The 57,671-nt window shown below is 44.2% G+C and carries 52 protein-coding genes and 2 tRNA genes (2 of these 54 running past the window's edge); 12 read left to right on the top strand and 42 right to left on the bottom strand.

Translation table 11 applies throughout. From position 1 onward, the window contains the following. On the bottom strand, positions 1-45 hold the beginning of the coding sequence (locus B143_RS0101070) for an ArsB/NhaD family transporter (RefSeq protein WP_018121830.1). 1,200 nt of this gene lie to the left of the window's left edge; only the first 45 of its 1,245 coding nucleotides appear in the window; the start codon lies at positions 43-45; its stop codon lies off the left edge, out of view. A gap of 112 nt (positions 46-157) precedes the next feature. Between B143_RS0101070 and B143_RS0101065 the strand changes: the two genes are divergently transcribed. Then, complete coding sequence (locus B143_RS0101065; protein WP_018121829.1) at positions 158-943, top strand: alpha/beta fold hydrolase; 786 nt, start codon at positions 158-160, stop codon at positions 941-943. A 51-nt stretch (positions 944-994) separates the two neighbouring features. Here the strand turns inward: B143_RS0101065 and B143_RS0101060 are convergent, their stop codons facing one another. The 10 genes from B143_RS0101060 to B143_RS0101010 form a co-directional block, all read right to left on the bottom strand. After that, a complete protein-coding gene (locus B143_RS0101060) occupies positions 995-1,486 on the bottom strand; it encodes a RidA family protein (RefSeq protein WP_018121828.1) in 492 nt (163 codons plus the stop codon). Between the two features lie 97 nt (positions 1,487-1,583). Beyond that, positions 1,584-2,156 carry a VOC family protein gene (locus tag B143_RS0101055; protein ID WP_018121827.1) on the bottom strand — a complete coding sequence of 191 codons (573 nt, stop codon included), beginning with the start codon at positions 2,154-2,156 and terminating at the stop codon, positions 1,584-1,586. Positions 2,157-2,165: 9 nt separating this feature from the next. After that, positions 2,166-3,017 (bottom strand): heme o synthase, encoded by an 852-nt coding sequence (cyoE, locus tag B143_RS0101050; RefSeq protein ID WP_018121826.1) that lies wholly within the window; start codon positions 3,015-3,017, stop codon positions 2,166-2,168. A gap of 5 nt (positions 3,018-3,022) precedes the next feature. After that, positions 3,023-3,349, bottom strand: coding sequence for a cytochrome o ubiquinol oxidase subunit IV (cyoD, locus tag B143_RS0101045; protein WP_008315211.1), 327 nt, complete (start codon positions 3,347-3,349; stop codon positions 3,023-3,025). Further along, positions 3,346-3,954, bottom strand: a complete 609-nt coding sequence (gene cyoC / locus B143_RS09635; RefSeq protein ID WP_018121825.1) for a cytochrome o ubiquinol oxidase subunit III — start codon at positions 3,952-3,954, stop codon at positions 3,346-3,348. The genes cyoD and cyoC overlap by 4 nt, the downstream gene beginning before the upstream one ends. Continuing rightward, complete coding sequence (locus tag B143_RS09630) at positions 3,951-5,957, bottom strand: cbb3-type cytochrome c oxidase subunit I (RefSeq protein ID WP_018121824.1); 2,007 nt, start codon at positions 5,955-5,957, stop codon at positions 3,951-3,953. The genes cyoC and B143_RS09630 overlap by 4 nt, the downstream gene beginning before the upstream one ends. Positions 5,958-5,967: 10 nt before the next feature. Continuing rightward, positions 5,968-6,873: a ubiquinol oxidase subunit II gene (gene cyoA / locus B143_RS0101025; RefSeq protein WP_018121823.1), complete on the bottom strand. Its 906-nt coding sequence runs from the start codon at positions 6,871-6,873 to the stop codon at positions 5,968-5,970. A gap of 329 nt (positions 6,874-7,202) precedes the next feature. After that, a complete protein-coding gene (gene hglS / locus B143_RS0101020) occupies positions 7,203-8,591 on the bottom strand; it encodes a 2-oxoadipate dioxygenase/decarboxylase HglS (protein ID WP_018121822.1) in 1,389 nt (462 codons plus the stop codon). Position 8,592: 1 nt separating this feature from the next. After that, positions 8,593-9,852 (bottom strand): 2-aminoadipate transaminase, encoded by a 1,260-nt coding sequence (locus B143_RS0101015; protein WP_018121821.1) that lies wholly within the window; start codon positions 9,850-9,852, stop codon positions 8,593-8,595. A gap of 99 nt (positions 9,853-9,951) precedes the next feature. After that, a complete protein-coding gene (locus B143_RS0101010) occupies positions 9,952-10,854 on the bottom strand; it encodes a LysR substrate-binding domain-containing protein (protein ID WP_018121820.1) in 903 nt (300 codons plus the stop codon). 314 nt (positions 10,855-11,168) lie between these two features. Here B143_RS0101010 and B143_RS0101005 point away from each other — a divergent pair, with 314 nt between their 5' ends. Continuing rightward, positions 11,169-12,431: a dicarboxylate/amino acid:cation symporter gene (locus B143_RS0101005; RefSeq protein ID WP_018121819.1), complete on the top strand. Its 1,263-nt coding sequence runs from the start codon at positions 11,169-11,171 to the stop codon at positions 12,429-12,431. Between the two features lie 58 nt (positions 12,432-12,489). Here B143_RS0101005 and B143_RS0101000 read toward each other — a convergent pair whose 3' ends face one another. From B143_RS0101000 to B143_RS0100960, 8 genes are all read right to left on the bottom strand, one after another. Then, positions 12,490-13,014 carry a hypothetical protein gene (locus B143_RS0101000; RefSeq protein ID WP_018121818.1) on the bottom strand — a complete coding sequence of 175 codons (525 nt, stop codon included), beginning with the start codon at positions 13,012-13,014 and terminating at the stop codon, positions 12,490-12,492. A 58-nt stretch (positions 13,015-13,072) separates the two neighbouring features. Then, positions 13,073-13,306 (bottom strand): RNA-binding S4 domain-containing protein, encoded by a 234-nt coding sequence (locus B143_RS0100995; RefSeq protein ID WP_026165655.1) that lies wholly within the window; start codon positions 13,304-13,306, stop codon positions 13,073-13,075. Positions 13,307-13,546: 240 nt separating this feature from the next. Beyond that, positions 13,547-13,816 carry a type II toxin-antitoxin system TacA family antitoxin gene (locus tag B143_RS0100990; protein ID WP_018121816.1) on the bottom strand — a complete coding sequence of 90 codons (270 nt, stop codon included), beginning with the start codon at positions 13,814-13,816 and terminating at the stop codon, positions 13,547-13,549. A 430-nt stretch (positions 13,817-14,246) separates the two neighbouring features. After that, a protein-coding gene (locus tag B143_RS0100985; protein ID WP_155964836.1) for an IS3 family transposase occupies positions 14,247-15,412 on the bottom strand; the annotation gives its coding sequence in 2 pieces (ribosomal slippage) (positions 14,247-15,157 and positions 15,157-15,412; 1,167 coding nt in all). Positions 15,413-15,541: 129 nt separating this feature from the next. Further along, positions 15,542-15,643 (bottom strand): hypothetical protein, encoded by a 102-nt coding sequence (locus B143_RS10105; RefSeq protein WP_345938806.1) that lies wholly within the window; start codon positions 15,641-15,643, stop codon positions 15,542-15,544. 312 nt (positions 15,644-15,955) lie between these two features. Further along, complete coding sequence (locus B143_RS09920) at positions 15,956-16,183, bottom strand: EexN family lipoprotein (protein ID WP_282705061.1); 228 nt, start codon at positions 16,181-16,183, stop codon at positions 15,956-15,958. Positions 16,184-16,409: 226 nt separating this feature from the next. Next, positions 16,410-16,559 carry a GNAT family protein gene (locus tag B143_RS09910; RefSeq protein WP_018121812.1) on the bottom strand — a complete coding sequence of 50 codons (150 nt, stop codon included), beginning with the start codon at positions 16,557-16,559 and terminating at the stop codon, positions 16,410-16,412. 133 nt (positions 16,560-16,692) lie between these two features. Continuing rightward, a tRNA-Met gene (locus B143_RS0100960) sits at positions 16,693-16,769 on the bottom strand. 141 nt (positions 16,770-16,910) lie between these two features. On the opposite strand from B143_RS0100960, the gene ddpX reads away from it, so the two are divergent. Further along, positions 16,911-17,468 carry a D-alanyl-D-alanine dipeptidase gene (ddpX, locus tag B143_RS0100955; protein WP_008315221.1) on the top strand — a complete coding sequence of 186 codons (558 nt, stop codon included), beginning with the start codon at positions 16,911-16,913 and terminating at the stop codon, positions 17,466-17,468. A 30-nt stretch (positions 17,469-17,498) separates the two neighbouring features. Here ddpX and B143_RS0100950 read toward each other — a convergent pair whose 3' ends face one another. From B143_RS0100950 to B143_RS0100920, 6 genes are all read right to left on the bottom strand, one after another. Beyond that, positions 17,499-17,771 (bottom strand): oxidative damage protection protein, encoded by a 273-nt coding sequence (locus B143_RS0100950; RefSeq protein WP_018121811.1) that lies wholly within the window; start codon positions 17,769-17,771, stop codon positions 17,499-17,501. 68 nt (positions 17,772-17,839) lie between these two features. Next, positions 17,840-18,775: a ribose-phosphate pyrophosphokinase gene (locus B143_RS0100945; RefSeq protein ID WP_026165654.1), complete on the bottom strand. Its 936-nt coding sequence runs from the start codon at positions 18,773-18,775 to the stop codon at positions 17,840-17,842. Between the two features lie 139 nt (positions 18,776-18,914). Next, positions 18,915-18,989 (bottom strand) — tRNA-Gln (locus tag B143_RS0100940). Between the two features lie 284 nt (positions 18,990-19,273). After that, positions 19,274-20,065 carry a segregation and condensation protein A gene (locus tag B143_RS0100930; RefSeq protein ID WP_018121809.1) on the bottom strand — a complete coding sequence of 264 codons (792 nt, stop codon included), beginning with the start codon at positions 20,063-20,065 and terminating at the stop codon, positions 19,274-19,276. 1 nt (position 20,066) lies between these two features. Further along, complete coding sequence (locus B143_RS0100925) at positions 20,067-21,059, bottom strand: tryptophan--tRNA ligase (protein WP_018121808.1); 993 nt, start codon at positions 21,057-21,059, stop codon at positions 20,067-20,069. A gap of 9 nt (positions 21,060-21,068) precedes the next feature. Further along, positions 21,069-21,737 (bottom strand): site-2 protease family protein, encoded by a 669-nt coding sequence (locus B143_RS0100920; RefSeq protein ID WP_018121807.1) that lies wholly within the window; start codon positions 21,735-21,737, stop codon positions 21,069-21,071. A gap of 210 nt (positions 21,738-21,947) precedes the next feature. Here B143_RS0100920 and B143_RS0100915 point away from each other — a divergent pair, with 210 nt between their 5' ends. Both B143_RS0100915 and B143_RS0100910 read left to right on the top strand, forming a co-directional pair. Further along, positions 21,948-22,805: a pilus assembly FimT family protein gene (locus tag B143_RS0100915; protein WP_018121806.1), complete on the top strand. Its 858-nt coding sequence runs from the start codon at positions 21,948-21,950 to the stop codon at positions 22,803-22,805. A 21-nt stretch (positions 22,806-22,826) separates the two neighbouring features. Further along, entirely contained in the window at positions 22,827-23,906 is a 1,080-nt protein-coding gene (locus B143_RS0100910) for a PilW family protein (RefSeq protein ID WP_018121805.1), read from the top strand. Positions 23,907-23,981: 75 nt separating this feature from the next. Here the strand turns inward: B143_RS0100910 and B143_RS0100905 are convergent, their stop codons facing one another. Genes B143_RS0100905 through B143_RS0100890 form a run of 4 tightly spaced genes read right to left on the bottom strand, consistent with a single transcriptional unit; the run spans position 23,982 to position 32,673 of the window. Next, positions 23,982-27,266, bottom strand: a complete 3,285-nt coding sequence (locus tag B143_RS0100905; protein WP_018121804.1) for a translocation/assembly module TamB domain-containing protein — start codon at positions 27,264-27,266, stop codon at positions 23,982-23,984. 8 nt (positions 27,267-27,274) lie between these two features. Further along, positions 27,275-28,033: a Nif3-like dinuclear metal center hexameric protein gene (locus tag B143_RS0100900; RefSeq protein WP_018121803.1), complete on the bottom strand. Its 759-nt coding sequence runs from the start codon at positions 28,031-28,033 to the stop codon at positions 27,275-27,277. Continuing rightward, positions 28,030-29,718 carry a hypothetical protein gene (locus B143_RS0100895; RefSeq protein ID WP_248647491.1) on the bottom strand — a complete coding sequence of 563 codons (1,689 nt, stop codon included), beginning with the start codon at positions 29,716-29,718 and terminating at the stop codon, positions 28,030-28,032. The genes B143_RS0100900 and B143_RS0100895 overlap by 4 nt, the downstream gene beginning before the upstream one ends. 60 nt (positions 29,719-29,778) lie before the next feature. Continuing rightward, entirely contained in the window at positions 29,779-32,673 is a 2,895-nt protein-coding gene (locus tag B143_RS0100890; RefSeq protein WP_018121801.1) for an insulinase family protein, read from the bottom strand. Between the two features lie 217 nt (positions 32,674-32,890). Here B143_RS0100890 and B143_RS0100885 point away from each other — a divergent pair, with 217 nt between their 5' ends. Genes B143_RS0100885 through B143_RS0100870 form a run of 4 tightly spaced genes read left to right on the top strand, consistent with a single transcriptional unit; the run spans position 32,891 to position 38,509 of the window. Further along, positions 32,891-35,695, top strand: a complete 2,805-nt coding sequence (locus tag B143_RS0100885) for a xanthine dehydrogenase family protein molybdopterin-binding subunit (RefSeq protein ID WP_026165653.1) — start codon at positions 32,891-32,893, stop codon at positions 35,693-35,695. After that, positions 35,679-36,227 (top strand): (2Fe-2S)-binding protein, encoded by a 549-nt coding sequence (locus tag B143_RS0100880; RefSeq protein ID WP_018121799.1) that lies wholly within the window; start codon positions 35,679-35,681, stop codon positions 36,225-36,227. The genes B143_RS0100885 and B143_RS0100880 overlap by 17 nt, the downstream gene beginning before the upstream one ends. A gap of 3 nt (positions 36,228-36,230) precedes the next feature. After that, positions 36,231-37,475 (top strand): c-type cytochrome, encoded by a 1,245-nt coding sequence (locus B143_RS0100875; RefSeq protein WP_018121798.1) that lies wholly within the window; start codon positions 36,231-36,233, stop codon positions 37,473-37,475. Between the two features lie 56 nt (positions 37,476-37,531). Further along, the gene (locus tag B143_RS0100870; protein ID WP_018121797.1) at positions 37,532-38,509 is read left to right on the top strand and encodes an XdhC family protein; all 978 of its coding nucleotides are present in this window, start codon (positions 37,532-37,534) and stop codon (positions 38,507-38,509) included. On the opposite strand, the gene B143_RS0100865 is transcribed toward B143_RS0100870, so the two are convergent. Beyond that, a complete protein-coding gene (locus B143_RS0100865) occupies positions 38,510-39,097 on the bottom strand; it encodes a response regulator (protein ID WP_018121796.1) in 588 nt (195 codons plus the stop codon). Continuing rightward, complete coding sequence (locus B143_RS0100860; RefSeq protein WP_018121795.1) at positions 39,075-40,835, bottom strand: sensor histidine kinase; 1,761 nt, start codon at positions 40,833-40,835, stop codon at positions 39,075-39,077. Before B143_RS0100860 ends, B143_RS0100865 begins: the two co-directional genes overlap by 23 nt. Before the next feature lie 144 nt (positions 40,836-40,979). Between B143_RS0100860 and ttrB the strand changes: the two genes are divergently transcribed. Genes ttrB through B143_RS0100845 form a run of 3 tightly spaced genes read left to right on the top strand, consistent with a single transcriptional unit; the run spans position 40,980 to position 45,878 of the window. Continuing rightward, positions 40,980-41,714 (top strand): tetrathionate reductase subunit TtrB, encoded by a 735-nt coding sequence (gene ttrB / locus B143_RS0100855; RefSeq protein WP_018121794.1) that lies wholly within the window; start codon positions 40,980-40,982, stop codon positions 41,712-41,714. Further along, positions 41,711-42,787 carry an NrfD/PsrC family molybdoenzyme membrane anchor subunit gene (gene nrfD / locus B143_RS0100850; RefSeq protein ID WP_018121793.1) on the top strand — a complete coding sequence of 359 codons (1,077 nt, stop codon included), beginning with the start codon at positions 41,711-41,713 and terminating at the stop codon, positions 42,785-42,787. Before ttrB ends, nrfD begins: the two co-directional genes overlap by 4 nt. Continuing rightward, on the top strand, positions 42,780-45,878 hold the full coding sequence (locus tag B143_RS0100845) for a molybdopterin-dependent oxidoreductase (RefSeq protein ID WP_018121792.1): 3,099 nt from the start codon (positions 42,780-42,782) through the stop codon (positions 45,876-45,878). Before nrfD ends, B143_RS0100845 begins: the two co-directional genes overlap by 8 nt. A 33-nt stretch (positions 45,879-45,911) precedes the next feature. Here B143_RS0100845 and B143_RS0100840 read toward each other — a convergent pair whose 3' ends face one another. The 11 genes from B143_RS0100840 to grxD all read right to left on the bottom strand — a co-directional run. Beyond that, on the bottom strand, positions 45,912-46,826 hold the full coding sequence (locus B143_RS0100840) for a hypothetical protein (protein WP_018121791.1): 915 nt from the start codon (positions 46,824-46,826) through the stop codon (positions 45,912-45,914). A gap of 105 nt (positions 46,827-46,931) precedes the next feature. Beyond that, positions 46,932-48,299, bottom strand: coding sequence for an MATE family efflux transporter (locus tag B143_RS0100835; RefSeq protein ID WP_026165652.1), 1,368 nt, complete (start codon positions 48,297-48,299; stop codon positions 46,932-46,934). Positions 48,300-48,388: 89 nt separating this feature from the next. Beyond that, on the bottom strand, positions 48,389-49,795 hold the full coding sequence (pykF, locus tag B143_RS0100830; protein WP_018121789.1) for a pyruvate kinase PykF: 1,407 nt from the start codon (positions 49,793-49,795) through the stop codon (positions 48,389-48,391). A 30-nt stretch (positions 49,796-49,825) separates the two neighbouring features. Further along, the gene (gene mutT, locus B143_RS0100825; RefSeq protein WP_018121788.1) at positions 49,826-50,239 is read right to left on the bottom strand and encodes an 8-oxo-dGTP diphosphatase MutT; all 414 of its coding nucleotides are present in this window, start codon (positions 50,237-50,239) and stop codon (positions 49,826-49,828) included. Further along, positions 50,239-51,417, bottom strand: coding sequence for a CinA family nicotinamide mononucleotide deamidase-related protein (locus tag B143_RS0100820; protein ID WP_018121787.1), 1,179 nt, complete (start codon positions 51,415-51,417; stop codon positions 50,239-50,241). Before B143_RS0100820 ends, mutT begins: the two co-directional genes overlap by 1 nt. Beyond that, a complete protein-coding gene (locus tag B143_RS0100815) occupies positions 51,417-52,808 on the bottom strand; it encodes a sigma-54-dependent transcriptional regulator (protein ID WP_018121786.1) in 1,392 nt (463 codons plus the stop codon). Before B143_RS0100815 ends, B143_RS0100820 begins: the two co-directional genes overlap by 1 nt. A 36-nt stretch (positions 52,809-52,844) precedes the next feature. Next, positions 52,845-54,443 carry a sensor histidine kinase gene (locus B143_RS0100810; RefSeq protein ID WP_018121785.1) on the bottom strand — a complete coding sequence of 533 codons (1,599 nt, stop codon included), beginning with the start codon at positions 54,441-54,443 and terminating at the stop codon, positions 52,845-52,847. A 2-nt stretch (positions 54,444-54,445) separates the two neighbouring features. Further along, positions 54,446-54,928 (bottom strand): DUF2726 domain-containing protein, encoded by a 483-nt coding sequence (locus tag B143_RS0100805; protein ID WP_018121784.1) that lies wholly within the window; start codon positions 54,926-54,928, stop codon positions 54,446-54,448. 11 nt (positions 54,929-54,939) lie between these two features. Next, a complete protein-coding gene (locus B143_RS0100800) occupies positions 54,940-56,835 on the bottom strand; it encodes a lytic transglycosylase domain-containing protein (RefSeq protein ID WP_018121783.1) in 1,896 nt (631 codons plus the stop codon). Between the two features lie 22 nt (positions 56,836-56,857). Next, positions 56,858-57,493, bottom strand: a complete 636-nt coding sequence (upp, locus tag B143_RS0100795) for a uracil phosphoribosyltransferase (protein ID WP_008315263.1) — start codon at positions 57,491-57,493, stop codon at positions 56,858-56,860. Positions 57,494-57,559: 66 nt separating this feature from the next. Next, positions 57,560-57,671, bottom strand: the 3' end of a protein-coding gene (gene grxD / locus B143_RS0100790) for a Grx4 family monothiol glutaredoxin (protein ID WP_018121782.1). Its footprint extends 221 nt past the window's final position; 112 of the gene's 333 nt are visible here — the last part of the coding sequence; its start codon lies beyond the right edge, outside the window — the gene reads right to left on this strand; the stop codon is at positions 57,560-57,562.

Genomic DNA, 57,671 nt, shown 5'->3' with positions numbered 1-57,671 from the left:
CATAACGGTGTAAACCAATAAAAATATGATGACTGTACTATTCATTATTCTATCTTTCTTTATTGTGGATGAATCATGGTTAAAGCATAGAGCATAATGCGCCATTGTGATGCATTATGTTAGAATTCTGCCATAATCCTTCATTTTAAACACAATTATGCATACATTACTCAATCATAAAATCACGCAGCCGGACAATCCTCGACATGCCACCCCGATTGTGCTCATTCATGGTCTATTTGGGGACATGAACAACCTTGGCATGATCGCCCGTGCCCTTGCTGATTACACCACCATTCAAGTGGATGTGCGCAATCATGGCGAATCTTTTCACACAGATGTCATGAATTATGGCGAGATGGCAAAAGATGTCGTGGCACTGCTTGATCACCTCAATGTGGAAAAAGCCATCATCATTGGCCATTCAATGGGCGGAAAAATCGCCATGCGCATGACAGAAATGATGAATGATCGCATTACGGCTTTAATCGTGATTGATGTTGCGCCCGTTGCTTATCAAGAAAATCGTCACAGTGAGATTTTTGCTGCCCTCAAAGCCGTGAGTGCTCAAGGCATTACGGATCGTAAAATCGCTGCAGCTGCGATGGCTGAATATTTAGACGAGCCCTTTGTGATTCAGTTTTTATTAAAATCCTTTCGCGCGGGCAAAGGTGAATGGAAATTTAATGTGCCTGTTTTAGAGAATCAATACGCGAACATCGTGGGTTGGGAAACCATTGCCCCATGGAACGGTGCTTGTTTATTCATTGTGGGCGGTGATTCACCGTATGTCTCCCGTAAAGATCAAGCCGCGATCACCGCGCAATTGCCAAATGTGCAGGCAAAAGTGATTGCAGGCGCAGGTCATTGGGTGCATGCACAAAAAACCGATGCTGTGGTGCGCGCCATCGATCAATTCTTATCAAAAGTGGATGCGCCTTAAATTTTAGGCATAAAAAAAGCCTTGGCGTCCCAAGGCTTTTTCATCGAATGCTTACGGACGAACCGCAGTCACTTCGATTTCTACACGCCATGCAGGGTTTGCTAACTTCGCCACCTGAAATGCAGAACGCGCGGGTAATTTGCTGCTTTTGCCATCAAAGAATTTGGTATAGCCATCCATGAAGCCTTTAAAATCCATTGTGCCGTCAGTTTCTTCGCCGCCCACTAAGAACACTTGCATTTTAACCACATCTTCCATGCTTAAGCCTAATTGAGCCAAATGCGCTTGGATTTGTTCTAACACATTGATGGTTTGCTCTTCTGTGTTACCGTAAGATGCCAATTCTGCATTTGGTAAATCGGCAGCTTTTTTTGTTGGCACTTTGCCACTTAAAAAGATGATGTCTTTGCCCGCATTGATCTCTACAGATTCAGCAATTGGGAAATTGTCCATTTTATGTGTGATCACTGCTTCTGCTTTTGTATCCGCAGCTGCTAAACTCAAAGCAAATGGCACACACAATAATAAACTTTTTAAACGCATATAAACTCCTTCAATAGTATCGATGTGGGGATGAATCCTCACTCGCGCGCATGATACCACATCTGAAAACATTGATAAATGTCAAAGTTTTGCCACTTTACCCGCGCCGCTGCGGCAGCCATGCGGTGGCTTCGGAGTCTTCATCATAATAATAACCATTCGGAATCGATTGCAGTTCAATCAACATGCCCCAAGGCGACAATGCATAAATACTGCCATTGCCTTCGCTGTCTTCATGGCGCGAATTGCCATGGATCTGATCCAATAACTGCCCGCCTGCGGCTTGAATGCGCGCCACACAGGCTTCTAGATCATCACAATAAAGCGCCATGTGATTGATGCCAAAGTCACACAAACGCAAAGGCTTACGCTGCTCCAGCGCTTTAATTTCAAAGAGCTCAAGCCCCGGTCCGTTGCCAATTCTGAGCATGCGCTGACGAATGATCTTCGCGCCCTTTGGCAAACCTAATTGCAACTCAACAATTTGCCCACCGCGCGGTTCATCTTGTAAGGTTAAACCGTCATAACACCACTTTGCCCCGAGGGCTTTACGGAAAAATGTCGTGGCGGCATCAATGTCCGGGACCGTCACACCTAAGTGATGAATCCCTCTTGGCAATTCACCAAAGGCATCTTTTGCACATTGAACCGTCGTCAATCGTTCTGTCATCGTTTCCTCCTAAAGGGCTGTGAGCATCATCCATAGACACAATGCCATGATCACCCACAAAGAATTCAAAAACTGCTGCTTACCCCACGCTTCTTCGCTTTTATGAATCGGGCGCTGTAAGCTGAACCACCAAGCGGCAACCGTGATCACCATTACGCTTGGCAACCAAAAACCTCGCACCTCAAAGGCTGCTAAATAGAGCACTGCCAAAATCATGGCACTGACATAAGCAAGCATGCGCATTTGTGTGCGCTCAAATGTGATAAAAAGCGGCGGCATCGGAATGTTTGTGGCCAAATAATCAGCTTTTCGATAGAGCGCAATTGCATAAGAATGCGCTATTTGCCATGTCGAAAAGATAATGAATAAACACACCACCGTCATGTCTAATTGCCCTTTGAGCGCCACGTAACCCACCAAAGGCGGCACCGCACCAGAAATGCTGCCCACCACAATGCTAAGCCGTGAATTGCGCTTAAAAAAGAGCGAATACAAAATCACATAATCCACAAAGCCAATCATGGCTAAATGACCACTGAGTGGATTCACCAATCCATACAGCATACTAAAACCCACAAGTGATGCAATCACCGCAATGGCAACGGCCATTTCTAACGAAATTTCACCATTGACCAATGGGCGGTTTTTCGTGCGCGCCATGTGCCGATCAATGTCACGGTCGATGATGTTATTCCACACAGTGGCAGAAATCATCACGCCTGTGATGCCAATCAAAGTGTACAGTAAACGCGCGCCCTGCCATTGACCCACAGCACCATATGCCAGCAAAAATCCTGCCAGCACCGGCATTAAATTGCCCAAAATGATGCCATGTTTAATGAGCTTTAAATACGGGCGCATAGGCATCACATCGGCAATTCTGGCATCATGTTCATGTGTAGGTAATACATCACCCAACCTGAACCGCCAATGACGATCAATAAAATGATTCCGGTAAATGACAGAGATGCCACATTCCAGCCATCATTGTCTGATTTTTTGATGTGTAGGAAATAGACGATCTGCACAAAAATTTGCGTGATGCCACACACGGCGATGATCGATGCCAATAAGCCAATGGCCACCACGTCTTTCAAATACACCACTGTGCCAAACGCCGCTAAAGTCAATGCGATGGAAAAGCCATAACCCACCAAATAGTGAATCAAATCTGAGCGATTATTTGTGGTCATAGTGATACCCCCATTAAATAGACGATGGAGAAAATGCAGATCCAAATGATGTCCAAAAAGTGCCAAAAGAGGCTAAAGAGTTTAAGGCGCGTGCGTGTTTCTAATGTTGAGCCTTTCAACGCCAATTGAAACATCATCACCAGCATCCAAATCATCCCGATGGATAAGTGAAAACCATGGAGTCCCACCAAGGAGAAAAAGCCTGATAAAAATCCACTGCTTTGGGGGGTTGCGCCAATGTCAATAAAGCCGATGAACTCACGAATTTCTAAGGTGAGGAAAATCCCCCCAAAGATAAAAGTCGCCACCAATAACCACAAAGTTTGCTTGATGCGCCCTGCATTTAAAGAGAGCATCGCAAGCCCGCACGTTAAGCTACTTGTTAAGAGCGCCATTGTCTCCACAAAAGCATTGCCAAGATCAAATAAACTTTGTGGCGTATGTCCATCGGTTGTATTTCGCACCAACACCACGAACACCGCGAAGAATGTGCCAAAGATGATGGCATCGGCCATTAAATAGATCCAAAAGCCAAAGATCTTATTGTGGGCGCTCTCTTCTAATTGGCGCATTTTGATCTCTTGACTGTTGATGGCATTGATCATGAGCGACCTCCTTGTGCCAGTTGATATTGCTGAACATGTTGTAAAAAGGCTTGATCGGCAGCGGCAATGTTCTCTTTCGGAATTCTCACCTCTTCATGTTCGCGGAAACTTTCCACAATCCAGAAGATGATCGCTGCACCAAAGAAGATGATGCCAAGCCACCAAATGCTCCACACCAAACAAAAAGCTGTTAATCCCGCTAAAACACCGCCTGACACAAACCCAAGGGCTGTATGTTTGGGCACATAAATGTCCTCATAAGTTCGATGCGGATCATACGCTTTGCCCTCTTGTTTGAGCTTCCAGAACATGTCGATGTCATCCACTTCAGGAATGACCGCAAAGTTATACGCAGGTGGCGGTGATGGAATCGACCACTCTAATGTACGGCCATTCCAAGGATCGCCCGTTTCATCGCGCAACTGTTCACGATGTTTAATGCTCACAAAGAGCTGAATCAACATGGTGATGATGCCAAAGAGAATCATCACAGCACCAAAGAATGCCACCACTAAATACGGTCCATAACGATAGTCAATGTTTTGACTCACGCGGCGCGGCATGCCATCAAAGCCCACTAAATAGAGCGGAACGAAGGCAAAGAGGAAGCCAAAGAACCAAAGATAGAATGATGCTACACCCCAGCCTTTATTAAGCTTGAAACCAAAGGCTTTCGGGAACCAATAGTTGTAACCTGCCATGACGCCGAAAACAACGCCGCCAATGATCGTATTATGGAAGTGCGCCACCACAAACATGGTGTTATGCACAGAATAGTTCACGCCCGGAATCGCAAGCATCACACCTGTCATTCCCCCAAGCACAAAGAGCACCAAGAAACCCACTGCCCATAACATTGGCGGTTCCATGCGCACTTGCCCACGATAAATGGTGAACAGCCAGTTAAAGACCTTCACGCCTGTCGGAATCGCGATCAGCATGGTAGTAATGCCAAAGAAGGCATTCACATTCACCCCTGCGCCCATCGTAAAGAAGTGATGAAGCCATACAGTCAGCGACATGAATAAAATGGCAATGATCGCCCAAACCAACGCTTTATAACCAAAGAGATATTTACGGCTAAAGGTTGACACCACTTCTGAGAAGATCCCAAAGACTGGCAAAATCAAAATGTACACTTCCGGATGACCCCAAGCCCAAATGAGGTTCACATACATCATTTGGCTACCGCCGCCCAATGTATTGGTGAAGATCTCAAAACCTAAATAACGGTCAAGCGCCAAAAGTAACATCGTTGCCGTCAAAATGGGGAATGTTGCTAAAATCAAAATGGACGTACAGAAGGTTGACCAGGAAAAGAGCGGCATCTGAAACATTTTCATGCCAGGCGCGCGCATGCGTAAAATGGTCACAAACATATTGATGGCGGCAAATGTGGTGCCAAGCCCCGAAATCTGGATGCTCCACATATAATAATCCACGCCAACGCCCGGGCTGTATAAGCTTTCAGAGAGCGGTGCATACGCAACCCAACCTGTTTTGGCAAATTCACCAATCCCGAGGGATAAGTTAATTAAAATCGCCCCAGCAACGGTGAGCCAAACGCTGACCGCATTTAATACAGGAAATGCCACATCGCGGCGCCCAAGTTGCTGCGGAATGATGATGTTCATCAAACCAATGATGAATGGCATCGCCATAAAGAAAATCATGATCACGCCGTGGGCTGAGAAAATCTGATCATAATGTTCTGGCGGTAAATAACCCACGCGATCCCCCGTGGAGGCGAGCGCCATTTGTGTGCGCATCATGATGGCATCGGAAAAACCGCGCAGCAACATCACAATCGCCACGATGATGTAGATGATGCCAATGCGTTTATGATCTGTTGTGGTGAGCCAGTTCGTCCAGAGCCAGCCCCAACGGCGCGTCACAGTGATGGTGGTTAAAACCGCCAGCACCACTAAAATGATGAAGCCAAAGGCCGCCAAGGGAATGGGATGGCTCCATGGAATGCTATCAATGGTTAATCGTCCAAACATATTTGGCTCCTTATGGTTGAGAGGCAGGCATGTGATGCATGTGCATCATGTGTTCTTCCAGTTCTTTAAGATCCATGAACTGCCCGATGATGCGTAGATAAATGCCCTTGTCGATGGGATGGAAATATTGCACCGGTGCATTGATGGGCTGAGCTTTCACCATCTCTTGGTATTTTGCCCAAGTAAGCGGATGATTATCTGTGCTCTGCATTTTTAGCACCCATGCATCAAAGTCCGCCATTGGCACAGCAATCACAGGGAATTTCATGTCAGAATAACCCGCGCCGCTAAAGCCATACGATGCCCCTTGAAAGCGCCCTGGCTCATTGACAATCAAATGCAAGACGTTTTCCATGCCGCTCATCACATCAAGCTGCGTGCCCAATTGCGGCACAAAAAAGGCATTCATCACTGTTTGAGAGGTTAAGCGGAATTTGAGCGGACGATCCACCGGTAAATAGAGCTCATTGATGGTGGCAATGCCCTCTTCAGGATAGATAAAGAGCCATTGCCAATCCATCGAAACCACTTCGATCACCAGCTCATCATGCTCTGATTCAATGGGCTTTTTCGGATTGAGGTCAATGGTGCTTTGAATCACGATGAACGCTAAAATCACCGTAATGACAATCGGCACGCCCCACATGAACTTTTCTAAAATTTTTGACTCCCGCCACTCAGGGTGATATTTCGCTTTTTGATTCGATTCACGAAACCACCATGGGAATACCACCGCCATGATGATGCACGGAATGATCACCAGCAGCATGATGCCGGCGCTGAAGATCAGGAGCCATTTTTCATATTCAGCGATTTCACCTTTCGGATTAAAGAGCGCAAGATCACAGCCTGACAGAATCATCAGCGCTAGGAGCATCACGCCCGTGCGTACAACTTTTGTGTAGGTTTTTCTCATTGTAGTCACCCATAAACGAACTGCATTATGTCAATTAAAATCTGTCGTTTAATATAAAAATTAATTAAATATAAATTAATTTTTATTTATTAATAGAGAATATCCGAGATAATGGGTGACTGTCAAATCAAGCCAATGCAGCGCCTGCCTTAAAGCAATTGGTTCAGGCATCTTCGCCCACCACATAACCGGTGATGTTTTTATAAATGATGTTTTGTTCTCACTTCATGTAATTTCATCTTTATATTGCTCTAATGTTGTTATGGAAATTGACATGATTGTAACAAAAATCGGCGCACAGAGCGCCGATTCAGATGATCCACTCAATTTTACACCATGCCCAAAGCGATTTTACATTTTTCTAATGAGCGGGCTTGTGAGGCTGCATACATCTCAAGCTCATCAATGACAGAGGCACCTAAATCCGCCACAAATTTTGCTTCGCTTGAATTTTGGGCATAATCAGCTTGTGCCCCTTCCCCTAAATTCGATTGGAAAATACCCGCCGCACTCACTGGCAAAAAGTCTTCATACACAATGGGTTCATAAGTGATGGCGCCCGCGGCAATTAAATCTGCAGCGCTCATCTCTTTTGAGTATTGCCCACGATTGGCCAACCCTTTTTCTGTGGGATAATAGGCAAAGAAGGCCAAACCTTGATCATGCAGCGTTGCATAATCGTCCGGAAAGGCTGCAAAATGTTTTTCAAGCGCCGCATAATATTCATCGGCATTGTGTTCTGTCGTTGCAGGCACTTCTGCACGCGTTTTATTCAACAGTTCATCATATAAAGCGCGACCTTTGGGCGTTAATGCAGCACCGCGCTGCTCAATCTCCCCAAAGCGTGCCGTGTGGCTGCCAGTATCATCCGCTTGCTGATTTTTAAAAGAGACTGCTTCTTCTAAGGCCTTAAAGCTGGTTTGACGCAATAAAATTGGGCATTGTCTGCGCGGTGGGCCTTCAACCACGGCTTTGGCATTCATGCCACGTGCAGGCATTTGTTGCTGAATCACATCAATGTCCACCGTTCTTGGCGTCAAATGGTTGATGTGTGGCCCTTTAAATGCCACCACATCCGCAATTAAGCGGTGTTGATCATGTAGATTCTGATACTGCTCTGCCGTCACTGTTGCATCCGCATGCCAGCGGAAAGTTTCTAACACTTCTTGCACAAATTCGGTTGCTTCTGCTTCTGTCAATCCGCCGGCTTGCTCATGTTGATCAATTAAACGCAAAGCATTGTCAGTAAAAATATTGCGCTCAGATAAAATGCGCGTTGCTTCTTCACGCAATGCCTCATCATCGATCAACTCTAAGCGCAATAATGATGTAAACACACGAAATGGGCTGATTTTCAGCGCATCTTCATGAATGGCACGAAATGCCGTCGAATGCACAGGCACACCAGCCGGCGTTAGATCATAATACCCCACAGGATACATGCCCATCACGGCAAAAAGGCGGCGAATGGTGCCGAGTTCTTCGGCCGTACCCACGCGAATGGCGCCGTGGCGCTCTTCATCTAAGCGTTCAAGCTCGCCCGTTTGTAGAAGGCGATCATACAAATTGCCATCTTCTTGCAATGTGGCCGCATTGACATCGGACACCAAATTCATCAAATCACGATACAGGGGCACCTCGTTTTGATACATATCGGACATCGCCGCAGAAAACTGTGCGCGGATCACATCCGGCGAGACAAATACAGCATTAGACATATCATTTCTCCATCGATGGTTTGGTTATGGTGTGTAGGCAATCGCCTAAAATGGTCAGGCCTGCTTCTAATTGTTCAGGCTCTATGGTTAAAGGGGCTAAAAGGCGGATGATGTTGCGATGCTTGCCGCTTGGCATCAACAATAAGCCACGCTCACGCGCCATCGGCAATAATTCCGCCAATAGTTTTGCATTCGGTTCGCCATTTTCTGTGATCAAAGGAATGCCACGCATTGCGCCAATGCCCGTTAAAGGTGCCACGCAGGTCAAGCCCTCTTTGAGCCACTGTGCATGATGGGCTTTGACGGTTTTTTCATAATGCGCGCCCCAATGCTTAAGAGAATCACGATCTGATAGAATTTCAATGGTGGCCAATGCTGCAGCACACGCCACAGGATTGCCAGAATAGGTGCCACCTAAACTGCCTTTAGGGAGATTGTCCATCAAATGAGGTTTCCCCATCACCGCGCCAAGGGGCATGCCGCCTGCAATGCTTTTTGCTAGCAACAATAAATCTGGTTCAATCCCTAAATGTTCAAAGGCAAAGGGTTTGCCTGTGCGACCAAAGCCCGATTGAATCTCATCTAACACCAGCACAATGCCATGCTCATCACAAAATGAGCGCAGATAACGTGCAAAGTCACGATCTAACAGCTGAAAGCCTGCTTCACCTTGCACAGGCTCTACAAAGATGCTGGCAATCTCTTTGACATCAATTTCCACCTGAATGAGGCGCTCTAATGCTGCAATCGCCATCTGGCAGCTGATGCCATTGTCTGGGCTTGGAAAAGGCAAATGATACACAGGACCCGGCAATGGTCCTAAACCTTGCTTATAAGGTGCGACTTTGCCATTTAAATTAAGGGCAGCCAATGTGCGACCATGAAAACCACCATCAAAGGCAATGCTTGCTGTACGTCCTGTATGGATACGCGCAATTTTAAGGGCATTTTCTGTGGCTTCTGCCCCGCAGTTGGTCAGCATGCCCATCATTGGGATGCGCGTTGGAATGAATTTTGAGAGCGCCGCCATCAACGCTTGATACGGCCCATGTGGCGCTGCATTATAAGCATAATGGGTGAGTTTCTGGGCTTGATCCACAATCGCCGCCACGATTTTCGGATGACAATGCCCTAAATTGAGGACACCAATGCCGCCAATAAAATCAATGTACGCTTGCCCATCTGTGTCCCACACAGTGGCGTTTTGACCGTGTGAGAGCAAAATGGGGTGCACAATCGAGAGCGCAGATGTCACTTGCATGGTTGAATCCTCCGAGGCGGCAGATGCCTTATCATGTTGTAGAATGGTTCTATAACAACAAAATTACCTAGGTGATTCAAACGAAAAAAATGCGGTGGTTTATTCCTTTTTTTCCGATTCTTCTAAGATTTGATTCGATAAATGCCGCTTTGTCCAATCAACCAGTTTTTTTATCCTAGGAATATCTGCAGACTGTGCTTCATACGCTAAATAATATGCACCATGGCTTGCCAGCTCATAGTGCCAAGGTATAATCAGTGAGCCTCTTATCAATTCATCTTGTACTAAGAACTTAGGCACCAATGCAATACCATATCCCATTTCTGCTGCTTGAATACATGCCGACCATGTTTCAAAACCCGGACCTTGATAACAACGATCAATCTCTACATTTTGACTTGAAAAATATAAATACCAAGAAGCAGAGCGTGATTGACACTGTAACAAAATATAATTTTGAAACTCCTCTACATTTGTAAGCTGTTTTGTATGATTGCTTAAAAATTGTGGCTGACAAACAGGGATCATCAATTCATCAAATAATTTAATTGTTTCCAAACCCTCCCAAATACCACTTCCAAATAAAAAGGCTACATCAATACCCGCTTTTGCTAAATCAAAAGGCTGCACGTAGTCTTTCAAATTTAAATGAATATTTGGATATAAATCATAAAATCCTTTTAAAGCAGGAATTAACCAACGTGCACCAAATGTAGGATGAGCCGCAAGACTTAAAATCTCTCGATCACTTTCATAAGACAACATATGCAATGTAGATTCTTCGACAACACCAAGAATTTTTCTGACCTCTGGTAAATACATTTGACCTGCTGTAGATAATCGCAAACGCTTGCGAACTCGATAAAATAAAGTTGTTTGCAAAGTCATCTCTAATTGTGCCACTTGTTTACTAACGGCACTTTGAGATAAATACAATTCTTCCCCAGCTTGTGTAAAACTTAAATATCTTGCAGATGCCTCAAAGCATTGTAATGCAGCCATAGATGGCACTTTTTTACGTGGAATTCTTGAAAAACTCATACCCCTATTCACCCTCAAATTAATGCATGGACTCATCCAACCACAAAAAACTTTAAGCAAAATAGGAATGACCTTATGCAGAAAGCTCTCTTGCAGTTATGTCTCATTTGCCCCTAATCTAGGTGAACACATGATCTAAATCAATTATGAATCTATATTCATATTGCACAGAACCATGTAAAAGCTCAACTTTTAATGCAAAAAGTATTTTATTTCAATGCATTGCATCAAAAATACATAACAATTATATTTTATTCATTCAAGAGGAGGTCACAATGATCGCATTGTGGAAATGGTATCGGAGCAAGTCTTTTATGCTCAAAATTACGGTGGGTTTTACGCTTGGCTTAATTTTTGGCCTAACATTTGGACCTGCAAATACATTTTTTGCGCCCCTAGGTATCATTTTTATGAATTTATTAAAAATGATTGTCATCCCACTCATTTTTTTATCTCTTATTGTTGCAGTCAATCATTCAAATCCTACAGAACTAGGGAGAATTGGCGTTAAAGTATTTCCAATTTATGTCATTACTACAGGTATATCGGTTGCCATTGGCATTATCATTGCAAGTATTATGCGTCCAGGAAAAGGTGTCTCAACAGATTCTGAGATTGTAATATCAGTCCCTGAACGTCAAGGTTTTTTAGATACACTCATCAATATGATTCCCACTAATATCATCAAATCTTTTGCAGATGGTAATATTTTATCTGTGGTATTTATGGCAGTGATTGCTGGCTTAGCAATTTTATATATGCGCCATGCACAAGATAATAAGCAACAAGACATGGGATATACTCTCATGAAATTTACAGAGGCGGCCAATGAAGCCACATTAAAAATTTTAAACGGTATTTTAGAATATGCCCCCATAGGTGTATTTGGCATCACTGCTGCAACTATTGGCAATCAGGGAATCGACACTGTCATCGCATTAGCAAAATTTGTCATCACTTCATACATTGGTGTGATTTTATTATTGGTTGTCTTTTATCCTATTATTCTTAAATTATGGGGTGGTAAAGTCATTCAATTTTATAAAGATATTAAAGAATCAATGCTTACTGCCTTTGTTACATGCAGCAGCTTAGGTACCCTACCAATCACATTACGTGCTGCTAAAAAAGCAGGCATTGATGAACGCATTGCCAATCTGACATTACCCATCGGGGCAACTGTCAATATGAATGGCACAGCATTACGTCTTGGGGTTGCAGTAATTTTTGCCTCTGAAATTATTGGCATGCCTTTAAGTATGGTTGAATTAGTTTCGATCGTTGTTATTGGTACATTAGCAGCAGTAGGTACAGCTGGCGTACCAGGCGCTGGATTAATTGCCATGTCAGCTGTTTTTGCTCAGGCAGGATTACCTATAGAAATAGTTGGTTTAACTGCAGGTATTAATGTATTAGTTGATATGGTTTTCACGCTTGGAAATGTTACAGGTGATCTTGTGGCTGCAAAAATGGTTGATTTATCTGAACGTCGGCATGAAGCGAAAAATATAAAAATACAAATAGATCCTCAAGCATAAACAAATCTATTTGTATGAATTCAACAACGAAACACTTAATGGTCTTCGTTGTTGTTTATCATTCATTGCACATTGTTCTAAAAGGCCCTGAATCAATCACGCGCACGATTCTCATATCGATATTATATTCTGAGTCTTCAACGCCAAAGAAATTGATATTACTTGCTTGTAAAGTGATTGGCCCTTCAACACCACACATACGCTCTCTAAAACTTGTGGATGTTAAATCCGTTTTAATGCCCAAAGCCTGAGCCGCTGATTGCAATTGTTCATCGTTCATATCTTGTAAATCATTCAACACAAATGTGGTCTGCTGAGGCTCACCTTTATGCATCACGATCACAGGTAATTTGGGCACATCTTTGTCATCCACTTGAAAATAAAAACCATCGCCAAAGGGGCCATCACCCACATAATAGAGTTGTCCCGATAAAATCTGAGAACCCACATATACATCATTGCGCGTATATTGCGTTGTCTTTTGATAAATCAGAGTAAAAGGCTGCTCATGACTGACAATTTCATCTGCCTGTGCTGAAATCAAGAGCGACAAGGACACAGTTAATAATAATTTTCTCATCATAATTACTCACTCATCTTTTAGTTAATGAATAAAAAATCGGCACATGGCCGATTTTTTATTATGCTTCAAAGCCTTCACAGACCAGAATTTCAAAGCCTATACCAGTTACAATGCTGCCTGCGTGAATTTTGGCAGTTTTACGAAGTTCAATGGCGCCATTTACGCTGATGTTGCCTTCTGCCACCATCAATTTTGCGCGCCCGCCTGTGTCGGCAATGCCCACCATTTTCAATAGGTCATTTAGGGCAACATGGGGATGGCTTTCAAGATAGAATTTAGTTTGTTGTGTCATGAGAGATTCTCGGTTTTGCATGCAAAATCTGCATACTGTGATTAAAGACTGAATGTGCATATCATAACAAAATTATTTTATGTTGATACAATCAACCAATACAAAAAACATGTTTAAAAAATCCAAAAAAATCGACACGTTTTGACGACGTGTCGATTTCATCAACATATCTTAATCATTCTGATGCCCTGCCCAGCTCGTATTTTTTATTTTAAATTCGTTGGGTGAAACAGAATATTCTCAAAATCCCTCTTTGTCTAAAAGAGCAGCTGCTTGTTTGATTTTTTTGCTAGGTGATTGTACGACTTCACAAGCTGCTAGAAAACCATCAAATTGCTGATTAGTTAAGACAATCTCATGATAAGCATTGAGAGTTTTTGGCGCATTTTCTTGTACTAACTTAGATAAGTATTCCGTTAAAGTCACCCCAGTAGCCAAGGCTGCACGCTCAGCTGATCTTTTGACTTCTGGCAAAAATCTTGCCTCAATTCTTTCTGTTTTTACGGTCATGATCTATTTCTCCTACTTAGGATATAAATTATATTACCCGGCAATTAGACGTACAATAATATTTCAGAAGAAATAAATGAGCGCGTTACAATCGCTCTTTCGTTTACTCAATCAGATTTAATCTATTCATTTGGCATGTACGTTTCTTATTTTGTGAACATTTCAAAAGACAAATAGCAAAAAACCCTGTGTTTAACAGGGTTCTAGGCTTGTTTATATGGTGGGAATAAGTTAGGACCTTAAGATATTATACTACACTATTACATTGATATATTTAAAATTACTAAAATATATTATGACATATACTTTTTCTATTTAGGGACAGAAGTGAAGTGGGGCAAAATACCTCATAAATAAACTGAGTTTCTTGTGCTCTTACCATGTTGACCTATGCTGTCAAATGTAGACACTTTAACTTGGGAGATTTTCATTATGCAGCATGACGCTCATAATATAAATTTGCCAGTTGTGTTGGCGACATCCATCCTAATCCTTTTTGAATCCTAGTTTGATTGTATTCAAGTTCAATATACTGAGTAATATCAGCTTTAGCTTCACCTCTCGTTTTGTAATCTTTGTGATACATCAATTCATTCTTTAAAGTTCCCCAAAAACTCTCAATTGGTGCATTGTCATAGCAATTGCCTTTACGGCTCATTGAACCTAAAAACTTATGTCTCTGAATAATAGATCGATAAGCTTTACTACAATATTTGCTACCACGATCCGAGTGCACAATTAATCCTTTGGATGGCTTTTGATTGCGAATTGCCATATTCAGTGCATCACACACTAATTGGGAAGTCATATGTTTATCAATTGCATAACCGACAATTTCATGAGTAAAAAGATCTTTAATACCTGCAACATACAACCAACCTTCAGCAGTCCAGATATAAGTAATATCACTGCACCAAGCCTGATTCGGCTGACTATATTCAAAATATTGGCCTAATAAATTAGTGTAAATAGGTTTATTATGTTTTGATTGAGTGGTTTGCTTATATCTACGATGCTTAGTGCACCGAATGCCTAGCTTTTCTCGAATAGTACGCACCATGTACAGGCTAATACTGTAACCCTGAACCAATAAATATTGATGTAAGCGTTCATGACCATATAAACCGTTTTTGGCTTGATGTGCCGCTTTAACAATCAATTCACAACGATTACGATGAGTCGATTGGATACTTATTTTTTTATTAATCCATTGGTAATAACCAGAAACGTGTACATCAAATACCTTGCACATTCGATTAATACTGAACCTTTTAGAGTTATTTTGTACAAAAGCATACTTCTCTAACTGTTTTTTGCGAAGTATGCTGTGGCCTTTTTTAGGATTTCACGCTCCTCTTCAGCGATCCGTAGCGCACGCTTTAATTGTTTGTTTTCTTCTAGAATAGCCATGATATCTGGGTCATATTGTTCAGTCCCAATCAGTTGGCCTTTATTGGCTTTGTTACACCAATTAAATAGAGTTTGCATCGGCAGTCCCAACTCACGAGAGGTTAGGCTGATATTGCCATTATGTTCTTCTACTTTTTTAACAGCTTGCGCTCTAAATTCTGCTGTGTACTTTTCACGTTTAGTCATAAAATAATTCCTTGGTTATGAGATAATATTACCAAGTTTTAGTGTCTAAGTTCTTCAGCATAGCTCAATGGTGAGCGTTTCAACGATGCAAAACCGTAGTATAATGTTCGATGATAACTTAATACTTCTTTAGTTCATAGGATCAGCATTATTCTCTTTATCTACATACTGAAAAAGTTTATCCGTCGTTGTGACTATGTTTTCAATCTCGGAGTTGCCTGGCGCTTCCATAATCAGTAATAAATTAATCAGTAGTCCTTGATTAGATAATAGATTCCCTGCTTAATTTAATTCAGATAATGCTCTGCGAGCTTTAATATATGCTTTAAGCACTTCTTTAGTTTCCAAATCTACATTTGGTGGCAACAATGGTAAGTTATTGTAGGACTGATAACAATCCAAGTCATACTTTATCCTTTAATTATTGGATAAAGTATATGTTGATACAATCGACATATCAACAGAACATGTTTAAAAAATCAAAAAAAATCGACACATCATGACAACGTGTCGATTTCATAAACATATATGGGTCAATATTGGTTATTCCTCATACGTCTTAGCCCATGAAGGGAGTTTAAACTGCTCTGCAATATATTTATTACGACTGGTTTTCTTAGCATTAAGACAGTTTTGATCATTCTGACTGCCCTGCGTCACCTCACATTTTTTTAATACCGCCTTTGTTTCTTCCATATTATTTTCATAGTATTCAACTGGTTTCACTTCTGCACTGCATGCAATGACTAATAAGGGGAAAAATCCAAACAAAAACTACCGATTGTCAGTGATTCGTTGTATTGAACTGATACTTATCATATGGCTTATTGATTAGCGCAATTTTAACCTCATTAACTTTCAATTTTCGCATTCTATATTTCTCATCGCTCTTTTTTACCAATACATTTTGAGCCCATAAAAAGCATCTCAATGCGACTCTCGTGCGTCCCTATGAACACTAGTGGTATATCCTCATTATCCAAAACCATAAACAACGTCACATTCGGATGTACTGCTCTTTAATTAATGGCTTTAAACCATCTATATCTGATTCAGGTAAAAAGTCATGCGTGGCACGAACAGATGATTCCCAAATTACAATGAGCACATCATATTGTGATGGATTAGCTGATTGAATTTTAATCATAACAATCTCTCAAACCCCTCATTTTTACTAATGATTTCATAATTATTTTTTTTTAAAATGGGACAAAAGTTGGGACAAGAAAGCTTTAGGCAACAAAAAAGCCCTTGAATAACAAGGGCTTAGATGTTTTATATGGTGGACATAGGTGGAATCGAACCACCGACCCCAGCATTATGAGTGCTGTGCTCTAACCAGCTGAGCTACATGTCCGTACTGTGTTGAGGAGTCGCATTATAGAGAGGTTCTATAGAGTCGTCAACACTATTTTTCAATTTGATCATTCTTTGATCAAAATAACACAAATCTTTTCAGAGCGCTATCATAACTCCTTGTCTTATAAAGAGGTTAGCCATGAGTGATTTAGTCGAACTGACGCCCGAATCCCACAATATTATCATCGATATGCCCTATGCAGATGAAAGAAATTTCACGCATCGCGCAGTTTATGATCAAGCACGCGTATTATTGCACAAAGATGCAGAACTTAAATTCCGTAAAGCCATCGAACAAGCCGCTCATTTAGGGCTACAATTTGTGGTGTATGATGCTTATCGCCCACCTAAGGCACAATTTATTTTCTGGGATCATACGCCCGATCCTGACTTTTTAGCCAATCCACACAAACGCGGCTCGCCCCATTCTCGTGGTGTTGCCCTTGATGTTGGCTTAGTGGACATGAAAACACAGCAATACCTAGACATGGGCACGCCCTTTGACAGCTTTTTACCAGAATCTTGGCATGCTAACTACAATGTCTCCATTGAGGCACAAAAAAATCGCCTGATGCTTGCAGGCATGATGCTCAATGCAGGCTTTGATAATTACTCTCATGAATGGTGGCATTACCAGTTTTTTAACAGCTATGAATACCCACTTGTGGAAGATGATCGCTTAGGCGTCATCGAATAACAAAAAAACCGCTCAAACGAGCGGTTTTTATCATTTTTCAGGCACAAATTGATCTGGCAATTGAATGTCACTGTCTTCAAAGAAGAATTTGACCATTTGCTCTTCAATGAACTTACGCGCATTCGGATCTAAAGGATTCACGCGATACTCATTGATCAAAATGGTTTGCTGTTTTAACCATTGCTGCCAAGCTTCGTTAGACACGTTTTCAAAGATTTTTTGACCAATCTCACCTGGGTACATCGGACGAGCTAAACCTTCAGCCTCTTTTTTTAATTTTTGACAAAATACAGTGCGTGACATTTTCAATCCTCTATAAAAAACAAAAGCCAGATAAAAATCTGGCTTTATAATATAACTTAAATTTTCAATTAAGCAAAAAGGCTGCTCACTGATTCTTCCGCGTGGATACGGCGGATGGTATTGGCAATGATGTGTGACACAGACAATACACGAATTTTTTCACAGGCTTCCGCTTCAGGACGCAATGGAATCGTATCTGTCACGATCATTTCATCTAATGCTGAGTTTTCGATGTTTTGGATCGCTTTACCCGATAAAATTGGGTGAGAACAGTAAGCACGTACAGACAATGCACCATTTTCTTTCAATACATTCGCAGCAGAGGCTAAAGTACCGGCTGTATCAACGATGTCATCCACGATCACACAGTTTTTACCACGCACATCACCAATGATGTTCATCACTTCAGAGACGTTTGGCGCAGGGCGACGTTTATCAATGATCACTAAATCATTGGTTTCTAATTGTTTTGCAATCGCACGCGCACGCAATACACCACCAACGTCAGGCGAAACAACACATAAATTTTCTGGTTGTAAACCGATGATGTCACGGTACATTACTGGAGTTGCATAGATGTTATCGACAGGAATTTCAAAGAAACCTTGAATTTGGTCAGCATGAAGATCAATGGTCAATACACGGTCACAGCCAACGCTTGTGATCATATTTGCCACAACTTTAGCAGAAATTGGTACACGCGCTGAACGAGGGCGACGATCTTGTCTTGAATAACCAAAGTAAGGGATAACCGCTGTGATACGCATTGCAGACGCACGACGAAGTGCATCAACAGTCACCAATAACTCCATTAAGTTGTCATTGGTTGGGTAGCAAGTTGGCTGAATCAAGAAAACATCTTTACCACGAACGTTTTCATCGATAGAAACCATGACTTCACCATCAGAAAAACGACCAACAGTAGCTTTACCGAGAGTCATTCCTAGGTGTTCAACAATTTTTTCCGCTAATTCTGGGTTTGCGTTACCAGCAAAGATCATCATCTGAGCGCCGCTCATGACTATATTTCCTTGATTAAAAAGTGATGGATATGAAGATGATGTTTGCAGCATGGATATATGACTATATTTTTCATAAGCATTAGAAGCTCAAAACTGCAAACTCAATTGAAAATAAGAAATTTGGCTGGGCTGCCAGGATTCGAACCTGGGAATGGCGGGATCAAAACCCGCTGCCTTACCGCTTGGCTACAGCCCAAAAGATGGATTGCATTATAGGGATTTTTGAGGACTTGTCTACCCCTATATGTGCATAACTTTTGATCAATTATGATAAATCATTATTTTTCAGTGAGTTATATTAAAAATTTCTTTGATTTTTTTTGAAAAAAGTTGTTGCACACAGCTTGACCCCTGACAATATACCTTTTTTCACCCCATTTTTAATGAATTTTTTTTTGAAAAATTCTGAAAAAACTTTTAAAAAAAGTGCCAAAAAAACAAAACCGCCTAAAAATTAGGCGGTTTTGATATCAGCGATCCTCATTTGAGCTTCAAATGAATGGTGCCATATGCATCATCTTGGACAATTTCCACCATTTGTTGCTTCGTCAACTCTAAAATCGCCATAAACGATACCACAACGCCAAGCTTGCCCTCTTTTAAATTGAGCACTTTCTCAAAGGAGATGAAAGCCACATCACTTAAACAGTCTAAAATGTTCACCATGCGCTCTTGCACCGACAAGACTTCCGTCGTGATCACATGCTGCGTATAGTGTGCTTGATCCTTCAATAGACGCTTTAACGCCGCTGTGAGCTGATCAATGTGCACCTCGGGTAAGGCTTCATTGACAATGAGCTCTGGCAGCACCGGCGTGATGGGGAAAATCTCTTCCTCAAAGCGTGGCAACAATTGCAGCGCTTGTGCCGCTTCCTTATATTGTGCATACAATTGTAAGCGTTCCATGAGCTCTTGACGCGGATCCGTGCCCTCTTCTTCCTCTTCCACTGTGGGATGCTTTGGCAATAAGAGGCGCGATTTGATCTCAGCGAGCCAGGCCGCCATCACTAAGTAATCAGATGCCAACTCAAAGCGATCTTTTTTCAGCACATCCACATAGGACATATATTGACGCGCAATTTCAGACAAAGGAATGTCCAAAATATCAAAGTGATTTTTACGGATCAAATAGAGCAATAAGTCAAAGGGTCCTTCAAAGGCATCAAGCCACAGCTCAAGCGCATCGGGCGGAATGAAGAGATCCGTCGGTGCTGCCACCGTTTCCCCTTTATAAATCGCCCCAACGTTGTCCTGCTCAAAGGATAACTGCATCTTATAGACCCACAGCTTTTTTCAAATCTGCAATGAATGGCACTGTATGCGCGCGTGCTTTCTCAGCGCCTTGCAATAAAATGTTTTCCACATATTGCGGATTGGCCATCAATTCATTGTATTTTTCACGTGGTTCACTGAGTAAAGCATTGACCTTTTCAAAGAGCACTTGCTTCATCTCGCCCCAAGCAATGCCTTCTGCATACGCTTGGCGGATCTGTGCGCACTCTTCTTCAGTGGCAAAGGCTTTGTACATTTCATACAATGTAGACTGATCGGGGTCTTTTGGTTCACCCGGCTCACTTGAATCGGTCACAATGCGCATAATCGCTTTACGCAACTGTTTTTCAGGCAAGAACAATGGAATGGTATTGTTATAACTCTTACTCATTTTACGGCCATCTGTGCCCGGCAATAATGCAACATTGTCAGCAATTTTGGCTTCTGGCAAGACAAAGTGCTCACCATATAAGTAGTTAAAGCGCTGGGCAATGTCACGCGCCATTTCCACATGTTGAATCTGATCGCGCCCGACAGGCACATCGGTGGCATTGAACATTAAAATGTCCGCCGCCATCAACACAGGGTACGAGAATAAGCCCATGGTGATGCCTTTATCTGCATCTTCATCATTGCTTGTATTCGCATCCACAGCCGCTTTATAAGCATGTGCGCGATTCATCAGCCCTTTGGCCGTCACACAGGTCAATAACCACATCAATTGCGTGATTTCAGGAATGTCTGATTGACGATAAAACGTGGCTTTTTCTGTGTCTAATCCTAAAGCGAGCCACGTTGCAGCAATCTCTTGACGCGACTGAATGATGCGTTCAGGCTCTTGGCATTTGATCAAGGCATGATAATCGGCTAAAAAGAAAAAGCAGTTATCATTTTGCTGACTCATTTCAATGGCAGGACCAATGGCGCCTGCGTAGTTGCCAAGATGTGGCGTGCCTGTGGTGGTAATCCCCGTTAATATAATTCGTTGAGACATTTGACTATCCTAAAAAAAGACTCCGATAATGGATAAAATAAGTTTGATCACATAGCTTGAGATCAAGCCTAACGGTAAAATGTTTAAATACAGTAGCCCAAGTAAAATCCACACGCCATACGGCTCGATTTTTTCTAATTGTTTGGCCGCATTGTAAGGCAACAGCATCATCGCGATGCGTCCGCCATCGAGGGGTGGAATGGGCATTAAGTTTAACACCATTAAAAAGACATTAATGGAGACGCCAAAATACGCCATTTTTAACAATCCAAGCCCCATGCTCGGTTCATTTGTGACATGCATGGTGCTTGAGACAATCATCAACACCAACGCCCAAATAAAGCCTTGAATGAGATTTGATAAAGGTCCTGCAAATGCCGTCAATGCAATGTCTTTGCGTGGGTTTTTAAAATTGCGTGGATCAAATGGCACTGGCTTTGCCCAACCAAAAACAAACATCGAGCCTGCCATGCTTGACACCACAAGCATCACCATGGGCACCACAATCGTCCCGATCGGATCAATGTGCTTTAACGGTGACAAAGACAAACGTCCCTGCATTTTCGCCGTATTATCGCCTAACAGATTGGCCATATAGCCGTGCGCCGCTTCATGAACAGTGATGGCAAATATCAATGGGATGATCATCAACAATAAGGTGGGCAAATCAAATTCCATAAACACTTCCAAATAATGAGAAAGGTTCAATTGTAACAAAAAAGGCAACGACTGCCGAAAAGATCACGCACTTTTCCCGGTGGCTCAATCACCACAATTTTGATCTAGATTCAACATTATGGGGCGGTATTTTTGCCCTCATAATGCTACAATAGCAAAATTTTAATCATACTTACTTGTATTCTATTGGCCAACATAAGGTTATAACAAATGCGATCACATAGAACCCTTCACAGCAAAGGTTATACGCTCATTGAGCTGATGATAACTTTGGTGATTTTCGCCATCATTGCCCTCTTTGGCTTGCCCGCATTTTATGCATTTTTGGGCAAGTCAGACATGAAAAACCAAGTGGCTCAAGCCGCAAACTTCCTGCGCTCTGCCCAAGAGATTGCCACAGCCACGAACCGCACAGTTTATGTTTATACAGAAGGCTATAAAGGTTATGATGCTGCGAACAAAGCACAAAAAGAGAGCTACTGGAATCAACCTTGGATCATGTCCTTTAAACCTGTGGGCAGAGATTTTGTGACCTTTAAAGAACAAGAAAAAGCGCTTTTAAAAGACAACTCACCGTATGAAATTGCCCGCCAAAGAGTCTTTAAAGATAATGGCCAATTTAACATCTACACTCTAGAAAGTGCCATGAATGCAAGCAATGGTTTGATCAGTGAACCTGGTGGCATTTATGCGCTCAATGGTTATCGCAGTCAAAATGGTGGCAAACCAGGTTTTCTTAAATTTTCACCGTCCGGTGAGGTGACATTGCCCATTTTTGTCATTGCTAAAAAGGGGAAAAACTATTCATTCACTAGCCTTTCAGCGAAATGGCGTGATGTGTTTGATGGTACCTATAAAGGTTTTGCTAAGGGCAATTCAACGGGCAATGTTGTGGCGCTCTTAGGCGGTTGCCGCACCCATCAAGGCAAAATTGCAGACACCATCAGTTACACGTTTAACCAAGATGCCATGCTCCCTGCGGATCTGTTCGCGATGGACTCGGCGAATAAATTTTCCCCAGCCTTTGCCTTTGGCAATTCAGCCTGCCATTCAGTTTTCATGCAATAAACCGTTAAGTTAGGACATCACATGTTAAAAATACCTCACAGTAAAGGGTTGTCCATCATTGAATTGATGGTGGCATTGGCCCTTGGCATTTTACTTCTTTTCTCCATGTTGGCATTTTATGCCGTGACGCAGCAAAATGTCACCACGCATCGTATTGCCAATCAAGAGCAACAACAATTGCGCAAGCTCTTCAATCTCTTATCAAAAGATTTAGAAAATGTGGGCGCGTTTGAATGCGCTAAAAACAGCGACATCTTTGATGACAATCGCTTCCCACGCAATGTCATCGCGCTTGGTGACTATAAAAATAGAGATCGTAAACAATTTGTGTTTGCCCATCCGATCACAGAAGCACATGTGATGGACAGCCTTGGCATCATTGAAGCAACGGGCAATGAGCTCAATTATAGCCCCATTAAAGTGGCATCAAGCTGCGGGCAAGACGACAGCAGCCTATATGTGGGTGCCACCATTCTTGAAGTGATTCCACCGAAAGATAAACATGGCATTTTCATCACCACACAAGAGTTTACGTCTCAATATACAGATTTCGTCATTCTCTCTACATATCAAACACGCGTCAGTAAAGAAAGTGACTTGGTGCCCACAGGCTGGAAAACTAACAATGCCCATAAAACGGTGGTTTCTCCTTATCCTTTAAGCATTCATGATGCCGTTTCTCTGTTACTGATGGCCAATGAAAAGGAAATGCGCCTGCCCTTTAAACAAAATGATGTGAAAATTGAATTAGGCTTCTCAAACCATCAAGAGTCCTCTTCTGTGCCAAACATCAAAATGACTAGTTTAACCACAGGCGGCTGGTTAGATCCTTATGAGAATGAAACCAAATACAATTTAATTGTGGACAAAACAGGCAACCACGAAACCGCTAAAAAGGTGAACAAGCAACTTCACAGTGAGTTTGCAGCACCGATTAAAGATATGATCACCTATCCTTTAAATAAAAAGGCGACCGAGCAAGTGCGCGCCATCCGTTTTACTTTCACGCTTGTGAATCCTAAAACCAATGAAAAAAGCACCCTTGAACGCGTCATCCGTTTTAAAAACATGCATTTAAACTCATTGCATAAAGATGCGTAATTCATAGAATTTCATGATTCGCGCATCATAAAAAAGCCATCAGAGATTGATGGCTTTTTGTTTAACTTTGTTTTGCTAAATCTCTTTAGAGAACCTTAGATCAATCGTGGAGTATTCATCGCTCACCTGCGTATCAAAGCTAAAGTACTTTAAGAAGTTATAACGCATGATGCCAAAAGCGCCATTGCTCTCTTCAAAAATACTAAAGCCAATGCCCACATAGAAGTTTGGCGTTAAATATTTACCGATGCCAAGGCTCGTATTGCCTGACAGATCCTTCATCACACCAAAGTCCGTTAAGCCGACACTTTTGGCAAAGCCATCTTCCGGCGATGTGACAATTTCACCGGATGCAATGCGCTGCGCCATTTTGGCAATTTGCAGCACTTCAATCGCCGTCAATGAATCCACATCCGTTCCTAACGCTAAATAAGAGACAATGGAGTTTGCTGGCATCGTCGGCTGAGAGAATAAGTTCAACTTCGGATTATTCGCCGTGCCCGTCACGCGCACACCCACGCTCACCTTAGAGCCCGTGCGTTTGTTGTCAAACACGCGGGATGCTTGGAATTCAATATTCGGATTGGTCATGTTAAGCCCTGTAAACTGAATGCGCCCTTTATCGAGCGTCAATTCTTGCCCAAGCACATTGTACACACCGCTGCCAATATTGATGATGCCGATCGCCATCAGTGGCTCATTGACGCTCTTTTTAAGGTCAATCCCACCTGTCAATTTACCCACAAAGCCAACGGCACCCACAGAGACTTTATCGCCTAAGGAGATGTTAAAGTTCATGGAGGCTTTTTTCCAAAAATCTGGTTGTTCTTTATCAGTGGGCGCAGGCAATTTCGATGAAATCACAATGGTATCCGGTGACACATGCTCCACACTGCCACGCGGATCATCCGAGCTCTTATAAATAAAGCGCAGCTCCGGAATTTTCAATCCCCCTTGAATATTGAGCTGACCATTACGCATGGTGACATCCGCATTTGGAGAAACAAGCGCTTTAACATTGGTGCTGTCCGCAAGGAGCAATTGATCGCCCCGCAATTTTAAATTGGCATTGAGGGTGACCAAATCAATATCCCCAAGGATCGTCATGCGACCTTTACCTGCCATCAAACCACCTGTGATGTTCAATGTGGGCTGCCCTTTATTAAGCACCACATTGAGCGCAATGTTTTTGAGCAAAGTATTGTATTCCGCATTATAGATCTCACCATTGGCGAGCCCCATTCTAAAGCCCACTTCCACGCCTTTTGGCTGAGAGAGTTCGCCCGCTGCTTCCGCCTGCATGGTCAATTGACCTTCAAGCTTTTGTAGCTGTGGCACAATCGGGAGAATCCATTTTAATGTGGGCGCATTGCCATCAATTTTTACTTTGACCAATTGACGGCCAAAAGGATCATCTAATGAACCACCGCCGTGAATCTGTAAATATTGCCCCCAATCCACATCCACCGTTGAGGTGATGGCTTCAGGCTTAGCACGCACCAATACTTGCGTTTTCGTTAATGGTACATTGATCTCATAGCCTTGCATGCGATAGCGAATTTGCCCAGAAGATAATGATGCATCCACAATCCCATTGAAACTTTTTTGATCCTTAAATTGCCCTGCCACCACAAGATCCGCGGTGGTATTGACCTGAATTTCAGGCGGTAAAAAGGCATTGATGCGCTTAGGTTGCAAACGGCGCACCGCCAATGTCCCAAAGCTATTGCCTTCATGATGCTGACCTTGCACACAAATGGTGGTGGGTAACTCTGCTAAACAGAGTTGCGATAAACTCACATCACCACTGGATGCCACAACTTTCGCAGGATTGAGCAAGGTATAGCGCCCAATGATGTCGCTGTACACATCAAAGCGGTTAATATCGAGCGTCCACTCTTTTTCCCCTTCAGCATTTGTGACCACATGCCCAATGCCTTTAAAATCTGTGGTGTTAAAAATACTGCGGATTTTAAAGTCAATGTCATGTGTTTCCAGTGATCCCACCGTGGTGAATGTCATTTGATCAATGAGGGTTTTCTCTTTATCCACAATGTTTTTTGCGGTCACAGCAATGTCAAACTGTTCAATTTTTTCCGCATGGAGCTCAACTTTACCCGATTGAATCGAAAACTCATCAAACTTTAGATTGTTCAGCGCCGCGACAAAATTGGTGGTTTGCACTTCATTGTGCTCAGCCGTCACGGTGAGTTCATCAAGGATCAAGCCAAAGCCTTCAATGTCGTGGCCTTTAATGTCACCGGATAAGAGCGGTTTTTTCACATCGCCCGCGATGCTAAAATCACCTTTTAACGCACCCGAAATGTCAGGATAGGCATCTTTTAACTGTGCGAGATACAAATCTAAATTCGCTTGAATTTCTGTGGGGCGACTCAGTGACCATTGCCCGGTTGTTGCCAGTTGATTAGAAATGTTAAAGAGCGTCAAATCCCATGAAACATCCGCTTGATTGCGAATGTCGATCGCGCTCTCGATCACCAAAGGCTTGGCCAATTTATTCGGCCAGTTAAAGGTGATGCTGTCATGAATGGTTAAATCATTTAAAGAACCCGTTAAAATCAAGCTCATGGCATGATCAAAATAATCATCCCCCACGCGCATTTCTCGGGTGGCATTTTTCAAGCGAATGTTGATGTGATCATTGACTTTATCTGCATCAATGCTCGCGCTCATGTTCAAAGGCAATGTCACCTCTTCACCAATATTGAGAAGCCCTTGATACAACACATCTTTAAATGCCCATGTGGTGTGGCTGATTTCGCCATCTTTAACGCTTGCACTCTCCACATACACCGATAAATCCGGCAGAATCACGGCCACATCATTGGCTTCGACCGTTTGAATGTAAATGTCCACAGGCAATTGACCACGCTCAAAGGAGAATGGTAAAAATGGCGGCGCATTTGGATCCTCTGGCGTCGGTTCGCCCGGTGTTTCAAGCATCACATCGCCGCTTTTCAGACGCACACTTTCAATCACCACTTTACGATCTAACAATCCCTTTAAATTCCATGCTAAGGCACCGTGATTGAGCTCAATGTGATTGTCATCATTCAATTGCAAATAAAGACGATCAAATGCAATGCCGCGCCACAATGTGCCGCTTAATTCATCGATCTGCACCATATCATTGAGGGTCGATTTTTTAAGCCCATAATTGACGAGCTTTAAGCCGCTTTCAGTCAAGAGGATAAAGGCGATCAATCCCACCACAATCACCACTAAACCCACCAAAGCATAAATGAAACGCTTGAGCCAACGCCAAGGACTTTTACGCGAGGATTTTACAGCCGCTTCTGTCGGGGCGACCGTGTGTTTCTTATCAGATTCTTCAGTCATATCATCATCTATACAGGATTGTCACAATCAATGAATTCTACATCAAGTTGATGCGTCTGAGCCAACCATTTGCCCAAAGCTTCGATGCCATAGCGCTCTGTGGCGTGATGCCCTGCACCATAAAAATGGATGCCCATTTCACGAGCGCTGTGGGTTGTGCGCTCACTCGCTTCACCGGTTAAATAGGCATCCACGCCCGCAAGTGCGGCTTGATCAATGTAATCTTGCGCGCCACCACTACACCAAGCAACAGTTTCAATCAACTGATCACGTTCTGATGGAATGTGTAACGGCGTGCGGTTCAGCACCTTTTCAATCACATGGGCAAACGCTTCCCCCGTCATCGGCGTGGCTAAACGACCTTTTAAAATCAATGGGTTGGGATCATGTGGATCTAACCCTTCAACAGCCTGAATGTTCAACAACTGCCCTAAGCGCGCATTATTGCCAATTTCTGGCGCCATATCGAGGGGTAAATGATAACCCATTAAACCAATGTCATGCTGCATGAGAGCTTTAATGCGACGATATTTCGCATGAATCAAACGCATGTCTTCCCCGCGCCAAAAGTAACCGTGATGCACCAATATAAGATCCGCCTTGCGCTCAATGGCAGCCTCAATCAGACGCATGGAAGCGGTGACACCTGTGATGATTTTTTTCACCTCATGGCGCCCTTCGATCTGTAAGCCATTTGGTGCATAATCTTTAATGGTTTTGGCATTGAGTTTGGCATCTAGGATGCGTTCTAATTCAAAAATATTCATGGCTGAGCTCCTTCACTCATGGCAATTTGTTGGCGCGGCAATTGCCACCCGTGTTCCTGACACACTTCTAAACAAGCATGATTGACCAAGCGTTCAATCCTAAAATAAGAGCCGCCACATGCCCCTTCAAACTCCATGATGATGGCATATTCAATGGCTTGCCCATAAATGATGCGTTTGACCTGCACGTTTAAACTGCGTAAATACTCTGTGACACCAATCTCTGTGAGCTTTTCACGCACCTTTTCTTCAAATGCACTGGCAACGGTGCTCACTGGCAAATCCGTGTGACAATAATCGAGCCCAAAGGTTGGGGAGACATAAAAACCATGGATTAAATTCTCCACCTTCATGGCATAAAACTCTGGCGTTGGGATCATCGTTTCCCGAAAGAAGCTGTCTAAATAGACCATTTCTGGCGTTTGACGGCGCACTTTGGCATATTTGCCATTCGGTAAAAAGATGTCATCCCCGACTTTTGTTGGGAACCAATCCTCTTCTGAATTAAAGGGGCGCGAATTTAAATGGGCAATCTCGCTCAATGCAATGCGGATGCGGCCATTTTCCAATAACGGATTGACGCACGTGCAATAAAAACTCAAGCGCGTCACCACCCACGGAATGCCACGATACATAATGCGTTCACCTTCACGCACCGCACCTAAATTCAAAAAGATTTTCAGCTCACTCACATATTGTGGCGCATAATTGCGTAAACTGATGATGCCAAGGAAAATCACCAGCACTGCTAGGCCAAATAAGACCATATCCCCTTGAATGTAAATGACGCTTAAAAATGCGAGCATCGCCGCGATGTACACCACAATGCTGTAAATGATCCACAAAAAACGTAACCGCGTATTGACCTGCTTATGTGCCTCTAAACGGGCTTTGTGCCAATTGCGATTGCGTTTTTTATCAAACCACATGAATAACCGCTTAGCACCCACGCCAAAAATGAGCACAATGGTCGCACCTGCCAACACTGCTAACAATAAAATCAAGCCGCGCCCAAGAAAAATGGAACTCAAAGCATTTTTGATGCGCACTTCTAACGGAATGTCGCTGCTTTCCAGCTCTTTGATTTGCAGCTCGATGATGTTTTTTTGATTCAGTAACTCTTGCTGATGCGCGCCCCACTGTTTACTCAATTGCTCCACGCGCTTTTTCGCGCTCGGCGTCAATTGATCTTGCGGAATCTCTTTTAAAGCATTTAAGCCGTTCGTTAATGTTTTATAGCGCTCAGTCAGCACGCTGTTTTCATAGCTTAAACGATCTTTTTCCCGCGGCTTTGCCGTCAATGAGCGAAGCTCTGCAAACAGTGGTTTGACAATCACCAACAACTCTTCTTGCCAATTGTAATTGTCCGTCTGTTCTTGTGTTTTAAAGTTTTGGGGATTGATGCCGCCAAAGACCATCTTATTGAAAACATCCTCTAAACTCTTTTCTTGTGACTTTAAAGTTTTCAATTGCGTTTGCAGCTCTTTTTGCTGCTCTTCATCGCGCGTTTTTTTCAAAGTGGCTTGAAGGTTCTTTTGTTTCTCTAAATTTTCACTCAACGATTGCTCCACGCGATTGAGCTCGGCAAATTGTCCACTGTCATCTGCATGACTGATGCCCATGACGCTCAAAAGCCCCATGATCAAAAAGGTCTGTAAACCCATCAGGAATCGTTGTCTAACCACATCATCTCCTTGATTGCGTGAATAAAAAAAGCGCCCTTGCGAGCGCTCATTTTAACAATGTTATGCCAAAGTATAAACCTTGAGATCTGCCTTTTCTAATGCCTCTTTTGGCCCAAGGACAGCAATGTCTGCCCTTTGACCCACAAAGTATTTCTCAGTCACTGCTTTTAAGTCATCTAGCGTCACCTTCAAAACGTTCGAACGGAATGCTTCACGCACATCTGGCGTATTGCCAAAGTAATTGGCAATCGCTGTTTGTTGATATTCAGCTGCCGGAGATGCGGGTTTATCAATGCTAGAGATCACACCAAGCACAGCCTCTTCCAATGCTAATTGCTCATGTTTGGTGTTCAGCATCCAGTCAATGGCGGCATCAAAGTCTTTCAATGTTTCAGTTAAACGAGGATCACGATAACTGAAGAAATTAAATGCGCCACCTCTTGGATTGTAATTTGCACCACCGCCATAAGCCCCTCCTTGTTCACGAATTGCACGGTGTAAATAACCGTTGCGTAAGAATCCCGCTAAAATGGTCAATGCAGGTGCATCGGCTTCTCCACTTGTTGCGGCACGATAACTTTTGCCACAATAATGCACAGGTGCATTGATGGCCCAACCAATGTTTAAAGCATCCGTTGGCACTGCAAATGGGAATTGATACGGCGCATGATCACTCACTTCATGGCTCAATGCACGGGTGAAATAATCACTAAAACTTGGCAATTCCACCACACTTGAAACCGCCATGAGCTCATATTCAGCCGCTTGCAATTTAGCCAATAACGCTTTTAAGTCAGCGGCAAACGCTTCACATGCTGCCACATCTTTTAAGCGATTCGTCAATTGATTGCCCTGCTGAATGCCTCGCATACCGCCAAGCTCTTCAGAGAGATAATTGATCTCAGAAAGGTTTTGGCTCGCAGCACCCATCGCATACATGTGACCGTTGGACACAATACCTTCTTCACGGGATAATTTCAATTGGCTCAACAACTCTTGAATGCGTTTGATTTCATCAAAACGCGCATTGAAAAATGTCTCTTTTAAGAGATCACTTAAGTGCGCGCTGTTGCTCGCTAAGGCTTTACCTGACAACGTCCATAAACCTTTTAATTGACCATCTTTACGATCTGTTTGATAAACCGTTGCAGCGCTCAATCCGCCAGTTACCGCATAAATGCGTGCTTGCTGCTCGGTGTAACTCAATTGACCACAGCCCACATCCGTTAAGATGCTGTTCAAGTACGGCAATAAACGGCTTTCTGCTTCAGTTAAGGCTGGCAATTTCACCAATAAACTTTGATAGATCATGCCATTGGTGTTCACAGAACCCGTATAAATGGTTTGACCATTGACTGTGCTTGCTTCTACATGTGGGATGGCTAAAGTTTCAGGAATGTCTTCACGCGTCACCATCGGTAAGCAGCTGATGTCATCTGTTTCATCTTGGCGGCGTTTTAATTCGGCAGCTTCTGCAATGATTTTTGCTTTCTCTTCATCGGTTAATTCTGCTTGAATCGCTGCTAATCGGGCTTTTTCATCCGCAACCAATTCATCAGCAAGCGTATGGCTTGGCTTCACAGTTAAACACAATTTATGTGGATTGTTGATGAGTAAGCGATCAATCAAATTCGGAATGAATTTAGGATCTTTGATCTCTTCACGCATTGTTAATAAGACATTATCAATGGCTAAAGCATCAATCGCTTCACCGCCATGAAGTACTGGCGCTAAACATTGTAAAATCAAGTTTAAACCATAGGGCATTCTGCCTTCTGTGATTTCGCGGGCGGACAATTCAATTTGATGCAACACTGATTCCACTACAGAAACATCCACAGATTCATCACGCACTTTAAGGAGCGTGGATAAAATCAATTCATCCACTTTTGCAGCGTCTTCTGCTTCTGCACCTTCTAAACCTGCGCTGAAGAAAATCTCTTTGGTGCTGTCTTCTAAGCCGCAGAATGTGGAAGGTGCAACGCCTAAATCAGAGGATTCTAAGGCTAGACGCAATGGTGAGCTTGAGTTATCAAGCAATACACCACTTAAAATGCGGGCACGCATCACATCATACGTATCATAAATGGGGCCAAGCAACCATGCATTGATCACATGGGTTTTCTTCTCCATGCTCTCTTCTTTTGGCAATGGATAATAGCTGGTCACATATTTAGGTGCACTGAAGCGATGTTCATCTGGCACAGCAAAATCAAATTTCTCTTCAGAGAAATGGGACAATACGCGCTCTTCAAACACTTTTTGATGTGCTTTAGGATCTAAATTACCATACGTCATGATCACGCTGTTTGATGGGTGATAATGTTTGGCATGGAAAGCTTTTAACGCATCGTGTGTTAAATCAGGGATGTTCTTAGGATCGCCGCCTGAGTTGTGATGATACGTCACGGTTGGGAATAAATTTGTAGAGATCTCTTGATAGAGTAATGAGATCGGCGAACTCATCGCGCCTTTCATCTCATTGAACACAACGCCTTTATACACCAATGGACTTTCAGGATTGTTCGGCTCTTCAAACTCAAAGCGATGCCCTTCTTGCAAGAAATCATAATAGTTTAAGTTCGGGAAAAACGCCGCATCTAAATAGATGTTCATGAGGTTGTAAAAGTCTTTCTCATTTTGGCTCGAAAATGGATACGCCGTCCAATCCGAAGAGGTGAACGCATTCATAAAGGTGTTTAAAGAGCGGCGGATCATCATGAAAAATGGGTCGCGCACCGGATAATTTTTTGAACCACACAACGCCGTATGTTCAAGAATGTGTGCCACACCCGTTGAATCTTGCGGCACCGTCAAAAAGCCCACTAAAAATGTATTGTTTGTATCTTCAGAAGCGATGTGAAAATGTTTTGCTTTCGTTTCGTTATGAACATACTCTTCTAAAGTGACGTTCAACGAGTCGATATAGGTGGATTTTAGTTGGGTAAATGACATCTGACAATTTTCCTCATCGATTAAAAATGAATGACATATTATGCCATGGATACGCTCAATAATGGCTATGGAAATGAGAAATTCAAGGCGGGGATGATTTATTGCATCAATCATTGCTATAATGGAAATCAAACTTGTAATACTCAATGAATGATAAGATTTATTTTCATTTGTATAAACAACTATACATAAAGAATAACAATATAGAGGTCAACTTATGAAAGAGTCAGGGTTTTCTCGTAGAAGCTTCTTAAAGTGCCTAATGGTGGCAGGTGTTTCTGTCTACATCGCCAAACCCTTTAGCAAAGCACATGCTGCGCTGTTTGAAGAGAACATTTTGCAATCCCCAAATTGGGATCCTAAAACCAAGCGCGTTTTATATCGCACCGATGCTTTTGCCAAAGTCACAGGAGAGAAAGTCTTCTCCATGGACATTCGTGCAAAAGACATGCCCAATTGGCCAGAGCAACAATCACATGCCCTATTTTTGCGCGTCACTGAAGCTGATAAAATCTATCAAGGCTTTGATCTCTCCATTCTGAAAGATGGTTTAATGCCTGATCGCATCGTCACGGCAAAAGACCTTGAGCGTGATCAAATCTCCTTCCCCGCTTTCTTTGGCGATGACATGTTACTGCCTGAAGGCAAAACGCCCGCTTACCTTGGGCAATCTGTCGCGCTATTGATTTACAATGATTTTGATCGTTTTCGCTTTGCCAAAAATGCCCTCAAATTCAAACCCGACATCATAAAATATGGTGAAACCACAGGCTACATTCAACGTGATCCATGGGGCACTTATCGTGGCGTGCGCATTGGTGCCGCTGATCCTTACGCACCTGATGTTTATTCAAGCATGAAGGACATGAGCATCAATCCTTCTGGCTTTAAAAAATTCTTACCCGTATGGCCAAAAGGCAAAGAAGGCGGCAAGCTTGATCAAGAAGGCATGTATTATGCAGATCAATTGGCAAACGAGATGGCAAACCCACCGGAAGATTGGTTGGTGCTTGATCGCACTTACCATTCGCAATCCATTGACACCTGCGCGATGGAGCCGAACAACTCCAATGGTTGGTATGATGAAGCCACCCAATCTCTGCATTTAGTGGTGGCAGCCCAATCGCCCACAGAAGTGATGGCTTCGGTCATTGAAATGATCAGTCGTTCTCGCTTTGCCCTTAAAAATCTCTTTTTACACCCATGTTTCACAGTGGGCTATGGCTCAAAAGATCATGCACCTGAACCCATTTTAGGCGCAATGGCTGCATTATATGGCAATGGTTTACCCGTTCGATTGGCCAATGATCGCTATGAGCAATTTCAATCTGCCTTAAAACGTCATCCTTTTGACATGCATTTTCAATTGGCAGTGAATAAAAAAACGCACAAAATTGAATCCTTTATTGGTGAATTCATCGGCAATGGTGGCGGTCGCTGTAACTTTACGCCAGGTGTGATGGCGGTTGGCGCAACGGGTGTGCAAGGCATTTATTACATTCCTAAAAGTGATCTCTCTGCTGTGGGGCTCGCAACGCGCTCTGTGGATTCTGGGTCTGCGCGCGGTTATGGCACATTACAAGCCATGCCATCTTTAGATACATTGATGGATGAAGCGGCACATCTTTTAGGTGCTGATCCTGTTGAATTTCGCCTTAAAAACCTCTTGCGATCTGGCATGAAAAATACGCAAGGTGCAATTCCAGGTGGCATGATGCGTGGCGATGAAGTCCTCACAAAATGTGCAGAACATCCCATTTGGAAAGATCGCAATGCTCGTAAAGCTGCGTATGAAGCAAAGCATCCTGGACATATTTTCACCACGGGCATCTCTTGCGTGCAAAAAGATTATGGCACCGGCCAAGAGTCTTCCTTTGCCAAAATTGAACTCTCACCAGATGGTAAAATCTCCTTATGGCACAGTGGTATTGAGATTGGTACAGGAATGTCCACCTCTCAGGCGGTGTTGTGTGCAAAATGGTTTGGGCGCCCTGCCGATGAATCATCGTATGGTTTATCAAAATGGCCGGATTTACCCATCATTGTCAATCATGATCCTTCTGCCCTCACACAAAAAGAACAAGATCAATTACAACTCAACCCATTGTGGTCACCGGCTTATAGCTCGCCTGCCAGTGCGAGTAACTCTGCCTATTTCTTTTCCCACACCACAACTGAAACGGGTCGTTTACTCTTTGATTATGGCTTATGGCCGGCCGCTGTTTCCATTTGGACAGAAGGCATTGGCGGCGGACAAGCAGCGCCCCTTGTAGTGCGTAAAGAGGATGCCCGCTGGAATGAACGCGGCTTAACTGCCAATGGGCTTGAACCGCTCAGTTTAGCGCGCCTTGCGAAACGTGTGTATGAAATGGGCGGTTTAACGGGTGCAGTTGCCCATGCATTTAACCGCTGGCAATGGGCAGAAGCCGATTTCACAATTTTTGGAGAAAATACGCGCCGTGCATTGGATGCCATCTCTTTACGCTTTGGCGATGCAAAAGAATATCAAGTCAATCCACGTACACGCGCTTATTATCCTTATGTACAACGCAGCAATGCAGGCGTCACATATTATACGGCGCTGGCCACTTGTGTGGAATTAGACATCGAAGAAGCGAGTGGCACCGTCACTGTCCTCAATCACCATACCGTCGTAGAATGTGGTAATGTCATCGTACCGCAATTGGTTTCTGGGCAGATCGAAGGGGGTGTTGCCATGGGCATTGGTCATGCGTTATACGAATATTTACCACAATTTGAAGATGGTCCCGGCAATGGCACATGGAACTTTAACCGCTATCACTTGCCACTCGCAAGCGAAGTGGCGGTTTGGACACAAACCAGTGAAGTTTTACCACCTTTGTCAGAAACTGATCCACCGAAAGGCATGGCGGAAGTTGTGATGATCCCTGTGGTTTCTGCCATCACCAATGCCATCGCTGCTGCAACCGGTCACTATTTTAATCATCATCCCATTTTGCCAAAACAAGTTTTGGAGGTCTTAAATGCCAATCATCTATAAACCACTCTCAATGACCGTCAATGGCAAAAAAGTCGGCCCCATCGATGTCCCTGAAGGCTTAATGATGCTCGATTTTTTACATGAATATATGGACTTAACCGGCTCGCGCATGGGCTGCGGCCAAGGGATTTGTCATGCCTGCGTGCTGATATTAGATCACCCTGATGGCACAAGCGAAGAGATGCGCACATGCATCACGGGCGCACACTTCTTTAACGGCAAAACCGTGCGCACCATCGAGGGCATCGCGCAAAAAGATCCTGAAGATCCGCATAAAGAAAAACTCTCTAAAATTCAGCAAGCCTTCATTGACAACTTTGCCTTCCAATGCGGCTATTGCGCACCGGGCTTTGTGAATGCTGCCACTGTCTTTGCAGAAAAATTGATGCGTGAGCCCATTGCCCGCGCGGATCTTGAAGATGCCATCATCGAAGCCCTCAACCATCACATTTGTCGCTGCACTGGTTATGTGCGCTATTATGATGCGGTGCGCGATGTGATCCTCAATACACCTGGACTGATCAAGGGGTAAGACATGAAAAAATCACGGATTTTACGCATTTTAAGCGCTGTGGTGATCCTAGCCATTGTGATTGTAGTGGTGCTCACATGGATTGAGCGCCTACGCCCAGGTCAACCACCACAAGTGGCACAATTCACTGAGGCACAAATCAATCAAGGTCGCTACTTAGCGGCGGTTGGCGACTGTGCATCTTGTCATACCACAAACAATGGTGCACTGTTAGCAGGTGGCTATCAAATGGCAACACCTTTTGGCACCCTTTACAGCTCAAACATTACGCCATCGGCTGACTTTGGTATTGGGCGATGGACGGCTGATGACTTTTATCGTTCGATGACAGAAGGTGTTTCACCCATTTATCACAATATTTATCCTGCGATGCCGTATGCCTATTTTACAAACATCACTCGCCAAGATTCCGATGCGCTCTATGCTTATTTGATGTCCATCCCTGCCATTGATGTGGCGCCGCCACAAAATGGACTCAATTTCCCCTTTAATCTTCGCGCCATGTTGATCGGTTGGAACATTTTATTCTTAGATAAAACGCCGCTGCCGTCAGCTTCAAAAGGCGACTCCCCAGAATGGCAGCGAGGCAAATACATCGTCGATACTTTAGGGCACTGCTCCATGTGCCACACGCCGATGGGACCCTTTGGCGAAATAAAGCGCGATCAAATGTTTAAAGGTGGCATCATGGGCAGTTTTGCCGCGCCCGACATCACGCCTGAAGGCTTAGCGAATCGTGGCTGGACATTTAAAGATCTTCAACAATACTTAAGCACAGGATTAGCGCCACAAGGTTCTGCCTTCAGTGACATGTATTTAGTGATCCACAACAGCACGCAATATTTTACAGATCAAGACATTACGGCCGTTGCCACCTATTTAATGGGTGATCAGCCATTGGCGCCTAAAACCATCACAGAAGGCAATGGCAATGCAGCTGGGCGCGATACTTATCTGACCCTTTGTTCAGGTTGTCACAGCAGCGATGGCTTAGGTAAGCCAAATGTGGCGGTTGCCATGGTGGGCAATAGCACGGTGCGAAATGCTGATGCTCACAACCTCATCACGGCGATTTTAGAGGGATTGCCTTGGCAAACCTTCCCGAATGATGAGCGTTTACAAGCCATGCCAGCCTTTGCAAAAGATCTATCCGATGAAGCCATTGCCAATCTTGTGAACTTTTTACGCGTACAATGGGGCGGCTTGCCTGCTGATGTCACCCCTGACATGGTCAAAGCCCTGCGTTGATCAATCATCATCAAACAAGATGGCTGCCTGTGCAGCCATTTTTGTGAGGAGAAAACATGCAAATGTTGGATTTAAACGTCTTAGAGGATGCCATCAATTGGCTCGAACAAGGCAAAGATGTCTGGCTGTGCACCGTGGTGAGCACTTATGGCTCTGCGCCGCGCTCACCGGGCGCCCTCTTTGCTGCCACACAAGAGGGTCAATATGTGGGTTCATTGTCCGGCGGCTGTATTGAAGAAGATTTCTTAAAACGCATCCATCAACAAAGCTTTATGGCACCAAGCCAAATGGTGAGTTATGGTTATGGCGAAGGGAATTTTCCGCCTTCTGTTGCCCTGCCTTGTGGTGGCACCATTGAAGTTTTGGTGGAATATCTGATGCCAACAGCTGAGCACATCGCTTATTTGCAATCCATGCACAGTGCATTAAAAGGTGACTGGGTTGCCCATAAAGTGGTGAAAATTGGCGAAAAAGCTCACTTAAATGACAATCACGATGCCCTTGAAACTCGCGTTACCCTGCATGATGATTTCATCACCATTACGCTGCAAAGCTTTACCACCGTTTTCATTGGCTGTATTTCTGCTGTGGCGCTCTACTGCATTGAGTTTGCCCATGCTTTAGGCTTCCATGTTTTGGTGTGCGAAGATCGTGAAGAGGAGTTGCGCCAACTGAGATCACGCCCAGAATTGATGCGCAAAATTGAGCTCGTTGAAACATTCCCTTGCACCCATTTAGAAAAACATGGCGCAAACGCACAAACAGCGATCTTATCCCTCACCCATGATCCGCGCATTGATGATCTAACCATGATGGCCGCACTCGATACGAATGCATTTTACATTGGCGCAATGGGCTCACAGCGCAACAGTGACAATCGCATGGCGCGCCTTAGAGAAGTGACGGATCATTCAGAAGCCACCCTTGCCCGCATCCATGCACCGATTGGCCTTAAAATTGGTAGCAAAACCCCAGCAGAAATTGCGCTCGCGATCCTTGCGGACATTGTGCGGGTGAAAAATGGCGCAGCGTGATCAATCACACACGCCATTACACAACACAATGAACTCGGCTAAGGTCTCTGCGCCGAGTTTTTTCATGGCGCTTGCCCGTTGAACTTCCACCGTGCGCACAGAAATGAGAAGATGCTCAGCTATTTCACGATTGGTTTTGCCTTCATAAACAAGGCGGCTCACTTGTTGTTCACGCTCTGTGAGCTCTGAAAATTGCTGATTCAAACAAAATCCACGCCATAAACGGTGAGTTTCTGCCTCTGCATGCTGTAGGGCTGCGGCAAGTTTCACAGAGGAGACCGGTTTTTCTAAAAAGTCCACCACGCCTTGCTTGAGTAAACTCACCGCTTGGGACAATTCACCATGCCCAGTTAAAATAATCGGCGCAATCACACTGCCTTCACGCTTTAAATATTCCACCACGCTTGCACCATCCATTTTTGGCATGCGAAGGTCTAAAATCACCACAGCCGGTTCATAAAGTGCCACCGATTGCACAAAGATTTCACCATTTTCCCACGGTTCAATGGAGGCATCCGTCAATTGCTCAATTAAAAACTGGCACGATTCACGCACCTCAATTTCATCATCCACGATGTGAATTTTCATCTTTTGCCTCCTGCTGTGATCCGCTTGATAAAATGATGCGCACGCACGCGCCCATTTCTCCATCTTTGCGATTATCGATTCTAAATTTGCCGCCCACTGCTGTCATTAAACGCTCGCAAATCACCAATCCTAACCCTAAGCCGGTGGGTTTTGAGGTTCGAAAAGGCACAAATGGCGCATCTAACTCATCTTGCGTAAAGCCCGGGCCATTGTCTGTAATGAGAATTTTATAAAAGTCTTGGTGACAACTCGCCTCAATAATGATCTCCGTTGCGCCCGCTTGCACCGCATTTAACAGCGAATTCATCATCACTTGCTCAAGCACAGACACCACCGTGTAAATTTGCTGTTCACAATTGATGTCTAACGTGATGGCGACGCGATTTTTGGTCTGTAAGCGAATGATCTCTAGCATCCGATTCATAAAATCATGAAAATTAAACCACTCAAACTGCTGCATGGTTTTTGGCTTGACCCACGCTTGTAGATTTTTAATGATGGCACTGCACTGCTCAACCTGCGTCACGATGCGCGATAAAGGCTGAATGAATTGATTCGGTGCTTTGCCGCGCTCAATGCCAAGCAATGTGCCTTCGGCATAATTACGAATCGCCATCAAGGGTTGATTGAGCTCATGGCCGATACCGCTGGCCACTTCACCCAAAATATTCATGCGATCTGCCTTTGACAACAATGCCTCATAATCATGTAGACGATGATATGTGCTCTCTAGAGCAAAGCGGCGCTGACGGGCAACATATGTGAGCCATAGATGATTCATGGCCAACACGAGCATCAATAAGATGATGGCAAGCAATCCTAATTTATATTCATTCGCAAGGCGCACAAAGGTTTCCCACAATGTTTCATCAATCTCAATGAGCCCTGCAAAACGCTTCATGGCGTAAATTTCACCAAGACTAATCGGCGTTTGCCAAGTGGTAAGGGCAGGATCTGTGTTCTGCCATAAAATTTGCACGATCTTTTGTGCCAAAGCTTCATCCACATTTGGCAATGCGGCCAATGACCAATGATAGGACAATGGCGTTGAACTTCGACAACGCCCACCTTGCACCTCATTTAACACCCGAAAATCTGCCACATTCAGCAATCCTGATTGCCCTAAAGTTTCCAATAAACAGGTGGGTAAAATGGCCGCTGCCGCCAAACCACTTTCCACCAGAAAAATGCCGCGCTCAATGGGAAAGCCTGTCATCTCAATGAAATAGTCATCGGGCGCGGATAAGCCTGCATCATAAATGGCTTTATAACCGAGTAAAAATCCGCCCAATGCATCTTTAGACACCGCCGTCACTCGCTGGCCTTTTAAATCTTCTAATGTGCGAATCTGGCTGTTTTTTCGCACCACAATTGCACTGCCAATGGCAGATTCAGGATTAAACAAGGCGCTGTTTTGATCAAGGCTTGCCAACCAGCGCCATTTGACCTCTGGAAAAATGGATAAAAATGCCGTTTGATTTGCAATCAATAAATCGACCGATGCATCTTTTGCCACCGTTTGAAATTCTTCAAACGTCACCGGTAACACAACCACTGAACGATCTAAATGACTGGCCAGCAACGTTTGAAAGCCTTGCCAACTCTCTAAAGTCTCTTGTGCACCCATCGGCGCTAAAATGGCAATCGTTAAGGCATCTTCCACATCTTGTGCAAGCGCCATCATGCCACTTGTGAGCAAACACACACAAAACCACCACTGCCGAAACCTTTTGATCATTATAGTTGTTTCCTTTCTTGCCACAGATCAATCTTTGCCCCTGAATGTGGTTTCCCACAATAGAGAGAAAATGCAAAAACCTCGATGATATTTACATGATTCTAGTGGTTTTTTGGGAAATCACAAATAAAAAGGATGAGGTTTATGAATTTGAATCGTCGAGATCTTTTAAAACAACTTGCCACCATCACAGCAGGCGCAACAGTCATGAGCTTAACGCAAGCTCAGTCTTTGATGGCACCGGATCGCCGCGAAGGTGATGGCACAAAACGCTATGGCATGATCATCGATTTAAGGCGCTGCATCGGCTGCCAAGCGTGCACGGTGAGCTGTTCTGTAGAAAATCAAATGCCGCCTGGGCAATTTCGCACCACAGTGCGCCAATATCAAGTGATCAATGAGCATCATCAAGAAGCCACCAATGTGGTTTTACCGCGTTTGTGTAATCATTGTGACAATCCGCCATGCGTGCCTGTCTGCCCTGTTCAAGCCACCTTTCAACGTAAAGATGGCATTGTGGTGGTGGACAATAAACGCTGCGTCGGCTGTGCTTACTGCGTACAAGCTTGCCCTTATGAAGCGCGCTTCATTAACCATGAAACGGGCACTGCGGATAAATGCACCTTTTGCGTCCATCGTTTAGAGGCAGGATTGCTGCCAGGTTGCGTAGAATCTTGCGTGGGCGGTGCGCGCATCATTGGGGATATGAAAGATCCTGACAGTGAAATCAGCCAAATGCTGAACACATTCAAAGATGACATTAAAGTGCTTAAACCCGAGCAAGGCACGATTCCCCAAGTCTTCTACATCGGGCTCGATGAAGCCTTTACGCGCAATGTGCAAGGTCAAGCGATGCTCTGGCAGGAGGTGAAATTATGATCCGCGAATTATTGACCCATCCCCAAGAATTGGCATGGCTTCCGTGGGCTGTGCAATACTTTTTCTTCATTGGCATCGCAGCGACAGGCGCGCTCGTTGCCGTGTATCTTCGCTTGTTTCATCGTGGGCAATACCGATTGGCAGAACTCATCACGCTTGCCATTGCCGTCACAACGGGCATTGTGGGACCGATTGCTCTCAGCGCTGATCTTCATCAGCCTGGGCGCATCCTAAATTTCTATCTCTCCTTTACGCCATGGTCATGGATGTGGATTGGCGCCATCATTGTGCCCTTCTTTGTGGTGTTCTTATTGGCACAATTTTTATTGGTGCTGCGAGAAAATACCGATCCTGACAAACTGTTTAAAGGCTTTAAAGCGCTCCATTGGTTTAACTTTAATGAAAGTAAAATTCTGCCATGGATGGGCATTTGCCTTGCCCTCTTTGCCTTTGGCCTTTTGCTCTACACCGGTAAAGAGGTGAACATCGTACAAGCTCAAGCCATTTGGCACACGCCGTGGTTACCGTGGGTGCTCTTTTTTACGGCATTACAAACGCTGCCAATGCTGGTGAAAACTTGGCAGCGCTTGGCTAACATCACAGAAAATAATGCTTGTTTAACGCGCATTCAGTTCATTGCGCTCTCTGGCGTACTCGTGACATTGGTGGGGTGGGGTTTGTCCGAGACGCCAGCGGGGGCAGCTTTTCGTTCATTGCCTGAACAAGGCAGCGTATGGTTCACCATTGGTTTAGGGTTGGTGGTGTATTGGGTGTCCTTGATGCTCTTTACCGTGCTCACTTGGACAAACAAACGAACACTTTCCCCTTATCTATATCTATTGCTGTCGCTGATGAGTTTATCTCTGGCATGGACGATTCGCTGGGCGATCCTCATGCAAGCGCAGACATTACCCAAATACAATATCTTCATCAATCCTTATCATCTCTCGTGGGGATTTGATGGTGCACTTGGCATCATCTCCACCTTTGGCTTATGGATCACCTTATTGATCATCGTTTGGAGTCTACTCAACGATCGCTGGTTTACGTTTAAAGGAGCACACCATGGATAAAACCAACAAAAAACGTCGCAATCTTCTCAAAGGGCTGGCAGCCGCAGGCGGTGTTGGTGCATTCATTGCAGGTTATAGCAATACCGCCAAAAATATGGCAGTGGGCATGATCAAAGGCACCTCAGCTGAACCTACGGACAATCGCATTTTTGGTAATGCTTTAACGGTGGAAGGCGTGATTAAAGATGGTCACTTTACTCAAACGCCAGGGCAAGTGATGTCTAACACTCAATGCTTTGGCTGCTGGACTGTGTGCGGCGTACGTGTGCGCGTGGATCAAGCAAAAAATGAGGTGCTGCGCATCTGTGGCAATCCTTACAGCCCCTTATCCCATGATGAGCATTATCCTTATGATCTACCCATTGAAGAGGCATGGGTACGTTTAGGCGGTGAAACAGGCATCAATGATCGCTCCACAGCCTGTGCGCGCGGTGCGGCGATGGGCGAAGGTTTAACGAGTCCTTATCGCGTCTTAAGTCCATTAAAACGTGTGGGCAAACGCGGCGAAGGCAAATGGCAACGCATCTCCTTTGAACAATTGGTCAAAGAAGTTGTGGAAGGTGGTGATCTCTTTGGCGAGGGTCATGTGGAGGGTTTGCGTGCCATTCGTGATTTAGAGACACCGATTGACCCCAATTTTCCGGAATATGGCCCGAAAGCCAATCAGCTTTTGGTCACCGATGCGGGCAATGAAGGGCGTGAAGAGCTCGCTAAACGCTTTACCTTTAACTCATTTGGCAGCAAAAACTTTGCACAGCATGGTTCATACTGTGGGCTTGCGTATCGTTTAGGTTCTGGCGCCGTGATGGATGACATGCAAAAAAATGCCCATGCCAAACCGGATTTTGATCACATTGAATTTGCCCTATTTATGGGCACATCGCCTGCACAATCGGGCAACCCATTCAAACGCCAAGGGCGTTTGTTGGCCAAAGCCCGCACCAAAACACCAGAAGAATTCTCTTATGTCGTCATCGCGCCAAATCTTCAGCTCACCAATACCTTAGCCGTGGATGATAACCGCTGGATTCCCATTTTACCGGGGACAGATTCCGCGATGGCAATGGCATTGATGCGCGTGATCATCGACGAGCAATGGTACAACGCAACATACCTTAAAACGCCGGGTAAAGCTGGCATGGCACATCATCAAGAGGTGAGCGTTTCAAACGCCACGCACCTTGTGATCAGTGATGAATCCCATCCATTGTATGGCCAATTTTTGCGTGAATGGGACATCACAGAGATGGATGGTGCACGTTCAGACAGCGCTCTTATGGTGATGGATGAAGCGAGCCACACCTTAATGAAAGCCGATGATTGCCTCACAGGCAGCCTTTATATTGAGGAACCTGTGCGCCTCAAAGATGGCACTGCGCCGCTTGTGAAATCAAGCATGACTCTACTCACGGAATCCGCCCATCGCCACTCGTTAGAAGAATACAGCAACTTGTGCGGCGTGCCCGTTGCCACCATTAAAGCCTTGGCCAAGAAATTCACAAGCCACGGGCGCAAAGCGGCTGTCATCACCCATGGCGGCATGATGAGCGGCAATGGCTTTTACAATGCATGGTCCATCATGGCGCTCAATGTATTGATTGGCAACATGAACCACAAAGGCGGTTTATTGGTCAATGGCGGTAAATTTAAAGAGTATGCACCAGGACCACGTTATAACTTGGTCAATTTTAAAGGCATGGTGCAACCAAAAGGCATGCTCCTTGCTCGTGCAAAAAAACCGTATGAAACCTCCACGGATTATAAAGCACTCGTCAAAGCCGGTAAAAATCCATACCCAGCCAAACGTCCTTGGTATCCATTTGCCGGCGGACAAAGCTCTGAAGTGTTGATCTCTGCCCTTGCCCAAGATCCTTATCCATTAAAAGCATGGATTAGCCATATGACCAATCCTGTGTATGGCATTGCAGGCTTTCGGCAGTTATTGGGCAAGCAACTCGCTGACCCGAAAGTGTTGCCGCTCTTTGTCGCGGTTGATGCCTTCATCAATGAAACCACCGCTTTTGCCGATTACATCGTGCCGGATACTCATAATTTTGAAAGTTGGGGCTTCACTGCACCTTGGGGCGGCGTGCCTTTTAAAGCCACAACGGCGCGCTGGCCTGTGGTTGAACCACGCGTTGAGAAAACTGCCCAAGGTGATCCCATCTGTATGGAGAGTTTTTTCATTGCCATTGGCGAGCGCATGAATTTACCGGGTTTTGGCGATGAAGCCATTCAAGATGCAAAAGATCCCACCATTCACTACCCATTTAAACGCCCTGAGGATTACTATTTGCGCGCCGCAGCGAATGTAGCATTTGATGATGCGCCCGTAAATAATGCCACAGAATCTGACCTTGTGCTGACCGGCGTCACGCGCATTTTGCCAAAGATTCAAGCCGTGCTCAAACCTGAAGAACAAGCCAAAGTGGCGTATGTATATGCTCGTGGTGGGCGAACAAACCATTTTGACACCGGCTGGGATGGTGATCACCTTCGTAAAAAATGGCCAATGACGATGCAACTGTGGAATGAAAATGTCAGCGTGCACACGCACAGCACCAATGGCGAGCGTTACAGCGGTTGCCCGACTTATTATCCTGCGCGCTTTATGGATGGTTCGGACATGCGCACCCATTATCATAAAGATCAATGGCCATTTTTGCTCACTTCATTTAAATCAAACCTCATCAGCAGCACGGCGGGTTCAAACCTGCGCATGCGCATGATCAAGCCCACCAATATTGTCGCCATCAGCCAAGTGGATGCTGATTTACTCGACATTAACAATGGTGATTTGGTGTTCATCGAATCGCCCTCCGGTAAAAAAGAGGCACAAATTATGGTGCTCGATGGTGTGATGCCCGGTGTGATTGCCATTGAACATGGTTATGGTCACCGTGACATGGGCGCACGGGCACACTACATTGATGGCGAACCGCTCTATTTTAATCGCCATGTGGGCAGCGGGCTTAATCTCAATGATTTAGCGATCCAAGATCCGAGCCGCGCCATTCCGGCACCATGGTTAGATTGGGCAACCGGCGCTGTGGTGCGCCAAGGTATTCCTGCCCGCATCACTAAAGCTTAAGGTTAAAAAAAGCCCGCATTGCGGGCTTTTTCATCATTCAATCGGTGCTTTAAAATCACTGTAACCTAAGCGGCGATCACGATATGCTTGATTCGCCTGTGCACATGGCACGCTGTGTAAAATGGGTCTAAATTGTTCATCTTGATCAAAATAGGATAAACCTAGATCACGCACAGCCTGCATCTTCACATAACATTGATTATAAGCCGTTTTAAAGGCATCAAAATCATTCACAAAGTGTTGCGTCAAAGCTTGTGAGCGCTCACGATACAATCCTTCCCACGCTTTACAGCTGCTGCTTGCGTCATAGCCTTCGGCATGACAAAAATCATATTTTTTAGCATAAAGCTCAAAAATATCCATCGGTTGCAATACTTCTGTGGCTTTTTCCCCCACCACATTTTGCCAAACTGTGCATGCAGATTTTGGGCGTTTGTCTTCCCCGCAATAGGTTTTCTCTTCACCTTTAAGCTCTAAATATGTCACACTTTGCATTTCTGCTTTACCTTGTGTGACGGCGGATTCATACACTTCATCCCACGCCGTACATTCAGGTGTTTTGTTAAAAGAGAAAGCATTGACACATTCTGAACCTAAATAAGCGGCAATTTGTTTTTGCCATGTTTGATCTTTTAGGCTTTCATTAATCGCATCACGCGCAGTTTTCACTGCCTGTGCATGGCGCTCTTCGGCTTGCTTTTTCTCTAACTCATATTGCATGCGTTTATGTGTTTTGATGGCGCTACTTGCCGCGTTGCACTCAGCATCTTTCTTTAAACGATCAAGCTCAGAGGTTTGACCGCTCATGAATGCTTTACGGGCAGCTTCGTTGCAGCTTTCCATTTTTTGCTCAGCTTTACCAATATTATCTAAATAATAGGCTTCATTTTTCTCAGAACATGCCACAAGAAATACACTTGCAACCGCAACAGCCATAACTTTTTTCATGATGATCCATCCTTTATGATTATTAAGCCGATCAGTCTAAGGGAGTTCATCGCCGATTGCGATTCAAGTATCGTTAATTTTCGTTATGTTTTGTTATACATGACGTTATGCATTGCCTTTTAAATAGCGATTAAACTCTCTGATTTGAATCCACAAAAAGAGCGCTGCGGTGCATGTAGAGATCAAATCTGCCACCACAATGGCATACCAAACGCCCGCAATGCCAAAATAATGGGGCAAAATGAATAATCCCGGAATCAAAAAGAGAATCTGACGGCTTAAGCTTAAAAAGATGGAATGCTTCACTTTACCAATGCTTTGGAAAAAGATCGTCACCACAATCTGAAAGCCCACCAACGGAAAGAGCATCGTCACAATGCGAATGGCAGAAATCGCCACATCAGACAACGCAGGCGATGGATTAAACGGCATGATGACCCATTCTGGGAAAAATACGCCAATCACCATCGCCACAATGCCAATGCCCACACCAATTTTAATGGTTTGCAGCAAAGCTTCACGCAGCCTTGCAATCTCTTTAGCCCCAAAGCTATAACCCACAATCGGCTGCATCCCTTGCGTCAAGCCAAGCAACACTAGCACCACGAGCATCAGCAACACATTCACAATGGTATAAGCGCCAACCGCCACAGAGCCGCCATATACGCGCACTTGCTGAATGATGATGAAAATAATGCTGCTTGAAACAATGTTCATCAAAAATGGCGATAAACCAATGCTGAGCACCGCTTTAGTGATCTGTGCATCAAAGCGAATGTATTTGGCCTTAAATTGCAACACCGAATGCCCATTCACAAAATGCTGCATCACAAATAGCGTGCCAATGAACATGGATAAAATGATGGAGATCGCAGCGCCTTCCATGCCCCATTTGAGCCAATAGATGAAAATGGGCGCAAAAATGCCGTTCAGCACCAATGTCAATAACATGGTGTACATCGCTTTTTTCGGATAACCCGATGCACGCATCATGTTATTAAAACTAAAACAGAGGTTTGAGAAAATCGCCCCCGGTAAAAAATACTTTAAAAAATCATAAGTGTGCTGATAGCTGCCTTCATCAGCCCCTAAAAAGTGCACCAATGGCGTCAATGTGAAAAAGAATATGAAGGAAATGGTTAAAGTGATGACCAGCGTCAGCAATAGTGATGTACCGACAACACGCTCGGCTTTTTCATAATCCTCATTACCAAGATAAATGGAGATGCGGCTCCCTGCCCCTGCACCCACTAACATGCCAAAGGCGGCAATGATGGTCATGATCGGTAAAGCAAGCCCCATTGCGCTCATTGCATCGTCATTGAGATAATCCGCATTGCCAATGAAATAGCGCGTAATGATGTTATAAAGGGCGCTGACAGAACTACCGATGATGGCAGGCAGTGCATATTTCCATAAGAGTTTTCGAATCGGTGCATCTCTGAGTTCTAGCATTCTCTCGGACAGTGCCATAATAATCCTCCATTAAATTGAGGCGAATAAAAAAAATCGCTCCTCGTATGAAGAGCGATCTTTGTTCGCTTTTACGCTTAATTATAGCACTATAAGCGGTGAACTGATGAGGTATTCGTGGTACCACTTGGCACCAATGCGCCAGAGACCATCACCACCAAATCATCTTGTTTTGCCAAGCCGCTCAATAATGCCTCTTCTTTACCAATGCGGTAGAAATCATCTGTGGAACGAATTTCTGGCACAACTTTTGTGGTCACGCCTTTGACCATCTGCAATTGACGTGCTGTTTTTGCATTGGTGGTTAAGGCTAAAATGCGCGCCGTTGGGAAATATTTACGAATGGATCGCGCAGTTTTCCCTTGATACGTTGCCACCACGATGAGTGGACACTCAAGCATTTCAGACATTTCAACCGCACCTAAACACACCGATTCAGTCACGCGCATTTTTTTACGTGGTGCAGACATGCGACTGCCCATTGAGCCATCTGTGCGTTCACAAATCGCCGCCATGATGGACACCGCTTCCACTGGGAATTTACCTTTCGCAGTTTCGCCAGATAACATCACAGCATCGGTGCCATCTAAAATGGCATTGGCAACGTCGCCTGCTTCTGCGCGCGTTGGGCGTGGGTTTTTGATCATCGAATCCAACATTTGAGTCGCGGTGATCACAACTTTACGCGCCGCCACACATTTTTCGATCATCATCTTTTGTGCAAAAATTACCTCTTCTACAGGGATTTCCACACCTAAGTCACCACGTGCCACCATGATGCCATCGGATGCTTCTAAAATTTCATCAAAGTTGGTTAAACCTTCTTGGTTCTCAATTTTAGAGATGATTAAAATATCTTCCCCGCCATGAGCATTTAAGTGTGCACGAATCTCTTCCACATCCGAACGCTTACGAATGAAAGAAGCTGCCACATAATCCACGCCCATTTCACAGCCAAAGATTAAATCTGCTTTATCTTTTTCTGCCAATGCCGGTAAATTTGTGACCACGCCTGGTAAATTCACACCTTTATTTTCGCCTAAATCGCCATCGTTGAGCACTTCGCAGATCACATCTTGCCCACGAATCTCCACAACACGCATGCCAATTAAGCCATCATCAATGAGCACAATGTTGCCCACAGCTAAGTCATTGCTTAAACCGTTATAAGTCACCGCGACGCGCGTTTCATCGCCAATCACGCTTTGATCACTTGTTAAGGTAAAGGTTTGACCGGCTTTTAAAGAAACATCTTCACCATCTTTTAACTTAATGGTGCGGATTTCAGGGCCTTTGGTGTCAAGCAAAATCGCAGCATTGCGCTGATGCTTTTCACATACGGCACGCAAGTTTTCAATGCGTCCACGATGTTCATCAAAATTACCGTGAGAAAAATTGAGGCGCATAACGTTCATCCCTGCATCGAGAAGCTTTAACAACACAGCTTCTGACTCAGTTTTAGGACCAATCGTACATACAATTTTCGTCTTCTTCATACACACCCTCTATCATGGTTAAATTTTAGATCATTCTGGCATCACACCATGTTTGATCTCATCAATTAAAATGTCATCCGCCGGTGGGAATTCAATGGCTGACAATTCAGACACATTCGTCCAACGAATCACTTGATTTTCGCGCCCGTAAGGTTCCCCTTCAAAGCTATAGACATCATATACCACAAACTCGATCACTTTATCATCATAATCGTGCGTAAAATCGACACGATGCACAAAATCATTGACAAGGATGCCGATCTCTTCGTCTAACTCACGATCTAAGGTTTCGATGTCTGTTTCACCCATCTCGACCTTGCCACCTGGAAATTCCCACAATCCGCCAAAATTTTTATTGTCAGGTCTTTGACAAATTAAGATTTCGTCCATTGCTTCATTCCAAATAACTGCCATCACAACGCGCAATTTTTGCTTTTCTTCCATCATTTTTCCACTGTCTGTAGTTGGTTCTTTAAAAAGTTAAAACAATTGATGACGGCAAACGCCATCGCCTCTTCCCTTTGATGCTTCGGGATCTGAATAATTTTTGAGAAATATTGGTCACGCACACATAAATGGAGCTGGCACTCATATACGGTGGTGCTCTCTGTGAAATTTTCACTGACGCCAAGGACAATATCCACATTCAATGTCTCTTGAGCCGCTTCAAACGTCGCTTGATCAAACTTACCCCGCAACACCATGCCGCCTTTAAAAGGCTCAAGATTTTCACCATAGGCCGTCAAGCGACTGGCCATCATGCCGGCTGTAAACCATTCCACGCAGCCAAGGGTTAAATCTTGCGCAGCACATAATTTTAAAACGCAGCGCTCCATCGTTTGTTGATTGTGCCCAAAAATATAGGGCGCTAAAATCTCTTCTGCCTCTTTTTGATACGGTGCAATCATGGCTTGTGCCGATTTTTCATCGGCTGCTTTTGCAGAGATGCGTACACTGATGCCATTGATGCCGGAGGCTAAATACGACAATTTTGGGTTGCCAATTTCAGCTAAGCGATCATCTAAATCCGATAAACGCTCAGCCACATGGGATTCTGGCAACCCCCATAATTTAAGGACTTCTGTATAAATGCGTAAATTATCCGGTGAAATCTTCCGCAACATTGGCACAACTGAAGACTCAAAAATCGCTTTCATTTCATAAGGTACACCTGGCAATAAAAAGTAATGTTTCCCCTCGTGATTGAGGTATAAGCCGGGCGCTGTGCCAGGGTATTTCTCTAAAATTTGGCACCCTTGTGGATAATGCGCTTGGCGATAATTATTCTCGCTCATCGTGATGTTGCGACTCGCAAACTTCTCACGGATCATTTCGGCTAAGGCTTCATCATAGACAAGCGGTAAACCTAATGTGGTGGCCAATGTCTCTTTAGTGATGTCATCTTGCGTTGGGCCAAGGCCGCCGGTGGCAATGATGATGTCCGCCCGTTCTGTCGCCAATGCAAACACCGATTGAATGTTGTGGGCATTGTCCCCCACGGTGGTTTTAAAATGGCTGTCGATGCCAAGCATACTGAGCTGCTGGGATAACCAAACAGAATTGGTGTCCACCAACTGCCCAAGCAGTAATTCTGTGCCCACTGAGATGATTTCAGCTTTCATTAATCATCGTCCTCTATGTTGAGTTTTTTTAATCGATAGCGAAAGGTTCGAAAAGAGATGCCCAACTGTTTCGCCGCTTCGGTTTTGCTGTCATGTTCTGCCAATGCCCGTTTGAGAATTTTACGCTCAACGGCGGCTAAATATGCCTCAATGTCATCGATGTGATCGGGAATCACAGGATCTTCCTGATCACCTGTATCCATCAGATCATTGATCATTGGTGGCGGTGCATTTTGCACCTCACTGACTAATACTAATTCATTGTTTGAATTAAGCAATAAATCTTTTTCTTCAATCACGTCCCCATCACACAGCGTTGAAGCGCGCTCTAAGATGTTCTCAAGCTCACGCACATTGCCGGGAAATGCATAATGATCTAAACGACGCAAGGCGCCTTCTGTGATCGTCACAGCGCGGCCATTGTCATGATTCAAACGCTCTAAAATCACTTTAACCAAAATCGCCACATCGCCCCGACGCTCACGCAACGGCGGCACATGTAGCGAAATCACATTTAAACGGTAAAAGAGATCCTGACGAAATTCGCCTGCATCCACAAGCGCCGCTAAACTTTTATGAGAAGCCGATAAAATCCGCACATTGACGGGGATTTCATGCATTGCACCAATTGGGCGAATGGCACGCTCTTGAATGGCACGCAGTAATTTCACCTGCATTGAAAGCGGTAAATCGGCAATTTCATCGAGCAGCAATGTGCCGCCATCCGCAGCCTGAAAGAGCCCTTTTTTATCTTTATCCGCACCTGTAAAGCTCCCTTTTTTATGGCCAAAGAGTTCACTTTCCACCAAATGCTCCGATAACGCACCGCAGTTCACCGCAATGAAAGGTCCATCAAATCGTGGGCTTTCTGCATGAATCGCGCGTGCCACCACTTCTTTACCGACGCCTGATTCACCGGTGATGTAAATTGGGGATTGAGAACGCGCCAATTTACGGATTTGATTGCGAAGAGACACCATCGCCACAGAATCGCCATATAAACCATGTTTAGAGGCCACTTGTGGGATCTTTTGCGTTTGCACCGCATTGAGGGCTAATTTACGCAGTGCATTGATCTCAAAAGGCTTAGAGATAAAATCAAATGCGCCAAGCTTAAGCGCTTCAATCGCACTTTCCACATTGCCATGCGCCGTCATCATCGCCACTGGTAAATTCGGCACTTTATCCTGAATGTAACGCAGCACATCGAAGCCTGAACCATCGGGCAATTTTAGATCCGTCAAACAGACATCAAAGGCTTCATTTTGTAGTGCCACAATGGCATCTGAGACTGAATAGGCTTCCACACATTCAATATCAATGGATAAAAAACTCATGGAGATCAGTTCGCAGATGTTCTCTTCATCATCAATAATGAGCGCTTTATACATTCAAATCCTTTCAATTATTATTCGTTGATTCGTTCATTATACAACTTTCGCAAAAACGATTCTAAAGCCATGGCGACCTTTTTGATCATCCACATATTGCACGATGCTGCCATTGGCGGCACAGAGCTCTTTTGTGATGTAAAGCCCAAGCCCTGTGCCCTTTTTATGGGTGGTAAAAAAAGGCTCAAACAGTCGAAAGCGCGCGTTATCGGCAACACCCACGCCATTATCATAAATGGATAAAATCGTTGTATTGCCTTTTTGCTCAGCTTCCAAGGTAATGTGTAATTCTGTCGGCTCAATGCCTGAATGAATCACCGCATTGGTGATCAAATTATGCACCACTTGGCGCAGTACAGAGAGGTCAAACAACACCCGCTGCACATCATCATGAATGATGAGATGGACATGCTCAACCATGTGGGGAAACTCCACAAAAAACTCATCGAGCAATTCATTTAAAAAGCCCTCAAGTTTAATGTATTGGCGCTCTGCCTCATTTTTCCGCGCGAGCACCAACACATCATTGATGATGCGATTCGCCCGCTGCACATTATTATTGATCATATCAATGAGGCGTTTTTCCACCGTGTTCAGGTTTTGCTGCTCCCCAAGCAATTGACTGGCTTGATAGATCGATGCCATCGGATTTCTGATCTCATGAGCGATCGCCGCCGTTAAATGCCCAAGCGCCACTAATTTTTCTTGCTGCGCGCGCCGACTCACTGTTTCCATCGGTTCAATCTGAATCACCGAATAGTGATCTGTCGGCAGGTCAATCTCGCTAAATTCAATGTAATATTTGTGATCATTGTATTCAAATAAAGACGGATCCAAAAATTTCAGCTGACTCCAGAGGTAAAAGCGCTCTGTCAAAGTGGGCAAATACTCCATCAAATGGCTGTTTTTAAGCTCCATATCCCCAAACCATGATTTGATGTATTGATTCACCAAAATCACTTTGCCTTCTGAATTGAGTACAATGAGCCCAGATTTTGATTGCTGTACCACCGCTTCATGCAAAATGGCGGCATTGCGCAATTGCTCATTTTGCGCTTCCACCAAACGTTGGGAAGCCTCATATTTATGCAGCCATAAATTTGTGAGAATCAGCGCCACAAAAGCAAAGCAGTTTTGCCCAATCAAACGCAAAATGCCTTGAGACACCATCAATTGATACCAACTCATCTCCGGAATTTTGGGGTCAAAATCAAATTTTAACCACAGCATCAATTGAATGCACACAGAAACACCGAGCAATAACAGCGCGCCAATGCGGGATAAAAATGCCCCATGCACCATAAAGGAGATGAGGAGCAAAATCACCAATGGGCTGTCTAAACCATCGGTGAAGTAACACAGTGCAGAAATGAAGCCTAAATCCAGCAGCCCAAAAAAGAAAATATAACGCGTGGTTTGATAACGCACGCGCTTTAGAATCAGCGTGGAGATCAATAAAAAGACGAGATACGTCAATAAGATGTAATGAAAATATTGGGAGATCGGCAACGCTTCTGGCGAAACCCTCGCGCTCAAAATGTAGACCGATGACAAAATCACCGCCATGATCAAGCGAAAGATGCCCAATAACTGCATCGGTACGCCTGTTGGCTGAATTTGCTGAGCTTGCATCATTATTAGAGGTAATGCACCAACAGTGTGCGAAGTTTATCCGCATCATATGTTTGCGTGCTGCTGAGCGCGATCAGATCGACATTGAGATCTTTTAACACCTTTTGCAAACCCGCAGGCGGATCAAATGTGATGGCTGCCACCGCAGAAAAACTGTGTTGATCCACCAGCATAAAGTCACATGTGATCTGTTTTAACTCTGCGCTCAATTGCTGCTGAATCTCTGGCGCTAGGCGCGGATCAATGCTGATGAATGTTGCCAATTGCGGCTTTGGAAACACTTGCAAACGCGAACCGCTGACCAATTGTTGCAACAATAACAACACTTGCTGCTCTTGCATGTTCAAGGCGCTGGTTTTCGTGCGAAAGGCATTGGGAATATTCGGATTGTGTTGTGGCAATGGCTCAGGTTTTGGCGTGCGACTTCTTCGCATCAAAAACACAAAGCCAATGATCACAATGAGGGTAAAAATAATTTTATAAAACATACGGCGTCCAATTATTGAGGATAAAAGCGATTGAGATAATCACTGATGCGCACTTTTTGATTGCCTGCTTGGTAATGATAAATCACCACATTTTCTAAAATACTCTTCACATAACCGCGTGTTTCACGGTACGGGATGGACTCCACCCACAATGCCACATCCGCCATTGGGGGATCAATCCATTTCACCACTTTATGCGGACCCGCATTATAACTGGCTAAAATATAAGGCCAATGCTGCCCAACAACGCCACTGACATCATTTAAATAAGCCGTGCCATAACGAATGTTGTACACAGGATCATATAAACTGCCGCGTTTTTCACCCAATTTTGCCGCCATTTTTTCTGCGGTGGGAATGAGGAGCTGCATCAAGCCATATGCATTGGCATGGGATTTAGCATCCGGTTGAAAGAGGCTCTCTTGACGAATGAGCCCCCACAACAATTCAGGTGGATAACCATAGCGCTTTGCCGACTGCTTCACATCTTTGCCATAACCCATCGGATAACGAATGTGCAATGCACCCGGTTGCCTTGCGGCAACGGCAGCACGAATGCCTAAATCATAAAAACCTTTTTCATACGCTGCAAAACTTGCGGAGTTTTTCTGTGGCTGCGTTGCAGTGCGTAAACCTTGGAACCATGCTTGATGGGCAAAATTACGCTCATCCACCGCCATTAAATCTAAGCCCAATTTAAAATTGGCATCGGTTAAAGGCGCAACGGGATCAGCTTTACGGCGCACCAGTGACGCAAGCACAGAATAGGGTTGCTTTAATTCATCGGCGGCTAAAAAGCCATAAAAACTGGTTTGGGAGGCAATGGTTTTATAGAGCTCATTCGCCTTTGCTTGCTGCCCTAAACATTGATGCATGCGACCTTGCCAATAAGTCCATGTGGCATCTTCTTTCGCTTTTGGGGATAAGCGCTCTAAATAATCGAGGGCATTTTTACATTGCCCCGCTTGTGCGCTCAATTTAAAACCGCTGATTTTTACATCATCGGTTTGCTCATTTTTTGCAATGGCTTCAATGCGTCCTAAAGGATCAACCGCATCGGCGCGCCCTGCTTGGAAAACTGTTAATAAATTACGTAATTTTGTGTATTCGCTGGCTGTGACCAATTGATTTTTACGCACAAATTCCAGCCCTTTTAAAGCATTGGTGGAATCACTTTTGCCCCACTGCTGCACGGCTAATGTATAAAAACGCGTGGAATCTTTATAATATTGTTTTTGCGTCATCAACTGCCCAGCAGGATTGTCAATCACATTGATCATGGATTGATAATACGCACGCTTATCACTTGGCACATGCGGCAATAGGGCTTTGGCGCGCCCGATGTTTAAATTGGCAATCAGTTCATTGATTTTTTGATCCACCACTGTTTTTGGGGCATATTGATCGAGCCAAACTTTTTCTACAGACAAACAGCTTGATAACGGCGTTGCCACTTTCACCCAATAACTTTGAAAGCGCGCGGCATCAAAATCTTTCGGGCGCGTTTTTAAAATGGCATCATCATAAATACAACGTAAAAACTGGCTTTGCGTCTGTTTTAGTGATTTCTCAATGAAGGCATAATTTTTTTGTTCAAGCTCATAGCGATAAAAATCTTGGCTCAATGACGCATTGAATAAGGTGTTCGGCGTGCGCTCGATAAAGGCAAGCACTGTTTCTTTCGGGAGTGATTTTAAATTTTGTTGCACATAATAATATTCAAGGTAAGGGGCAACCGTCGTGCCTTTGAGGGCTTTGAGCGATTGTTGATACCCTTGAACATTGCGGCTTTGAATGAAGGATTTGCCTTGTTGAAAGGTCGCGATCTCCTGCGACGACAACGCAAAGGCATGGCTCGCTGCTGCACATAAAGAAAATACCGTAACAACTATTGCTTTGACCTTCATTCGAATCCTTTATTTTTTCAATTTATTCTGGCATTACTGTACCAAAAATTTTGTCGCCTGCATCCCCTAAACCTGGAAGAATGTAAGCATCTTCATTTAAACCATCATCAATCGATGCGGTATAAATTTCGATGTCAGGATGTTTTGCCTTCACAGCTTCTAAGCCTTCTGGCGCACACACTAAGAAAATGCCTTTGATTTTCGTGCAACCTTTTTCTTTTAATAGATCAAGCGTTGCGATCAATGTGCCACCGGTGGCAAGCATTGGGTCTAAAATCACCGCGGTGCGCTCTTCCATGAAAGAGGTTAATTTTGCGTAATAAGGACGTGCTTCTAATGTCTCTTCATCACGTTCAAATCCCACCACAGACACACGTGCACCTGGCACTAAATCTAATGCGCCATCAAGCATGCCGATGCCCGCACGCAAAATTGGCACCAATGTCACTTTACGACCTTTTAAGCGCTCAACTTCAACCTTGCCTGCCCAACCCTCGATGGTCACCATTTCGGTTTCTAAATCTTTTGTGGCTTCGTAAAGTAATGACATTGCGATTTCAGAAGACAAACGGCGAAACTCAGCAGTACTGATCTCCTTTTTACGCAATAAACCCAATTTATGGGCCACCAATGGGTGTTTAACTTCAACGACTTTCATATGTATCTCCAAATTTTGACCAATCTACAGTAAAAAGTCCCAGAGTTTGGGACTTTTCATTAATGATTATTGTGCCGCAGCATCGATGGCTTTTTTCATTAATTCTTTTAATTCCCCACTTTCATACAACTCTAAAGTGATGTCACATCCGCCGATCAATTCGCCGCCGATGTAGATT

The organism is Wohlfahrtiimonas chitiniclastica DSM 18708 (assembly GCF_000375345.1).
In the GTDB taxonomy this organism is placed as follows: domain Bacteria; phylum Pseudomonadota; class Gammaproteobacteria; order Cardiobacteriales; family Wohlfahrtiimonadaceae; genus Wohlfahrtiimonas; species Wohlfahrtiimonas chitiniclastica.
The sequence above is the reverse complement of the archived record's forward strand: the minus strand, read 5'-3'. Positions and strand labels throughout refer to the sequence as shown.

Excerpts from the sequence above, each read along its gene's own strand:
- B143_RS0101065 (WP_018121829.1), top strand. The coding sequence starts at position 158 with ATGCATACATTACTCAATCATAAAATCACGCAGCCGGACAATCCTCGA.
- B143_RS0101060 (WP_018121828.1), bottom strand. The coding sequence starts at position 1,486 with ATGCGTTTAAAAAGTTTATTATTGTGTGTGCCATTTGCTTTGAGTTTA.
- B143_RS0101055 (WP_018121827.1), bottom strand. The coding sequence starts at position 2,156 with ATGACAGAACGATTGACGACGGTTCAATGTGCAAAAGATGCCTTTGGT.
- cyoE (WP_018121826.1), bottom strand. The coding sequence starts at position 3,017 with ATGCGCCCGTATTTAAAGCTCATTAAACATGGCATCATTTTGGGCAAT.
- cyoD (WP_008315211.1), bottom strand. The coding sequence starts at position 3,349 with ATGACCACAAATAATCGCTCAGATTTGATTCACTATTTGGTGGGTTAT.
- cyoC (WP_018121825.1), bottom strand. The coding sequence starts at position 3,954 with ATGATCAATGCCATCAACAGTCAAGAGATCAAAATGCGCCAATTAGAA.
- B143_RS09630 (WP_018121824.1), bottom strand. The coding sequence starts at position 5,957 with ATGTTTGGACGATTAACCATTGATAGCATTCCATGGAGCCATCCCATT.
- cyoA (WP_018121823.1), bottom strand. The coding sequence starts at position 6,873 with ATGAGAAAAACCTACACAAAAGTTGTACGCACGGGCGTGATGCTCCTA.
- hglS (WP_018121822.1), bottom strand. The coding sequence starts at position 8,591 with ATGTCTAATGCTGTATTTGTCTCGCCGGATGTGATCCGCGCACAGTTT.
- B143_RS0101015 (WP_018121821.1), bottom strand. The coding sequence starts at position 9,852 with ATGCAAGTGACATCTGCGCTCTCGATTGTGCACCCCATTTTGCTCTCA.
- B143_RS0101010 (WP_018121820.1), bottom strand. The coding sequence starts at position 10,854 with ATGGCTGCATTACAATGCTTTGAGGCATCTGCAAGATATTTAAGTTTT.
- B143_RS0101005 (WP_018121819.1), top strand. The coding sequence starts at position 11,169 with ATGATCGCATTGTGGAAATGGTATCGGAGCAAGTCTTTTATGCTCAAA.
- B143_RS0101000 (WP_018121818.1), bottom strand. The coding sequence starts at position 13,014 with ATGATGAGAAAATTATTATTAACTGTGTCCTTGTCGCTCTTGATTTCA.
- B143_RS0100995 (WP_026165655.1), bottom strand. The coding sequence starts at position 13,306 with ATGACACAACAAACTAAATTCTATCTTGAAAGCCATCCCCATGTTGCC.
- B143_RS0100990 (WP_018121816.1), bottom strand. The coding sequence starts at position 13,816 with ATGACCGTAAAAACAGAAAGAATTGAGGCAAGATTTTTGCCAGAAGTC.
- B143_RS10105 (WP_345938806.1), bottom strand. The coding sequence starts at position 15,643 with ATGGAAGCGCCAGGCAACTCCGAGATTGAAAACATAGTCACAACGACG.
- B143_RS09910 (WP_018121812.1), bottom strand. The coding sequence starts at position 16,559 with ATGATTAAAATTCAATCAGCTAATCCATCACAATATGATGTGCTCATT.
- ddpX (WP_008315221.1), top strand. The coding sequence starts at position 16,911 with ATGAGTGATTTAGTCGAACTGACGCCCGAATCCCACAATATTATCATC.
- B143_RS0100950 (WP_018121811.1), bottom strand. The coding sequence starts at position 17,771 with ATGTCACGCACTGTATTTTGTCAAAAATTAAAAAAAGAGGCTGAAGGT.
- B143_RS0100945 (WP_026165654.1), bottom strand. The coding sequence starts at position 18,775 with ATGATGATCTTTGCTGGTAACGCAAACCCAGAATTAGCGGAAAAAATT.
- B143_RS0100930 (WP_018121809.1), bottom strand. The coding sequence starts at position 20,065 with ATGCAGTTATCCTTTGAGCAGGACAACGTTGGGGCGATTTATAAAGGG.
- B143_RS0100925 (WP_018121808.1), bottom strand. The coding sequence starts at position 21,059 with ATGTCTCAACGAATTATATTAACGGGGATTACCACCACAGGCACGCCA.
- B143_RS0100920 (WP_018121807.1), bottom strand. The coding sequence starts at position 21,737 with ATGGAATTTGATTTGCCCACCTTATTGTTGATGATCATCCCATTGATA.
- B143_RS0100915 (WP_018121806.1), top strand. The coding sequence starts at position 21,948 with ATGCGATCACATAGAACCCTTCACAGCAAAGGTTATACGCTCATTGAG.
- B143_RS0100910 (WP_018121805.1), top strand. The coding sequence starts at position 22,827 with ATGTTAAAAATACCTCACAGTAAAGGGTTGTCCATCATTGAATTGATG.
- B143_RS0100905 (WP_018121804.1), bottom strand. The coding sequence starts at position 27,266 with ATGACTGAAGAATCTGATAAGAAACACACGGTCGCCCCGACAGAAGCG.
- B143_RS0100900 (WP_018121803.1), bottom strand. The coding sequence starts at position 28,033 with ATGAATATTTTTGAATTAGAACGCATCCTAGATGCCAAACTCAATGCC.
- B143_RS0100890 (WP_018121801.1), bottom strand. The coding sequence starts at position 32,673 with ATGTCATTTACCCAACTAAAATCCACCTATATCGACTCGTTGAACGTC.
- B143_RS0100885 (WP_026165653.1), top strand. The coding sequence starts at position 32,891 with ATGAAAGAGTCAGGGTTTTCTCGTAGAAGCTTCTTAAAGTGCCTAATG.
- B143_RS0100880 (WP_018121799.1), top strand. The coding sequence starts at position 35,679 with ATGCCAATCATCTATAAACCACTCTCAATGACCGTCAATGGCAAAAAA.
- B143_RS0100875 (WP_018121798.1), top strand. The coding sequence starts at position 36,231 with ATGAAAAAATCACGGATTTTACGCATTTTAAGCGCTGTGGTGATCCTA.
- B143_RS0100870 (WP_018121797.1), top strand. The coding sequence starts at position 37,532 with ATGCAAATGTTGGATTTAAACGTCTTAGAGGATGCCATCAATTGGCTC.
- B143_RS0100865 (WP_018121796.1), bottom strand. The coding sequence starts at position 39,097 with ATGAAAATTCACATCGTGGATGATGAAATTGAGGTGCGTGAATCGTGC.
- B143_RS0100860 (WP_018121795.1), bottom strand. The coding sequence starts at position 40,835 with ATGATCAAAAGGTTTCGGCAGTGGTGGTTTTGTGTGTGTTTGCTCACA.
- ttrB (WP_018121794.1), top strand. The coding sequence starts at position 40,980 with ATGAATTTGAATCGTCGAGATCTTTTAAAACAACTTGCCACCATCACA.
- nrfD (WP_018121793.1), top strand. The coding sequence starts at position 41,711 with ATGATCCGCGAATTATTGACCCATCCCCAAGAATTGGCATGGCTTCCG.
- B143_RS0100845 (WP_018121792.1), top strand. The coding sequence starts at position 42,780 with ATGGATAAAACCAACAAAAAACGTCGCAATCTTCTCAAAGGGCTGGCA.
- B143_RS0100840 (WP_018121791.1), bottom strand. The coding sequence starts at position 46,826 with ATGAAAAAAGTTATGGCTGTTGCGGTTGCAAGTGTATTTCTTGTGGCA.
- B143_RS0100835 (WP_026165652.1), bottom strand. The coding sequence starts at position 48,299 with ATGGCACTGTCCGAGAGAATGCTAGAACTCAGAGATGCACCGATTCGA.
- pykF (WP_018121789.1), bottom strand. The coding sequence starts at position 49,795 with ATGAAGAAGACGAAAATTGTATGTACGATTGGTCCTAAAACTGAGTCA.
- mutT (WP_018121788.1), bottom strand. The coding sequence starts at position 50,239 with ATGGAAGAAAAGCAAAAATTGCGCGTTGTGATGGCAGTTATTTGGAAT.
- B143_RS0100820 (WP_018121787.1), bottom strand. The coding sequence starts at position 51,417 with ATGAAAGCTGAAATCATCTCAGTGGGCACAGAATTACTGCTTGGGCAG.
- B143_RS0100815 (WP_018121786.1), bottom strand. The coding sequence starts at position 52,808 with ATGTATAAAGCGCTCATTATTGATGATGAAGAGAACATCTGCGAACTG.
- B143_RS0100810 (WP_018121785.1), bottom strand. The coding sequence starts at position 54,443 with ATGATGCAAGCTCAGCAAATTCAGCCAACAGGCGTACCGATGCAGTTA.
- B143_RS0100805 (WP_018121784.1), bottom strand. The coding sequence starts at position 54,928 with ATGTTTTATAAAATTATTTTTACCCTCATTGTGATCATTGGCTTTGTG.
- B143_RS0100800 (WP_018121783.1), bottom strand. The coding sequence starts at position 56,835 with ATGAAGGTCAAAGCAATAGTTGTTACGGTATTTTCTTTATGTGCAGCA.
- upp (WP_008315263.1), bottom strand. The coding sequence starts at position 57,493 with ATGAAAGTCGTTGAAGTTAAACACCCATTGGTGGCCCATAAATTGGGT.